54 protein-coding genes (2 of these 54 running past the window's edge) are annotated in these 56,205 nt (G+C 64.3%); 29 read left to right on the top strand and 25 right to left on the bottom strand.

Translation table 11 applies throughout. The annotated features are described in order from the left end of the window. Positions 1 to 532: the 3' portion of a TetR/AcrR family transcriptional regulator gene (locus tag GWK63_RS12830; RefSeq protein ID WP_166498149.1), read on the top strand. Its footprint begins 14 nt before the window's first position; 532 of the gene's 546 nt are visible here — the last part of the coding sequence; the start codon falls outside the window, past its left edge; the stop codon is at positions 530 to 532. Positions 533 to 606: 74 nt separating this feature from the next. Here the strand turns inward: GWK63_RS12830 and GWK63_RS12825 are convergent, their stop codons facing one another. The 13 genes from GWK63_RS12825 to GWK63_RS12765 form a co-directional block, all read right to left on the bottom strand. After that, positions 607 to 1,302, bottom strand: a complete 696-nt coding sequence (locus tag GWK63_RS12825) for a MucR family transcriptional regulator (RefSeq protein WP_166498148.1) — start codon at positions 1,300 to 1,302, stop codon at positions 607 to 609. Between the two features lie 102 nt (positions 1,303 to 1,404). Next, the gene (locus GWK63_RS12820) at positions 1,405 to 1,719 is read right to left on the bottom strand and encodes a type II toxin-antitoxin system RelE/ParE family toxin (protein WP_223846536.1); all 315 of its coding nucleotides are present in this window, start codon (positions 1,717 to 1,719) and stop codon (positions 1,405 to 1,407) included. 1,717 nt (positions 1,720 to 3,436) lie between these two features. Next, positions 3,437 to 3,925 carry a hypothetical protein gene (locus tag GWK63_RS12815; RefSeq protein WP_223846535.1) on the bottom strand — a complete coding sequence of 163 codons (489 nt, stop codon included), beginning with the start codon at positions 3,923 to 3,925 and terminating at the stop codon, positions 3,437 to 3,439. A gap of 85 nt (positions 3,926 to 4,010) precedes the next feature. Then, positions 4,011 to 4,682: a PqiC family protein gene (locus GWK63_RS12810; RefSeq protein WP_007397719.1), complete on the bottom strand. Its 672-nt coding sequence runs from the start codon at positions 4,680 to 4,682 to the stop codon at positions 4,011 to 4,013. Further along, positions 4,679 to 5,632 carry an MlaD family protein gene (locus GWK63_RS12805; RefSeq protein WP_007397720.1) on the bottom strand — a complete coding sequence of 318 codons (954 nt, stop codon included), beginning with the start codon at positions 5,630 to 5,632 and terminating at the stop codon, positions 4,679 to 4,681. The genes GWK63_RS12810 and GWK63_RS12805 overlap by 4 nt, the downstream gene beginning before the upstream one ends. Positions 5,633 to 5,637: 5 nt before the next feature. Then, positions 5,638 to 6,456: an ABC transporter ATP-binding protein gene (locus GWK63_RS12800; protein ID WP_007397721.1), complete on the bottom strand. Its 819-nt coding sequence runs from the start codon at positions 6,454 to 6,456 to the stop codon at positions 5,638 to 5,640. A 5-nt stretch (positions 6,457 to 6,461) separates the two neighbouring features. Further along, positions 6,462 to 7,598, bottom strand: a complete 1,137-nt coding sequence (locus tag GWK63_RS12795; protein ID WP_172459731.1) for an ABC transporter permease — start codon at positions 7,596 to 7,598, stop codon at positions 6,462 to 6,464. A 219-nt stretch (positions 7,599 to 7,817) separates the two neighbouring features. Next, positions 7,818 to 8,888, bottom strand: coding sequence for a hypothetical protein (locus GWK63_RS12790; protein ID WP_007397724.1), 1,071 nt, complete (start codon positions 8,886 to 8,888; stop codon positions 7,818 to 7,820). Continuing rightward, on the bottom strand, positions 8,885 to 9,619 hold the full coding sequence (locus GWK63_RS12785; protein ID WP_007397725.1) for a 2OG-Fe dioxygenase family protein: 735 nt from the start codon (positions 9,617 to 9,619) through the stop codon (positions 8,885 to 8,887). Before GWK63_RS12785 ends, GWK63_RS12790 begins: the two co-directional genes overlap by 4 nt. Beyond that, positions 9,612 to 12,176: a mechanosensitive ion channel domain-containing protein gene (locus GWK63_RS12780; protein ID WP_172459730.1), complete on the bottom strand. Its 2,565-nt coding sequence runs from the start codon at positions 12,174 to 12,176 to the stop codon at positions 9,612 to 9,614. The genes GWK63_RS12785 and GWK63_RS12780 overlap by 8 nt, the downstream gene beginning before the upstream one ends. A gap of 201 nt (positions 12,177 to 12,377) precedes the next feature. Beyond that, entirely contained in the window at positions 12,378 to 12,971 is a 594-nt protein-coding gene (locus tag GWK63_RS12775) for an RDD family protein (RefSeq protein WP_007397727.1), read from the bottom strand. A 109-nt stretch (positions 12,972 to 13,080) separates the two neighbouring features. Next, positions 13,081 to 14,316, bottom strand: coding sequence for a bifunctional glutamate N-acetyltransferase/amino-acid acetyltransferase ArgJ (gene argJ / locus GWK63_RS12770; RefSeq protein ID WP_007397728.1), 1,236 nt, complete (start codon positions 14,314 to 14,316; stop codon positions 13,081 to 13,083). Between the two features lie 95 nt (positions 14,317 to 14,411). Next, a complete protein-coding gene (locus GWK63_RS12765) occupies positions 14,412 to 15,287 on the bottom strand; it encodes a peptidylprolyl isomerase (protein WP_083824402.1) in 876 nt (291 codons plus the stop codon). 282 nt (positions 15,288 to 15,569) lie between these two features. On the opposite strand from GWK63_RS12765, the gene secA reads away from it, so the two are divergent. From secA to GWK63_RS12670, 19 genes are all read left to right on the top strand, one after another. Continuing rightward, on the top strand, positions 15,570 to 18,311 hold the full coding sequence (secA, locus tag GWK63_RS12760) for a preprotein translocase subunit SecA (protein ID WP_110581072.1): 2,742 nt from the start codon (positions 15,570 to 15,572) through the stop codon (positions 18,309 to 18,311). A 60-nt stretch (positions 18,312 to 18,371) separates the two neighbouring features. Next, complete coding sequence (locus GWK63_RS12755; protein WP_007397732.1) at positions 18,372 to 19,121, top strand: YebC/PmpR family DNA-binding transcriptional regulator; 750 nt, start codon at positions 18,372 to 18,374, stop codon at positions 19,119 to 19,121. Positions 19,122 to 19,129: 8 nt separating this feature from the next. After that, positions 19,130 to 19,636 carry a crossover junction endodeoxyribonuclease RuvC gene (gene ruvC, locus GWK63_RS12750; protein ID WP_007397733.1) on the top strand — a complete coding sequence of 169 codons (507 nt, stop codon included), beginning with the start codon at positions 19,130 to 19,132 and terminating at the stop codon, positions 19,634 to 19,636. Continuing rightward, a complete protein-coding gene (gene ruvA, locus GWK63_RS12745; protein WP_007397734.1) occupies positions 19,633 to 20,256 on the top strand; it encodes a Holliday junction branch migration protein RuvA in 624 nt (207 codons plus the stop codon). The genes ruvC and ruvA overlap by 4 nt, the downstream gene beginning before the upstream one ends. Further along, positions 20,253 to 21,314, top strand: a complete 1,062-nt coding sequence (ruvB, locus tag GWK63_RS12740) for a Holliday junction branch migration DNA helicase RuvB (RefSeq protein WP_007397735.1) — start codon at positions 20,253 to 20,255, stop codon at positions 21,312 to 21,314. The genes ruvA and ruvB overlap by 4 nt, the downstream gene beginning before the upstream one ends. Continuing rightward, complete coding sequence (locus tag GWK63_RS12735) at positions 21,301 to 21,720, top strand: YbgC/FadM family acyl-CoA thioesterase (protein WP_034933593.1); 420 nt, start codon at positions 21,301 to 21,303, stop codon at positions 21,718 to 21,720. The genes ruvB and GWK63_RS12735 overlap by 14 nt, the downstream gene beginning before the upstream one ends. A 201-nt stretch (positions 21,721 to 21,921) precedes the next feature. Next, positions 21,922 to 22,587, top strand: a complete 666-nt coding sequence (gene tolQ, locus GWK63_RS12730) for a protein TolQ (protein ID WP_007397737.1) — start codon at positions 21,922 to 21,924, stop codon at positions 22,585 to 22,587. Positions 22,588 to 22,589: 2 nt separating this feature from the next. Continuing rightward, on the top strand, positions 22,590 to 23,027 hold the full coding sequence (gene tolR, locus GWK63_RS12725; protein ID WP_034933589.1) for a protein TolR: 438 nt from the start codon (positions 22,590 to 22,592) through the stop codon (positions 23,025 to 23,027). Positions 23,028 to 23,057: 30 nt separating this feature from the next. After that, positions 23,058 to 24,050 carry a hypothetical protein gene (locus GWK63_RS12720; RefSeq protein WP_007397739.1) on the top strand — a complete coding sequence of 331 codons (993 nt, stop codon included), beginning with the start codon at positions 23,058 to 23,060 and terminating at the stop codon, positions 24,048 to 24,050. A 30-nt stretch (positions 24,051 to 24,080) separates the two neighbouring features. Then, the gene (gene tolB, locus GWK63_RS12715; RefSeq protein ID WP_007397740.1) at positions 24,081 to 25,451 is read left to right on the top strand and encodes a Tol-Pal system beta propeller repeat protein TolB; all 1,371 of its coding nucleotides are present in this window, start codon (positions 24,081 to 24,083) and stop codon (positions 25,449 to 25,451) included. Positions 25,452 to 25,699: 248 nt separating this feature from the next. Further along, a complete protein-coding gene (gene pal, locus GWK63_RS12710) occupies positions 25,700 to 26,170 on the top strand; it encodes a peptidoglycan-associated lipoprotein Pal (RefSeq protein ID WP_007397741.1) in 471 nt (156 codons plus the stop codon). Between the two features lie 111 nt (positions 26,171 to 26,281). Continuing rightward, positions 26,282 to 27,043, top strand: coding sequence for a tol-pal system YbgF family protein (locus tag GWK63_RS12705; RefSeq protein ID WP_039998664.1), 762 nt, complete (start codon positions 26,282 to 26,284; stop codon positions 27,041 to 27,043). Then, positions 27,044 to 28,321 carry a tRNA lysidine(34) synthetase TilS gene (gene tilS, locus GWK63_RS12700; protein WP_007397744.1) on the top strand — a complete coding sequence of 426 codons (1,278 nt, stop codon included), beginning with the start codon at positions 27,044 to 27,046 and terminating at the stop codon, positions 28,319 to 28,321. A 132-nt stretch (positions 28,322 to 28,453) separates the two neighbouring features. Beyond that, entirely contained in the window at positions 28,454 to 30,394 is a 1,941-nt protein-coding gene (gene ftsH / locus GWK63_RS12695) for an ATP-dependent zinc metalloprotease FtsH (protein WP_007397745.1), read from the top strand. A gap of 99 nt (positions 30,395 to 30,493) precedes the next feature. Continuing rightward, a complete protein-coding gene (gene folP / locus GWK63_RS12690; RefSeq protein ID WP_099963170.1) occupies positions 30,494 to 31,531 on the top strand; it encodes a dihydropteroate synthase in 1,038 nt (345 codons plus the stop codon). A 52-nt stretch (positions 31,532 to 31,583) separates the two neighbouring features. Beyond that, positions 31,584 to 32,942, top strand: coding sequence for a phosphoglucosamine mutase (glmM, locus tag GWK63_RS12685; protein ID WP_039998665.1), 1,359 nt, complete (start codon positions 31,584 to 31,586; stop codon positions 32,940 to 32,942). Positions 32,943 to 32,946: 4 nt separating this feature from the next. Further along, positions 32,947 to 33,750: a bifunctional hydroxymethylpyrimidine kinase/phosphomethylpyrimidine kinase gene (gene thiD, locus GWK63_RS12680; RefSeq protein WP_007397749.1), complete on the top strand. Its 804-nt coding sequence runs from the start codon at positions 32,947 to 32,949 to the stop codon at positions 33,748 to 33,750. 138 nt (positions 33,751 to 33,888) lie between these two features. Next, on the top strand, positions 33,889 to 34,614 hold the full coding sequence (locus GWK63_RS12675; RefSeq protein ID WP_007397750.1) for a response regulator transcription factor: 726 nt from the start codon (positions 33,889 to 33,891) through the stop codon (positions 34,612 to 34,614). 294 nt (positions 34,615 to 34,908) lie between these two features. After that, positions 34,909 to 35,355: a hypothetical protein gene (locus GWK63_RS12670; protein WP_007397752.1), complete on the top strand. Its 447-nt coding sequence runs from the start codon at positions 34,909 to 34,911 to the stop codon at positions 35,353 to 35,355. A gap of 42 nt (positions 35,356 to 35,397) precedes the next feature. Here the strand turns inward: GWK63_RS12670 and GWK63_RS12665 are convergent, their stop codons facing one another. The 3 genes from GWK63_RS12665 to GWK63_RS12655 all read right to left on the bottom strand — a co-directional run bounded on the left by GWK63_RS12665 (position 35,398) and on the right by GWK63_RS12655 (position 37,298). Beyond that, positions 35,398 to 35,652 (bottom strand): hypothetical protein, encoded by a 255-nt coding sequence (locus GWK63_RS12665; protein ID WP_034933570.1) that lies wholly within the window; start codon positions 35,650 to 35,652, stop codon positions 35,398 to 35,400. 200 nt (positions 35,653 to 35,852) lie between these two features. After that, positions 35,853 to 36,458, bottom strand: a complete 606-nt coding sequence (locus tag GWK63_RS12660; protein WP_007397754.1) for a hypothetical protein — start codon at positions 36,456 to 36,458, stop codon at positions 35,853 to 35,855. 132 nt (positions 36,459 to 36,590) lie between these two features. Next, positions 36,591 to 37,298 carry a YfdX family protein gene (locus tag GWK63_RS12655; protein WP_007397755.1) on the bottom strand — a complete coding sequence of 236 codons (708 nt, stop codon included), beginning with the start codon at positions 37,296 to 37,298 and terminating at the stop codon, positions 36,591 to 36,593. A gap of 400 nt (positions 37,299 to 37,698) precedes the next feature. Between GWK63_RS12655 and dinB the strand changes: the two genes are divergently transcribed. Then, the gene (gene dinB / locus GWK63_RS12650; protein WP_039998700.1) at positions 37,699 to 38,778 is read left to right on the top strand and encodes a DNA polymerase IV; all 1,080 of its coding nucleotides are present in this window, start codon (positions 37,699 to 37,701) and stop codon (positions 38,776 to 38,778) included. A 104-nt stretch (positions 38,779 to 38,882) separates the two neighbouring features. On the opposite strand, the gene GWK63_RS12645 is transcribed toward dinB, so the two are convergent. The 3 genes from GWK63_RS12645 to GWK63_RS12635 all read right to left on the bottom strand — a co-directional run bounded on the left by GWK63_RS12645 (position 38,883) and on the right by GWK63_RS12635 (position 41,782). Then, positions 38,883 to 39,443, bottom strand: coding sequence for a DUF1643 domain-containing protein (locus GWK63_RS12645; protein WP_050800613.1), 561 nt, complete (start codon positions 39,441 to 39,443; stop codon positions 38,883 to 38,885). 73 nt (positions 39,444 to 39,516) lie between these two features. Beyond that, positions 39,517 to 40,803, bottom strand: a complete 1,287-nt coding sequence (locus GWK63_RS12640) for an NAD(P)/FAD-dependent oxidoreductase (protein ID WP_007397761.1) — start codon at positions 40,801 to 40,803, stop codon at positions 39,517 to 39,519. A gap of 55 nt (positions 40,804 to 40,858) precedes the next feature. Then, the gene (locus tag GWK63_RS12635) at positions 40,859 to 41,782 is read right to left on the bottom strand and encodes an MBL fold metallo-hydrolase (protein WP_007397762.1); all 924 of its coding nucleotides are present in this window, start codon (positions 41,780 to 41,782) and stop codon (positions 40,859 to 40,861) included. 90 nt (positions 41,783 to 41,872) lie between these two features. Between GWK63_RS12635 and GWK63_RS12630 the strand changes: the two genes are divergently transcribed. The 4 genes from GWK63_RS12630 to GWK63_RS12615 all read left to right on the top strand — a co-directional run bounded on the left by GWK63_RS12630 (position 41,873) and on the right by GWK63_RS12615 (position 46,399). After that, positions 41,873 to 42,544 carry a peroxiredoxin gene (locus GWK63_RS12630; RefSeq protein WP_007397763.1) on the top strand — a complete coding sequence of 224 codons (672 nt, stop codon included), beginning with the start codon at positions 41,873 to 41,875 and terminating at the stop codon, positions 42,542 to 42,544. An 83-nt stretch (positions 42,545 to 42,627) separates the two neighbouring features. Then, positions 42,628 to 43,080: a manganese-binding transcriptional regulator MntR gene (gene mntR, locus GWK63_RS12625; RefSeq protein ID WP_099963289.1), complete on the top strand. Its 453-nt coding sequence runs from the start codon at positions 42,628 to 42,630 to the stop codon at positions 43,078 to 43,080. A 48-nt stretch (positions 43,081 to 43,128) separates the two neighbouring features. Next, positions 43,129 to 44,427, top strand: a complete 1,299-nt coding sequence (locus tag GWK63_RS12620) for a DUF763 domain-containing protein (protein WP_007397765.1) — start codon at positions 43,129 to 43,131, stop codon at positions 44,425 to 44,427. A 127-nt stretch (positions 44,428 to 44,554) separates the two neighbouring features. Further along, a complete protein-coding gene (locus tag GWK63_RS12615; protein WP_007397767.1) occupies positions 44,555 to 46,399 on the top strand; it encodes an ABC transporter ATP-binding protein in 1,845 nt (614 codons plus the stop codon). A gap of 123 nt (positions 46,400 to 46,522) precedes the next feature. On the opposite strand, the gene GWK63_RS12610 is transcribed toward GWK63_RS12615, so the two are convergent. Both GWK63_RS12610 and GWK63_RS12605 read right to left on the bottom strand, forming a co-directional pair. Next, entirely contained in the window at positions 46,523 to 47,722 is a 1,200-nt protein-coding gene (locus GWK63_RS12610; RefSeq protein WP_223846532.1) for a retroviral-like aspartic protease family protein, read from the bottom strand. After that, positions 47,676 to 48,650 (bottom strand): ion channel, encoded by a 975-nt coding sequence (locus GWK63_RS12605; RefSeq protein ID WP_050800600.1) that lies wholly within the window; start codon positions 48,648 to 48,650, stop codon positions 47,676 to 47,678. Before GWK63_RS12605 ends, GWK63_RS12610 begins: the two co-directional genes overlap by 47 nt. A 164-nt stretch (positions 48,651 to 48,814) precedes the next feature. Here GWK63_RS12605 and GWK63_RS12600 point away from each other — a divergent pair, with 164 nt between their 5' ends. After that, positions 48,815 to 49,744 carry a 3'-5' exonuclease gene (locus tag GWK63_RS12600; RefSeq protein ID WP_007397772.1) on the top strand — a complete coding sequence of 310 codons (930 nt, stop codon included), beginning with the start codon at positions 48,815 to 48,817 and terminating at the stop codon, positions 49,742 to 49,744. A 44-nt stretch (positions 49,745 to 49,788) separates the two neighbouring features. Here the strand turns inward: GWK63_RS12600 and GWK63_RS12595 are convergent, their stop codons facing one another. The 3 genes from GWK63_RS12595 to GWK63_RS12585 all read right to left on the bottom strand — a co-directional run bounded on the left by GWK63_RS12595 (position 49,789) and on the right by GWK63_RS12585 (position 51,897). Further along, positions 49,789 to 50,046, bottom strand: coding sequence for a hypothetical protein (locus GWK63_RS12595; protein ID WP_007397773.1), 258 nt, complete (start codon positions 50,044 to 50,046; stop codon positions 49,789 to 49,791). Between the two features lie 14 nt (positions 50,047 to 50,060). Continuing rightward, a complete protein-coding gene (locus tag GWK63_RS12590; RefSeq protein WP_039998705.1) occupies positions 50,061 to 51,476 on the bottom strand; it encodes an amidohydrolase family protein in 1,416 nt (471 codons plus the stop codon). 91 nt (positions 51,477 to 51,567) lie between these two features. Continuing rightward, positions 51,568 to 51,897 (bottom strand): hypothetical protein, encoded by a 330-nt coding sequence (locus GWK63_RS12585; protein ID WP_007397775.1) that lies wholly within the window; start codon positions 51,895 to 51,897, stop codon positions 51,568 to 51,570. A gap of 269 nt (positions 51,898 to 52,166) precedes the next feature. Here GWK63_RS12585 and GWK63_RS12580 point away from each other — a divergent pair, with 269 nt between their 5' ends. After that, entirely contained in the window at positions 52,167 to 53,009 is an 843-nt protein-coding gene (locus GWK63_RS12580) for a 2OG-Fe(II) oxygenase (RefSeq protein ID WP_007397776.1), read from the top strand. Positions 53,010 to 53,150: 141 nt separating this feature from the next. On the opposite strand, the gene GWK63_RS12575 is transcribed toward GWK63_RS12580, so the two are convergent. After that, on the bottom strand, positions 53,151 to 53,396 hold the full coding sequence (locus tag GWK63_RS12575; protein ID WP_007397777.1) for a hypothetical protein: 246 nt from the start codon (positions 53,394 to 53,396) through the stop codon (positions 53,151 to 53,153). Positions 53,397 to 53,465: 69 nt separating this feature from the next. On the opposite strand from GWK63_RS12575, the gene GWK63_RS12570 reads away from it, so the two are divergent. Both GWK63_RS12570 and GWK63_RS12565 read left to right on the top strand, forming a co-directional pair. After that, positions 53,466 to 55,076: a type I restriction-modification system subunit M gene (locus GWK63_RS12570; protein ID WP_007397778.1), complete on the top strand. Its 1,611-nt coding sequence runs from the start codon at positions 53,466 to 53,468 to the stop codon at positions 55,074 to 55,076. Between the two features lie 157 nt (positions 55,077 to 55,233). Then, positions 55,234 to 56,205, top strand: partial view of a restriction endonuclease subunit S gene (locus tag GWK63_RS12565; protein WP_007397779.1) — the 5' portion only. Its footprint extends 300 nt past the window's final position; only the first 972 of its 1,272 coding nucleotides appear in the window; the start codon lies at positions 55,234 to 55,236; its stop codon lies beyond the right edge, outside the window.

Raw genomic sequence — 56,205 nt, 5'->3', positions numbered from 1 at the left:
TGACGATATCGTGATCGCTGCACGTGAACTGTTTCGAGAGCGGGGCTATGCCGGCGCGTCGATGCAGGAACTTGGCGAACGGGTCGGGCTCAAGAAATCAAGCCTTTATAACCGATTGCCAAGCAAGGAGTCCCTGGTCGCCGATGTGCTTGAGTTGACGTTGAAGGAGACATTCGACGGGCTGCCCGATCCCGTGACGGATTGGCGGCAAGCGTATCGCGAACTGATCGAGCGAATTGCTGCCGTGCTCGGTGATCGGGGCCGCTGCGTGGGGTTCCACCTGTCGTTTGGTGTCCCTGCGGAGACGTCCGAGGCGAAGGCTGCCGTGAGCGAGTTTTTTCAGGCGCTACGGTCCGGGATGGCCGAGATCTTGGATATGGGCGGCGTGCCGGACGCCAAGCGTGTCGCGACTGATGCGCTGACACGGCTACAGGGCGCGACATTGTGGTTATCCGCGCTCGGGGAAGCAGAACCGTTGCGGCGCGAAACCGAGGCGATCCTGCTGGACCTCGAACGAAGCGGCGAAGAGTGACCGATACCGGAGCGATTTGGTCTCTGTCACCCTTTCGAACCAGGATTCCGTTACGGAATGGCCGAAGATCTGCCTCAAGGCGTTCCAGATTTGCCCCGGCGGTTCTGCGGAGCGCTGTCTGTGCGGCCTTTCCGTTTCGAAGGCCGCCCAGGGGCGGACTTGCTCACCTGGTTGTTGATTGATTTCCCCTGACCTTTGGGAGAGGGCATCGGAGTGGCCTCGACCTCGAGCGACGCCGACGGTATGGTGTCACCAGCGACGCCGTCTTGCGCGACTTGCGAGGCGGTGACCTCCGCACGGCGGCCAAGGCCGATCGCCCGCGCTACGGCTGAGCGATGCTCCGCATAGGCGGGCGCGACCATGGGATAGTCTTTCGGCAGATTCCACTTTTCCCGGTATTGCGCCGGAGTGATCTGATAACGCGACATCAGGTGCCGCTTGAGCATTTTTAGCTTCTTTCCGTCTTCCAGGCATATGATGTAATCGGGAAAGACCGACTGTCCGATTGGCACTGCAGGTGTGGGCGCTGTCGGTGTTTCGGGAGGAACGGGACCGGTAGCTGATTGCCCCGTCGTGTTGACGTTGCGGATCGTTGTGTACACCTCACGGATGAATGCCGGGACATTTTCGGTAGGCAGCGACGTGTTGGAATTAGCGAGATGCGCCGCCACGATCTGCGTCATCGCGGCAAGAAGATCCGGATTTTTATGATTGATGTCGTCCACGATAGCTCTTTCGTCGGGTTCGCAGCTGAGAATATCACCGATCATTACGGAGCGTCGATGCGGCCGCAAGTGGAGAGCGGCCTCAATGTGATGCTAAAATGAAGAAATCATATGTTGCGGATTTCGCCGTTTCCGGCGCTTCAATGATCACGCGTCGTGATCGAACCCGGACAAGCCGGGAAGATCTCCTACCTGGCTGTTCCAGATACGGAGGACATCGACCCCATGGTCGGCGATACGATAGACAACCCAATACGGCCAGAGGGGACAGATCTCTCTCGTGTCGGGAAAGAGGCCTGGGCGGCCACGCTCCGGCATAGTTGAAAGCCGATCGCACACGGCGACGATCTGCACGGCGATCCGACTGGCAGTTTCCGGACAATTTGCTCCGAGGTCGTTCCTAATCCGGATCAGGTCCGAGACCGCTTCATCGGTCATGGCGACGATGGTAAAGGTCGTCATGACAATGGGAATTCCGTCTCTGACGCGGTTCCCCAGCCGAGCAGCCAGTATCGCACCTCAGCATAGGCATGTGTTCGGCCGTCCTCGGCGGCATCCCAGCCTTCTTGAACAGCTTTCATAAATTGGGGTTCATGCTTGTGGATTTCGCCACCATTAGTCAGATCGCGTGGCAAAGCTGCCCTCCCTTAGTTTATGTGTAGAAGATATTTATTATTCAAATGAGTGTCCGTTGGCCCTCATTTGTATTTGGGCTTCTTCTCTATCTCACCAGGAGATGACGCTTCAATCTCACGCTCGAAGCGAAGCATAAGCGCGCGGACGTTCCGTAACGCCCGCCAGTCACTGGGAGATGCCGCCGAGTAAACCGGACCGGCGCCCGAAGCATGCGTCCATCTAAGATGGCCCCCATTGGTAAGTCTCATAGACCAGCCGCGTGCTTCGGCCCAGATACGCAGATCCTGCCAAGGATGTGCGCGAGTGCGGCTCATGACGGGAACTCAATTTGTGGCGTTTGCTCACCGCTCCTGTCGTGTTGTTCCTCACCGGTTTTATCGTTGCCAAATGCAGGGGACTCCAAAACGAGGGTGAGGAGATCTGCTGGCACAGGTTCGCCGAGTACCAGGTCGTATCGAGCGTGGAGGTGAGAATGGATCCAGACATCGAGGGGGGTAACTGCGCGAGAGTGGGCAGAGCGCGCAGAGCCGCCGCATCTATCTGATGGGTCACGTCGGACGGGAGTGATCGAGCTACCATGGGTAGAGTTCGGTCCGGTAAGGCGATCACGTCTTGTTCGTTCGCTTAATGTCCGGGTGCCGCGACGGCTGCCATCGTCGCACTCGCTCATGCCCATCCCCTTTCGTCACATTCTGGACGTTCGGAAACAGCAACGAAGAAGCGGTAGTGAGCACGACCGTCCTCGCTCCTGGCGTCGGGCGGGTCGTAACGTGTTTCAACAGGGCTAAAAGCACGTCCTGCCTATTTCCCAGATCAGCGAACAAGTCTCCCCGTTCACCGCTGGACCATAGGTCCGGGTGTTCTATTCGGCAGGCCACCCGACAGAGGGGCCGCCCTGTTGAAAAAGCGTTACGACACGCTGTAATCAGAATAGCATGGAATCGCGCCGCGTGTCATCCGGCGCTCCCCGAATGACTCGAGCCCCTCATCCGTATGACTCGGTCATCTGGTTCCGGAGAAACTAATCAGACGCGCGATCGGAGCGTCATGATAAGAAAAATACATGAAAAACAGCATGTCGAGATCCGAGCTCTCGGATAGATAGTGCCCAGGCAAAACTGGGAAAGCCTGTCCACGCCGCTGGGTAGACTATGAGCTCGAAATCGTCTCCCGCGAATTTGGCCTGATGGGCGCGCTCATGACTGGCTGGCGGTGTGAACCCTGTCTGGGTCCGGGAATGGAGCACAATCCCGGGAGGATTCGCAGCACGCAGGCACGGGACTATGTTACCTTCTTGCCAACTCTCGCAAATTAGTCCACAGAGTAGTCCCTCTGGTTTTTTTGTTAGTGAAGAGTCGCTTTCTAATCAACCCGTTAGGGGCGATTTGTCGATCCCTTCACCCGCTCCACTTTCCCTGACAATATACCCGGTCTGGCAGGCGCATGCCCCGGCAGAATACGGGGCTGTTCCCACGTTGCGCCAGGCAGGCGGCAACCATATGGTTTTGCCAGTCACCGATGCCATCATGCCGGGCAGGTGTGCTCAGGGCCGTTCTGGCGGCTGTGGCTGGGTGGTGGCCTGTGTGTCGGTATAGGTGGTGCCGTTCCATATCCAGCGGTCTGTGCTGTCGACCAGCAGGTCATGCATGCCGCCATGCACCTGGGGCGTAATGGTGACCGGCCCGCTTACGGAATCCAGCACCCGTGTCCAAGTGTGGCCATTGCGCAGGTAGACCGAAGTGGAACACCCCGCCGAGCCACACAGGCTGGCGGACTGCAACTGCACGAACAGCGCCATGCGCCGTGGGTCACTGGATACCGGCCCCGATCCGGTCAGCAGGACCGGGCGCTCCTGGCTGCCTGCCGCGTCCGCCAGGTCGCGGGCCACCAGTGCGCGTGCCTGCCGGTCCAGTTCGGTGCCGGGATGCTGGGCCAGGATGACCGGCCCGGTCTGTGCGCCCGCCGGGATGGGCGTGATGGCAAGCAGGGCCGCCAGGATCAGGCCATGGACGCGTAAAGGGGAAGGGGGCATGACAAGCTTGCTCCGGCAGGTTGCACATCTGCGCAACCAATGCCTGCCTGTCCCGATGGTTCCCCCGCCGGGATGGAAGCCCGGCCTAGCTGTGGCCGTGATGGCGCGGGCTGGTGGCTTCCGGCTGGGTGGGGTTGGGCCAGCTGGTCTCGATCCGGCTGGTCAGTTCATTGAGCAGGTTTTCCGTGACACTGGCGATATTGGCGTTATTGGCCGTATTGCCGTTCATGACGATGCTGGTGCGGTTGCGCAGGATGGCGGCGCGCGGGTCCTGCGGAATGATGGCCCAGTCCGCGTTCAGTGCCGACTGGCCATCGCGGCTGACATCAAGCCGGCTGATGTTGAGCTGCAGCCGCCAGGTGGGGCGGTCGGGCTGCGGCTGGTCGGTCACGAACAGATCCGGCCATTTCTGGGCCAGGCGCGCGGTGATCAGGTCCGTGGCCCCCACTGACAGGCGGCTGGCCCAGCGGCCCAGCCCGCTGCGTTCGATCTCATGCCCGTTGCGGACCATGATGTCCTGGCTGTCCAGGTAATCGGGCAGGCGGGTGCGTTCGACCTCGATCACCGGCGTGCTGTCGGTAATGGCCGTGGTACCGGTGCCCTGCGCACCCACGGCCACGGCGGGCGCGCCCAGCGTGTAGAAGCGCACCGGCGCCGAGGAGCACGCCGAGAGCATGGCGGCACAGAGCAGCAGTCCGCCCGCCGCCCGCAGGGACGGATTCAGGCGGGAAGGGAAGGCGGGCTGGCGCGTTTTCATTGGTTGTGTCCCATCAGCAGAAGTTGCGGATTACTTTCGACTTCAGTGGCGAATCCGCGCAGCCCGTAGCCGGCTTCCATAACATCACGCATCGTAGCGTCCAGATTCAGCCTGTCACGCGATTGCGGGTCGGTCAGGGCGCGCAGGCTGGCCAGGGTTTCACGCGCCTGCGCCATGGTCTGGCGGGTATTGCCGATCAGGGCCTGCAGTTCCGCGCGGCGGGCCACGAATTCGCGGCTATTGGCGCTGATCAGCTGGTCCAGGCGGTTGATGGTCACGCTGGCATGGTCCGTCACATCGGTAATGGCGGCGCGGATCTGGCTGGCCGCGGTATCGGCGTGGCCTGACGTGGTGCGGATGCTGGCGATCATGCCGGGCATGTCACGGTCCATGTCCGCCGCCAGCCGGCGTATGCTGGCCAGCGCGGTAATCAGGTCATTGTGGAGCTGCTGCACGGAAGTGGAGATCAGCGTTGCCTCCAGCTGCTGGAGCGCTGTCTGGCCCATGGGTATTTCGGGCATGTCCGTCAGGTCGGGGTGCAGGCGTTGTGGCGTTTGGGGGTCCAGGTCCAGGTCCAGTTCGGTCTGGCCGGTTACCAGGCTGTGCAGCACCATATCCGCCCGCAGCCCGTTGGCCAGCAGCGTGGACAGGGGCGGCAGGTCGCCATGGCCGGGCGCATGGGCGGGATCGAACAGGATGTAGACCGGCATGTAGGTATGATGGTCGGCCGGGTCCACCCGTACCGTAATCCGCTCGACAGCGCCCACCGGCACGCCACGGAAATTGACGGGGGAGCCGATGTCCAGCCCGTTGGTCGGGCTTTCAAACACCACGACCGCCTCGGTGCTGCGCCCCGGTATGGGCAGCCAGCCCGTCATGCCCAGCACGGCAAGCGCAATGGCCCCCACACCCAGTACGGCCGCGCCGATAAGCGTCTGCCTGTCGGCCATCGGGCTTACCCGTCTCCGTGGGGGCTGGAACTGTCCAGCTGTTCACGGTGCATGAAGGCATGGACCACGGGGTCGGTGCAGTGGTCGCGCAGCCATACGGGGGAACCGTGGGCGATGGCGGTCTTCTGCCCGGCATCAAGGAATATGCCGTCATCGGCAATATGGAACAGGCTGGACAGTTCGTGGCTGACGATGATGATCGTGGCCCCCAGCCCGTCGCGCAGGTTCAGGATCAGTTCATCCAGCCGGGCCGAGGTGATCGGGTCCAGCCCGGCCGAGGGTTCATCAAAGAACAGGATGTCAGGGTCCAGCGACATGGCGCGCGCCAGCCCCGCGCGCTTGCGCATGCCGCCGCTGAGTTCGGAGGGATACTGGTCAATGGCATGCAGCATGCCCACCAGCCCCAGCTTGAGTTCCACCATCTGGCGGATGACGGGTGGCTCCAGCCTGGTGAACATCTGCATGGGCAGGGCCACGTTCTCGCCCACGGTCATGGAACTCCACAGCGCCCCGCTCTGGAACAGCACGCCAAAGCGCCGGCCGATATGCACGCGGCTTGCGTCGTCACCCGCCCAGTAATTGTCCTGCCCCACCAGGTAGCGGCCCTGTGTGGGGCGCAGCAGGCCGATCATGCTCTTGAGCAGGGTGCTCTTGCCGCAGCCCGATCCCCCCATCACGGCGAAGATGCTGCCGCGCTTCACCTCAAAGGACACGTCGTGCTGGATCACCTTGGGGCCGAAGGCCAGTGTCACGCCGTTGACCGAAATCATGACCGGGCGGGTATCATCGGGGGCGGAGGGCATCTGGTTATGAAGGTCGTTCATGGCGGTCAGATCCCGATCACGTTGGCGATAACCGCAAAGACCGCGTCCAGCGCGATCACGCCCACAATGCCCACCACCACGGCCTTGGTCGCGGCAATGCCCACATCGGCGGCGCTGCGTCCCGCCTTCAGCCCGATCCGGCAGCTTGTCAGCCCCACGAACGTGCCGAACACCAGGCTCTTGATGAAGCCGAAGGTGAACTGGTCCAGCGGCAGGGCCTGGAGCGTTTCATGGAAATAGCCCAGCGGCGAGACATGCAGCATGATGAACGAGACGACAAAGCCCCCCAGCATGCCGATCAGGCAGCCGTACAGGTAGAGCAGCGGCATGGTGAAGCCCAGCGCCAGCACCGAAGGCAGGATCAGGTAGCTGGCGACGGGAATGCCGAAGACCTGAAGCGCGTCGATTTCCTCATTCGCCTGCATGGTGGAAATGCGCGCGGCATAGGCGCCACCCGTGCGGCCCGCCATGATGATGGCGGTCATGACGGCCGACATCTCACGCACCATGGCAATGGCCACAAGGCTTGCGACATAGATGTCGGCTGCGAATTTGTGCAGTTCCACCGAGCCGACAAAGGCCAGGATCGCGCCGACCAGAAAGTTCACCACGCCCACGATCAGCAGCGCCGCAGGCCCGGCGGCGGCAAGATCGGACATGAGATCGACGGTCCGCATCATCCCCCGCCCCACCAGGGCGGCAATGCCCCCGCGCGCGGCGGCGGCGCCCATTTCGCTTACGCAGCCGATCTCGTTGAGTGTATCGAGCGTGAACTGCCCCACCGCCGCCACCGGGGCGAAATGGTGCGGCGTGGGGGGGGCGGGTTCCGGCGGGATTTCGGGCAGCAGGTCAAGCAGCTTGTGCGCCGATTCCGGCAGGGTGTCGATGTGGACATCCACATGCGCCTCACGCGCGCTGCGCTTGAGTTCCCACAGGAAGCTGATCAGCGATGTATCCCACCGGCCAAGCCGCCCGGTATCGAATTCCAGCGCGGCCCCCCGTGGCACGTCCTTCAGGCCGGTTTCGGGAAAGGCGGGAATGCGTCCTTCCTGCGCGATCCAGTTACCCGACAGGGTAACAAGGGTCCGGTTCGCCTCGGGCTGCAGATGCCATTGTGGCGCACCATTGACGGACGTATTCACCAGCCTCTCCAACCTCAGTGCCGCAATCTGGCCGCCCGGTCGCGGGGTGGCCTGCACAAGACGATTCCGTACCCTGGCCCCATGCCTGCGGCGTGCCTGTACCGGGCGGGTATTTCACGGTGTCCTGTTTTCCATACCAGATGACCCGCCCCGCACAAGCCCCGCCGCCGGGGAGGCTCCGCGATGGCAGCGCATGGCTTTGGACCCGCCGGGCGGTTTTTACCCTGCCGGTGGCACGGGGCGGTACAGGATGTCCAGCGCCGGATCGGCCGGGGGGGTGCCATGCAGGGCCGCGGCGATGGCGGCGACCAGCCGGTGGGCGACGGGAATGCGGTAGTGCAGCGGGTCCCAGAAATTGTTCCGCTCCGTGGTCAGCGCGCTGTCATGGTTGAAGTCAAGGGCGATGGCATCGGGGGTACGGGCGGCCAGTGCCGCCACCCCCAGCCTGCAGGCCTGCAGGCGGGCCGCGGCAATGCTGCCCGTCATGCCGTGCAGGGTGGCGGAAGCGGGCGGGAACCACAGGATCTTCAGCGTGCCGGCGGGCAGGCGGGCCAGCATGGTGGCCAGAAGGCGCATGCTGGCGGGGGGTGTCTGCGCCATGCCCGGCGGGGCCTGTGTGTTGTCGGGCGGCGCCCAGTGCGCGAAGGCGGCCTGTACGCGGGCAGGGTCGTACGTGCCGTCCGGCGGAACGAAACTGGCATAGCCGTCGGTGCCGAAGCGCTGGGCCTTGTGCCCGGTCATCCATAGGAATTCGTTGGCGGCTTCCTGTAGCGCGTACAGGCTGGCCATGTGCAGGTAGCCCTGCCAGGCGGGGTGGCCGTACATCCATTCCGGCCAGGGGCGGTTGGGGGATGTCAGGCTGCCGGGGCGTTCATGGCACCATGCGGCATCCACCCCGATCATGACGGTGCGCGGAGCGGGATGGCTGCGCAGGAAGGCATCAAGCACGCGCCCCTGTTCCCACGGGCTTGCACTGTTCATGGCCATGCTGAGGAAATGCCCCCCCAGTGCCCGGTCCAGCAGGGCGGGCTGCATCAGCCTGCTGGTGGACGTGCCCAGCACCACGGAATCGAACTGCGGGTCCCGTGCCAGGGCGGGCATGGTGTAGCGGGCGTTTGACGTAACGGGTATGCGCGCAAGCGGGGGAGAAAACGGCAGGACGTTCCACGGGTCCACCGTCACGATGAACAGGTAGAGGCCGCATCCCGCCACCAGCATGGTGGCCAGGGCGCAGGCACAGAAATGCCGCCATGCCCCGGGCCGCCGCCCCGGCGGGACGGTGTCATTCATTGGTGGCGGAAGGTCACGACCAGTACGTCACGATAGGCTGGCCGCGTGGGGTCGAGCGGCCGCACCGCCGTAACCCCGTGATAGACACGGTTGTCATTGACCACCGCCGTATCCAGCGGCTGGTCAAGCATGAAACCACCGACCATGGTGCGCTGCAGGTCATGGATCGTGGTCTCGCCGGACATCACGTTCTCGCGCCGGACCATGACCACCATCACCCAGTCCACGCCATCGCGGTGCAGCCCTTCGGGGGTGGGCTGGCCCGGCGTGCTGTCCAGCGCCTCGATACGGAACTGGTGGACTTCGGTATGCCATACGTCCGGGACATGGGCCGGATCGCTCATGTCGGTCACGATCCGGTGCATGAGCCGCAGGATGGCGCGTAGCGCCGGGTGTTCCCCCATCTCGGGTTCAACGGCGCGGAACCAGCGTTCGATCCCGCCATTGAGTTCATTGTAGTCCCGGCTCTGGTAATGGGGCTGGTGCTTCTTGCGCTGGATGCCCCGCGCGCTGATGGCGAAGGTGGCATGGCGGCGGCGGCGGTAGCGCCCGCCATCGGCCATGTAGCGGTCCAGCCCCAGCCGGTTCCAGCTGCCTGCAAAACTGGCCCAGTCGCGCAGGCCGTACTGCTCCAGCAGGGGCAGCATTTCCCCCCGTGGCACGAAGGCAAAGCCATCCCTGCGCAGGGAGGCTTCCAGCCGCCCCGGCAGCATCGGCGTCCCGTCAGTCATGGGTGGGGGCATCTCCCCCGGCCGGGGCATCCGCCTGTCCGTTGCCTGCCTTCGGGGCGGGAGCGGCCTCAGCGGGCTGCGCGGCGTGGGCCGCCATGATGGCACCGGGGTTTTCCTCCATGTTCATGCGCAGCGTGCCCGTCGGGCCATTGGCCAGCAGGTTGAGGGAGGTCGGGATCGGGAACTTCACCTGCTCGCGCACCATGCGCGCGCTCAGGCGGCTGTAATATTCACGGTAGACCTTCCATTTCGCACCTGCCGCCGTGCGGATGGAGCCAAGGAACTTGGCGCCGTTGCCATCGGCCTGCTCCACGCCCAGATAGGAGAAATCCGACTTGATCAGCGGGCCGAACACGGGGTCCCTGCGCATGGTCGAGAGTTCATCCTTCAGGATGGCCGCCACACGGTGCGGGTCTTCCGTCAGGTCCAGCATGAAGCTGACCACCACAAGGTTGTAGTCGCGCGACGTATTGGCGATCGAGGTGACGGAGGAGAAGGGGATGATGTGCAGGTCCCCGTTGATCGCGCGCAGCCGCAGGGTACGGATGGACAGGTGCTCCACCGTGCCGGCAACGCTGCCCGCCGTGACCCAGTCACCCACCTGCATCGCGTTTTCCACCAGCATGAAGAAGCCGGTGATGAAGTCCTTCACCAGGCTTTGCGAACCGAAGGCGATGGCCGCACCCATGATGCCCGCACCGGTCAGCAGCGGGGCCACGTTGATGCCGATCTGCGACAGTGTCGTCACCGTGACGATGATGATGATGAAGGTCAGCAGCACCGTGCGGATGATCGGCAGCACCGTGCGCAGGCGGGTGGCGCGGGAGGCCTGTTCCGATGTCTCGAAGCGCGAGATCTGGTTCTGCAGGATGGCGTTGGCCACTTCCCACACCACGATCGCGATGGTGTAGGCGATCATGATCGTCAGCATCGCGCCCACGATCTTGGGGCCGAGCGAGCCATGCACGAAGAACCGGATCGCCGGCAGCCCCCAGGACTGGGCCAGCAGCACGATCGTGACGAATGTCAGCAGCACGGACAGTGTCCGGCGCGCGATCGGGTAATAGTAGTCCACCCGTCCCTGCAGGCCGGGATAGCGCTTTTCCGTGGCTTCGGGCACATGGAAAAGCCTGTTCTGCAGGCTGAACGCCAGCACCGACAGCAGGCGCGCGCCCAGGATGACCACGATGGTCAGGGACAGCGTGCGCAGGATCCATGCATAGCCGCCACGGATCTGGGTGGCCCAGACCAGCCACAGCGCCAGGTCGAAGAACATGGCCGGAATCCACCAGAAGCGGACCATCTTGCCCACGAACATCCAGAACGGCTTCTGCTGCAACCGTGTTGAGGGCTGCAGCGCCGCGCCCACATGGTGGCGGATGCGCCAGATGAAGATCGCGATCAGGACATGCTCGATCAGCACCACGGCGCGGATGATGGCTTCCGTCCCGCGCGCGGGCATGGCGAACACGCCGCCCAGCGTGGACAGGCACACCACGATGGAGGGTGCCGCCACCAGGAAGTTCCACCACCGCGTGACCATGCGCGCCGTCGCATCCGATGCGCTGCACAGGCGGATGGTGGGGGAATGCGGCACGAACACCGTCTCGAGCAGCAGGTAGATCACACGGGCGATCACATAGGCATTGGTCAGCGTGATCGTGACCATCTCCGCCTGGTGGGTGGAGGTCAGCAGCACGGAACCGCCATAACCCAGCCCGAAGAACAGGGCCACCGGCAGCAGCTTGATCAGGAAATGCAGCAGCGAATAGGGAATGCGCGTGATGATGCGCAGTGTCTCGTGCTTGTGGCGGTCATCCTGCTGGCGGGCCTGTTCGGTCTGCTGTTCCGCCGCGGCATCGGCCGAGGAAGCGGGCGGCGGCGCGGGCTGGTCGTCTTCGTGTTCCTCATTGATGATGCGGCGGTTCAGCCGGGCCTCGGTCGCCACCGCGCGCGCGGTGACACCGGCCAGTGGCTTGCGCATGGCAATCGACAGCCCGCGCTCGGCCACAAGGGCAAGGATGAAGATCAGGCTGGCGCGTGTCAGCGCATCAAGCAGGATCTGGCGCGAATCGGTATTGGCCAGCATGGAGTGGACCCAGCGCCCCACAAAGGCCAGGTCCTTGAACAGCGCCATGAAGTTTTCGCCCTGCCGCAGCGCAAGATCGCGCATATGGGTCAGTTCGTTCATGGTTTCACTGCTGATGCTGTCCGGTTCCAGTTCCACATCGGCGGTGGCGGCCGGTTTCTTGGCGGCAGCGGGTGCAGGGGCCGGTGCCGGGGCAATCTGCTGCGCGGGCAGGCCCCTGGCTATGGCATCGAGCGTGCGGGTGAATTCCTCACGCTTCTGCGGGTCGTTCAGGACGGACAGGACCTGCTGGGCCTGCTGGGCGGTGATGACCTGGCCCGTGGCCTGGGCGGGTGTCGCATCCGCCGCATGCGCGGGCGCGATCCAGGGCAGGAGCACAAGCATGAAGGCTGCCAGTATGCGTACGATGCCGGTCCGTCCACCCTGTGTGGGGACGGGTTGGGCGGTAGTCATGGAATGGGCCGACATGCCGATGTTCACCTCCTTTAAATGGCGCGATGCCCGGGTGGTGTGTCCGGGCTCCCCCCATGGCTGCGGCAAAACGCCCGCGCGCAGTCCTGCGGGGGGCTGTCCTGACGTGGCCGGGGAATATGCAATATCATGCAATATCAGGGTAAAAGATTACAAAAGACGGCAGGGTTGCATTCATCAAGGGCCTTTTTTGTCACGTCAGCCCCACTGGGGCGGCGGCTGGGGGGCCGGGGCGCGCGGCTGGCGGCGGATCACGCATGTGCCCGCCAGGATGTCGTGCAGGGCCTGCTTGCGCTGGGTCCACAGGACCATGAGGAAGCCGATGCCCAGAATGAACAGGGAAAGATATTTGCCAAAATACCGTCCCATGGCGCGGGCCACGGTAATGCGGTTGCCATACAGGTCGGTCACCCGCATGCCGCACAGCAGCTTGCCCGGCGTGGCCTGCGCGCGGGATGCTTCGCACAGGATGTAATAGGCGGCGGGGATGAGCAGGGAAAGGATCTCGAACACGCCATTGCCATTCCAGTGCATGTGGGGCGTGGTGGAGGCGATGGTGTAATCGACGGGGTGGATATAGGAGATGCGGTAATCCCCCCCGCTGCCCCCCGTCGATTGCGGATCAAAGATCGTGACCGAAAGGCTGGGCGGCACAAGCAGCAGCCCGAGCAGGGCCAGCACCCCCCACAGCACGATGGAATCGATCAGGTAGGCCACGACCCGCATCCAGAACCCGGCATAGGTCCAGATGGCCTGCGGGTTTGGCTCGGGTCGGAAAAACGGGTTCGTCATGCAGGGCGTTCCTGTCTGGCTGGCATGGATTCAACAGCACAGCAATGCCATTGCTCCAGCCGGAACGGAACAGCAAAAAACGCGGGGCCCGCCGGTGGCCCCGTGCCGACTAGCTGCGGTAGGCGCCGTTGATGTTGATATAGCCGTGCGTCAGGTCACAGCCCCAGGCCTGGGCGGTGCCGTTGGCTAGGCCGATATCGATCGCGATCTCGATTTCCCGGCCCCTCATGTGGGCGACAACGGGGGTTTCGTCATAATCGGGCACCACCGTGCCGTTCTGCGCGATGCAGGTGCCCCCGATGCTGACCGAAAGCGTGTCACGGTTGGCGGGTTCACCACATTTGCCCACCGCCATGACCACGCGGCCCCAGTTGGCGTCTTCCCCCGCGACGGCGGTCTTGACCAGCGGCGAATTGGCAACGGCCATGGCGATGTTGTGGGCGGACTGGTCGGACACGGCGCCGGTGACGGTAATGTGCATCATCTTGGTCACGCCCTCCCCGTCGCGGATGACCAGCAGCGCCAGCTCCAGCAGCAGGGAATCGAGGGCGGTGCGGAATTCCGCCAGTTCCGGTGCGTCCGCCCGCGTCACTTCGGCATTGCCCGCCTGGCCGGTTGCGAACAGCAGCAGCATGTCGGACGTGGAGGTGTCGGAATCCACCGTGATGCAGTTGAAGCTGCGCCTGACGCCATCATCCAGCAGCGCCTGGATCACGCTGGCGGGCAGCTTCGCGTCGGTTGCGACAAAGGCAAGCATGGTGGCCATGTCGGGTGCGATCATGCCGCTGCCCTTGGCAATGCCCTGGATGCGCACGGTGGTCGCCCCGATGCGCGCGACGCGGGTCGCGGCCTTGGGAAAGGTGTCCGTGGTCATGATGCCACGCGCGGCATCGGCCCACCCATGCTCGGACAGGGTGGCGTACAGCCCCGGCAGGGCCACCGAGATCTTTCTGTAGGGCAGGACCTCGCCAATCACGCCGGTGGAGGCGAGGAACACCTCGCTGGCCGCGCAGCCCACCAGGCGGGCGGCATCGGCCGCGTTGGCCTGCGTTGCCTCAAAGCCAGCGCGGCCGGTAAAGACATTGGCGTTGCCCGCATTGACCACCAGCGCGCGCGCCCGGCCATCGGCCATGGCGGCACGGCACCAGTCCACCGGCGCGCCGGGGCATTTGCTGCGGGTATAGACACCCGCCACCGTCGTGCCCGGCGCGAATTCCGCCATGACCAGGTCAGTGCGCCCCCTGTAGCGGATGCCGGCTTCGGTCGCGCCAAAGCGCACGCCCGCCAGCGGCGGCAGTTCGGGCAGGGGCCGGGAAAGGGGGGAGACGGGCAGGGCATTGGCCATGGTCGGTCACGATCCTGTGGTAAGGCGGCGGCAGGGCAGGCGGGGAAAACAATGCCGCCGGGCAACCCGTGGGGCTGACCCGGCGGCGGCCCGGATCAGTGGGCGGCACCCGGCTGGGTTTCGGGCAGCGGCTTGCCATCGGGGCCGAAGCGGACAACCTTGACCTGTGACAGGGCGTTGCTCACGGCCTTCTGCACGCCTTCCTGGATCAGCTTCTGGCGGATCTGGTCGCGCATGGCGTCAAGCGTGGGGGTGGGGGCGGTGCGCTTGCCCAGCACCTGGATCACATGCCAGCCGTACTGGGTGTGTACCGGGGTCTGGCTGAAGCTGTTGGGCTGCATGGCCGATGCCGCATCCCAGAAGGTGGGCAGCATGTCACCCTTCTTGAACCAGCCCAGGTCGCCGCCATTCTGCTTGGCCGAACCGGGATCGGTGGACAGCTTGGTGGCCAGCTGGCCGAAATCGGCACCAGCCTTGAGCTGCTTGATGATGTCGTTGGCTTCCGCCTCGCTCTTGACCAGGATGTGGCGGGCGTGGACTTCCTCCGCGCCGGGCTTGTTGGCGTAATTCTGGTCGTAATAGGTCTTTACGGCCTCATCCGTCAGCGTGGGGGCCACCTGGGCGGACAGGTAGGCATTCTGCAGCGCGTTCTGCGCGGCCTGCTGCATCTGCTGCTGCACGTCGGGCTGCTTGTCCAGCCCGGCCTTGGCGGCGGCGATCTGGATGGCGCGCTGGTCAACCAGCTGGTTGAGCAGGATCGGCACGATGATGTTGTCGGGCAGCTTGCGCAGCTGCTCGGGCATGCTGGCCATGGCCTGGCGCACGTCATTGAGGCGGATGTCCTGCCCGTTCACGCTGGCCAGCACCGGATTCTGGTCCGCCGTGCCGGCAGCGGCCGGCTTGGCCGCCACAGGCGCGGGGCCAGCTGCGAGTGCGGGAGGAATAATGAAGGAGGAAGCAAGCAGGGCCATCGTTGCGACAGCCTTTGCCGGACTGATAGTCCGCATGTGCAAAAAACCCTAGTTATGAACGCGTTCGGCGGGCATCATGGCGAAGGGCGGCCCGGCCTGCAAGGCCCGGATGTCAGATGGCGGCTTCCCCCGCTTCTTTCGTGGCCCTGCTGTCCATCGGTTGACCCGTGGCGGCGTGGGTCCTATCTCATGGTTCCGCGCGAGAATTTTATCCGCCAAGCCTGCCTCCGCGCCCGCCGGTCCGTCGCGGGCGGGCGGGACTGTCATTCCGGGAAGGTCTTCATGTTCGCCAGTATTGCCCGCGCCCTGTTCGGAACCGCCAATGACCGGGCACTGAAATCCTATCAGCGGCGCGTACCCGCGATCAACGCGCTGGAGCCGCAGATCCAGGCGCTGGATGACGCCGCCCTTGCCGCCAGGACGCCCGAATTCCGTGCCCGCCTGGCAAAGGGCGAAACGCTGGATGCCCTGCTGCCCGAAGCCTTTGCCGTCTGCCGCGAGGCGGCAAGGCGCGTGCTGGGCATGCGCCATTTCGATGTGCAGCTGATTGGCGGCATGGTCCTGCATGATGGCAAGATTGCGGAAATGCGCACCGGTGAGGGCAAGACCCTTGTCGCCACGCTTGCCGTCTATCTCAGCGCGCTGGCGGGGCAGGGCGTGCATGTGGTGACCGTGAACGACTACCTGGCCAGCCGCGATGCCGAGCAGATGGGCAGGCTTTACGCCTTCCTTGGCCTGAGCGTGGGCGTGGTCGTGCCCAACATGCCCGAGGATGAGCGCCGCGCCGCCTACCGGGCCGATATAACCTACGGCACCAACAACGAATTCGGCTTCGACTACCTGCGCGACAACATGAAGTACCGCGTGGAGGACATGGTCCAGCGTCCCTTCCACCACGCCATTGTCGATGAAGTCGATTCGATCCTGATCGACGAGGCGCGCACCCCGCTCATCATCTCCGGCCCGGCCGAGGACAGTTCCAGCCTGTACCGCGCGGTGGACGAGGTGATGGTCGCCCTGGTGGCGGACCCGGAAGCGTATGAAAAGGACGAAAAATTCCGCTCCGTCATCCTGACGGAAAAGGGTGCCGAGCAGGTGGAGGACCTGCTGCGCGGCGCGGGCGTGCTGCATGACGGCGGCCTGTACGACAGCCAGAACGTGGCGGTGATCCATCACGTCCAGCAGTCGCTGCGCGCCCATACGCTGTTCACGCGCGACGTGGACTACATCGTGCGCGGTGGCAAGGTGATCATCATCGACGAGTTCACCGGCCGCATGATGGAGGGCCGCCGCTATTCCGACGGCCTGCACCAGGCGTTGGAGGCCAAGGAACATGTCGAGGTCCAGCAGGAAAACCAGACCCTGGCCTCCATCACCTTCCAGAACTATTTCCGCATGTATCCCCGCCTGTCGGGCATGACCGGCACGGCCATGACCGAGGCGGACGAGTTCGCCGATATCTACAAGCTCGAAGTCATCGAGATCCCGACCAACCTGCCCGTCGCCCGCAAGGACGATGATGACGAGGTCTACCTGACCGCGCGCGAGAAATACGAGGCGGTGGCCGCCCTGATCAAGGAGATCAGCGCCACGTCCGGCCAGCCGGTTCTGGTGGGCACGACCTCGATCGAGAAGAGCGAGTACCTGTCCTCCCTGCTGCGCCGCAACGGCATCCAGCACAACGTGCTCAATGCCCGCTTCCATGAGCTGGAGGCCGAGATCGTGGCCCAGGCGGGCGCGCCGGGTGCCATCACGATCGCCACCAACATGGCCGGCCGCGGCACCGACATCAAGCTGGGTGGCAATGTGGACATGCTGATCCACCAGCGCCTGGCCGGGATCGAGGACCCTGAAGAGCGCGCCCGGCGCGAACAGGAACTGCGCGAGACGGTGGCCCGCGATCACGATATCGTGCGCAAGGCGGGTGGCCTGTACGTGATCGGCACCGAACGCCATGAAAGCCGCCGCATCGACAACCAGCTGCGCGGGCGTGCCGGGCGGCAGGGTGATCCGGGCAATTCGCGCTTCTTCATTTCGCTTGAGGACGACCTCATGCGCATCTTCGGCACCGACCGCATGGGCAACATGCTGCAGAAGCTGGGGCTGAAGGAAGGCGAGGCCATTGTCCACCCGTGGATCAACAAGGCCCTGGAGCGCGCGCAGAAGAAGGTCGAGGCCCGCAACTTCGACATGCGCAAGAACACGCTCAAATATGACGACGTGATGAATGACCAGCGCAAGGAGGTCTATGCCCAGCGCCGGGAATACATGGCGGCCGAGGACCTTTCGCCCATCATCACCGAAATGCGCGAGGACGTGATCCATGACATGGTCACCCGTCGCATCCCCGAGAAATCCTTCCCCGAGCAGTGGCTGAAGGATGAACTGGCGCAGGACGTGCAGACCACGCTCAACCTGAGCCTGCCCATTGCGGAATGGGCGAAGGAAGATGGCGTGGACGCAGGCGTCGTGACCGAACGGATCGAGCAGGCGGCCGCCCAGTCACAGGCCAGCCGGGCCGCCAATTTCGGCCCTTCCGTCATGCGTTATGTTGAAAAGCAGGTACTGCTCACCACCTTTGACGCGGTATGGAAGGAACACCTGCTGGCGCTGGACCAGCTGCGTCAGGGCATCGGCCTGCGCGCCTATGGCCAGAAGGACCCGCTGAACGAGTTCAAGCACGAGGCGTTCGAACTGTTCCACGCCATGCTCGATCACCTGCGGGTGCGTGTCACCTCCACCATGGCGCGGGTGGAAATGGCGCCGCCGCCCATCGACAACCCGTTTGCCGGTGTGGCCGAAATCCATTCCGACCCCGAGGTGCCGGGGCTGGAAAACGAGCCGGGCCCCGGTCTCATGCCCGATGCCACGGGCCGCCAGCCGGACCCGGCCATGGCGACCCCCATCGGCGGGGCCGCGATCATGCCCGATGATCCGTCAAGCTGGGGCGAGGTCTCGCGCAATGCGGTCTGTCCCTGCGGGTCGGGCAGGAAATACAAGCACTGCCACGGGCGGCTGGTCTGACCGGACCGCCCGTGGCGGACAGGCAGGAACAAGAAACAAGACAGGATTCAGGGACGAACGATGGCGGGTCATTCCCAGTTCAAGAACATCATGCACCGCAAGGGCGCGCAGGACGCCAAGCGGGCCAAGCAGTTTGCCAAGGTCATTCGTGAAATTACCGTGGCCGCGCGCGAAGGCATGCCGGACCCGGCCATGAACCCGCGCCTGCGCGCGGCCATTTCGGCCGCGCGTGAAGTCAACATGCCCAAGGATACGGTCGAGCGCGCGATCAAGAAGGCATCGGGTGCCGGTGGCGGTGACGACTACATGGAAGTCCGGTACGAAGGCTACGGCCCCGCCGGTGTGGCCGTGATCGTGGAGGGGCTGACCGACAACCGCAACCGCACGGCATCCGACGTGCGTGCCGCGTTCTCCAAGCATGGCGGCTCGCTGGGGGAGACGAACTCGGTCTCCTTCATGTTCACCCGTCTGGGCGTGATCACCTATCCGCTGGATGCGGCGAGCGAGGACGACCTGATCGAGGCGGGGCTTGAGGCCGGGGCCGAGAATGTCGAGACCGTGGACGGCATGCACGAGGTGACCTGTCCGGTCGAATCGTTCTTTGCCGTGCGCGACGCGCTGGAAACCCGCTTTGGCGAACCCGCTTCGGCCAAGCTGGACTGGCGGCCGGGCAACACGGTGGAACTGGACGAGGACAAGGCGCGCAGCGTGTTCAAGCTGATCGACACGCTGGAGGACCATGACGACGTGCAGGCCGTGTACGCCAATTTCGATCTGCCGGACGACGTGGCCGAAAAGCTTTCGGCCTGAGCGGGCCTGTGGTCCGTATCCTGGGCATTGACCCCGGCCTGCGTTTTACCGGCTGGGGGGTGATCACGGCGCAGGGCAACCGGCTGACCCATGTGGCCGATGGGGTGATCGCCACCGACTCGGCGCTGGGTGTGCCGGAGCGGCTGCGCCACCTGCATGATGCCCTGCTGGAACTGGCCCGCAACTTCGCCCCCGATGAAGCGGCGGTGGAGGAAACCTACGTCAACCGCAACGGGTCTGCTACGCTGAAGCTGGGCTATGCCCGTGGCGTGGGGCTGCTGGTGCCGATGCTGCTGGATATTCCCGTGGCCGAATACGGGGCGAAAACGGTCAAGCGCGCGGTTGTGGGCACCGGGGCCGCAACCAAGGAACAGGTCAGCATGATGGTACGCCGTATCCTGCCCACTGCCCTGCTCAAACGCGCGGATGCGGCGGATGCGCTGGCCGTGGCGATCTGCCATGCCCATCACCGCACCAGTGCGGCCCAGATTGCCCGCGCCACGAGGATGGCATGATCGCGCAGCTGCGTGGCCTGCTGGCGCAGGTGGAGGCCGATCGCTGCGTGATTGACGTAGGCGGTGTCGGCTATCTGGTGCAGGCATCCAGCCGCACGCTGGCGGTGCTGCCCCAGCCGCCGGAACTGGCGCTGGTGCTGGTGGAGACCGTGGTGCGGGAGGACGCGATCCTGCTGTATGGCTTTGCCGAGGCCTCCGAACGCGCATGGTTCCGGTTGCTGACCACGGTGCAGGGGGTGGGGGCCAAGGTGGCGCTGGCCATCCTGTCGGTCCTGCCGCCGCCTGAACTCATGATGGCGATCGGATCAGGTGACAAGACCATGCTCACCCGCGCAGGCGGTGTGGGCGCGCGGCTGGCCCAGCGCATCGTGACCGAACTGCGCGACAAGTGCGAGGGCATGCCCACTGGCATGGTTGCCACCGGGGGCGGGGTGCCGGGTGTTACCATCACGCGGCCCACCGCGCACAGCGTTGCGGCGGATGCGGTCCTGGCGCTGTCCGGCCTTGGCTTCAGGCGTGGGGAGGCGCAGCCGGTGGTGGAACGGGTGATCGAACGGCATGAAGGCCAGGTGGACCTTGATATCGTGATCCGTGACGCGCTGAAGGAACTGGCCCGATGAGCGACCGGCCGGAGCGCGAGATCGACGCCCGCCGGGGCGAGGAAGATGGCGGCGAAGGCACGCTGCGCCCCCAGACGCTGGATGATTTTACCGGCCAGAAGGCCAGCCGTGAAAACCTTGCCATCTTCATCGCCGCCGCTCGCCAGCGCGGTGATGCGCTGGACCATGTGCTGCTGCACGGCCCGCCGGGACTGGGCAAGACCACGCTGGCCCAGATCGTGGCGCGTGAACTGGGTGTGGGGTTTCGCGCCACATCCGGCCCGGTCATCCAGCGCGCGGGGGATCTGGCGGCGATCCTGACCAACCTCCAGCCGCGCGACGTGCTGTTCATCGACGAGATCCACCGCCTGCATCCCGCCATCGAGGAAGTGCTCTATCCGGCGATGGAGGATTTCCAGCTTGACCTGATCATTGGCGAGGGACCGGCCGCGCGCTCCGTGCGGATCGACCTTGCCCCCTTCACGCTGGTGGCGGCCACCACGCGCGCCGGCCTGCTGGCCACCCCCCTGCGGGACCGTTTCGGCATCCCGCTGCGGCTGGTGTTCTACACGCCCGAGGAACTGTGCCAGATCGTGACACGGGGCGCGCGCAAGCTGGAATTCGACCTGACACCGGAAGGGGCGGAGGAAATTGCCCGCCGCTCCCGCGGGACGCCGCGTATCGCGGGCAGGCTCCTGCGCCGGGTACGTGACTTTGCCGCCGTGGCACGGGCCGGGCGGGGACCCGTGGACCGGGCGCTGGCCGATGCCGCCCTGTCGCGCCTGGAAGTTGATTCGATGGGGCTGGACGGCATGGACCGCCGTTACCTGCGCCGCATTGCCGAATATCATCATGGTGGCCCGGTGGGGGTGGAGACACTGGCCGCGGCCCTGGCCGAGGCCCGTGATACGCTGGAGGACGTGATCGAGCCTTACCTGATACAGGAAGGGCTTGTGCTGCGGACAAGCCGCGGGCGCATGCTGGGTGAGCGGGGCTGGCGGCATCTGGGCCTGCAGCCGCCCGCCCGCACGCCCGGACAGGGTGACCTGCTGGGGGATGGAATCGATGGTGGAACATAAGATCGACTTCCGTATCTACTACGAGGATACGGACGCGGGTGGCGTGGTCTATCACGCCCGCTACCTTGGCCTGGCGGAACGCGCCCGGACCGAGGCCATCCGCGCGCAGGGGCGTTCGGCGTCCGATCTGCTGGGTGAATACGGGCTGGCCTTCGTGGTCCGCCATGCCGCCATCGATTACCGCGCGCCGCTGCGGCTTGATGATGTGGTGCGCATCACGACTCGCCTGACCGAACTGGGGGCGGCAAGCTGCCGGCTGTGGCAGGACTTCCACCGCGTCGGGAACGAAGGGGGGCCGGGTTGCGGCACGCTTGATGTCCGTCTGGCCTGCGTGCGGGCGGCAGACGGGCGCGCTGCCCGATTTCCGCCGCCTTGGCGTGATCTGCTGCGCGCACTGGTCGCCTGAACACCATCAAGTCATGCATTGAGCATGGTCTTTTCGTGTCATGGGTTGACCGTGATGCAAGGCTGTGCGGAAAGCGGGTTGGCCGTGACTTGCTAAACGGGCAATCTTCGTGTTTGTGCGAACGGTCAAGGTGGGCAGGAGGCATATTTGGACCAAGCGGTTAGTGCGGCGAATCTGGGGGCTGCAGCAGGCGATCTGTCGATGTGGGCATTGTTCATGCACGCATCCATTGTCGTGAAGCTGGTAATGATCGGCCTGGTAAGCTGCAGTGTGATTGTCTGGGCAATCATTTTCGACAAATTCATGACCGTCCGCCGGGTCAACCGGCAGGCCAATGATTTCGAGGAACGGTTCTGGGCTGGCGGCAGCCTGGAGGATCTGTACGAATCCGATGGCGCGAAGCCCGTCCACCCCATGGCGGCGGTTTTCGGCGCGGCCATGGGGGAATGGCGGCGGTCGTCGCGCATATCCGGCATCGACCTGGTGCATGGCGGCGTGCAGGATCGCGTCAACCGCGCCATGGCCATCACCATAACGCGGGAGATGGACCGGCTGAACCGCTGGATCATCTTCCTGGCCACCATCGGGCCGGTGGCGCCGTTTATCGGCCTGTTCGGCACGGTGTGGGGCATCATGCATGCCTTTGGCTCGATCGCGGCCATGCACAACACCAACCTCTCGGTCGTGGCCCCCGGTATTTCGGAAGCGCTGTTCGCAACCGCCATTGGCCTGGTCACGGCCATTCCGGCCGTGATCGCCTATAACGTGATCAGCAACAGCATGAGCGTGTTCGAGGACCGGCTGGATGCCTTCGGTACCGAATTCGCCGCCATCCTGTCGCGTCAGTCCGAAGAGAGGGGGGCGTAAGCATGGGGGCAAGCCTGGGCGACCTGCGTGGGCGGCGGCGCAAGCGGCGGCCCATGGCGGATATCAACGTCACGCCGCTGGTTGACGTGATGCTGGTGCTGCTCATCATTTTCATGGTGACGGCACCGATGATGACAAGCGGCGTGAACGTGGACCTGCCCAAGACGGATGCGGCGCCGGTCAATACCGACACCAAGCCCATTACCGTCTCGATCCGGTCCAATGGCGACCTGTACCTGGGTGATGATCCCGTCTCCCAGGACCAGCTGGTGGACCAGCTGAAGGCCGCGTCCCAGAACGACCGTGAGCACCGTATTTTCGTGCGTGGTGATTCGCACATCGATTATGGTCGGGTGATGCAGATCATGGGCCAGATCACGGCGGGCGGATTCACGCATGTGGCCCTTCTTGCCCAGCAGCCGCCCGGCGGCGGCCACTGACCTGAACCGGATATCGGGAGCCGTCTGACCGTGGTGCCACCGCGTCGCTCTGAACGCATCCTCATGCGGCGTTCCGTCCTGGTTTCGGGCGGGCTGCATGTGGCCCTGCTGCTGACCGTTCTGCTCAGGCTGCCGGTGCCGGTTCCCCCCGAACCGCCACCGCCGCCCACGATCGAGATGGAATTTGCCGCCGATACCGGCACGTCCACCCCGCACAAGGGCGATAAACCGGCCCCCAAGCCCGCACCGGCCCCGGCACCGGTCAGGCAGGAAGCGCCCCCCGCGCCGACACCGCCCGAAAAGGCACCGAATGAGGAAGCGGCCCCCCCGCCGCCTCCGCCGCCGCCCATGCCGCCACCGCAGCAGGCGCCAAGGCCCGTGCCCGACGCACCGACCCCGCCGCGTGAGCAGCAGCCTTCGCCCGATGCGGTCAGGCTGCCGCCCACGCCAGCCAAGGCCGCGCCCGCGCAGGCGCATGCGCCCGTGCCCCCATCCGCCCAGCCGGACCCGACAGCGGCGCCAAAGGTGCAGGAACAGTCACGCACGACCCAGCCCAACGAGGCGAAGAAGCATGTACCGGACACGCATTCCCTGCTGGCAACGCTTGATTCCTTCCGCGCGGACCAGAAGCAGACCCACCCGCCCAAGGCCCGCGCCAACCCGCTGCAGGGTGGCGCGCCCGATGGGGGGGGCACACCGGATGGGGATATTACCAGTGCCCTGACCTCTACCGAGCAGAAGGCGATCGGCAGTGCCGTGCGCCGCTGTTATTCGGAGGATACGGCCGCGCGTAACTATGCCCAGTTCGTGGCGCATCTGGTCGTGACCGTGGATGAGACCGGCACGGCGCGGCTGGTGGAATTCGCACCGCAGACACAGGCCCAGATGGCATCGGACCCGTCATACCGCGCCCTGGCGGAACGCGCGCGTGATGCGGTGCTCAGCCCCACCTGTGCCAAGCTGCCGATTCCGCAGAACCTGCTGGGCCAGACCAGACAACTGAAATTCGTATTCCGTCCCTGACTTGCAGCGGACGAAGGCGAGGAGAGGAAGATGACGTCAAGAAGCGTAAAGCCACTGATCCCCGATGAGGATGCAGCCCGGCTGGCAGCCGCATTCAGCCGGCGTGGTTTCATGGGCGCGGGTGTGGCGGGGGGGCTTATGGCCACGCCCCTGTTCACGGCGGGTGCGGCCCACGCGCAGGCCGCGGGGGAGGCCGAGATTACGGTGGACCAGGCCCGTACGGCGCCGATTCCCATTGTCCTGCCCTCGCTTGGCAGTGGGGTGGCCCAGCAGGTTACCGATGTGATCTCGGCCGACCTTGGCAATTGCGGGCTGTTCCGCCCCATCAGCGCCAGCATGCCGCAGGGCACGCCGGATTTTGCATCCTATAAATCCATGGGCGCGCGTGCCGCCGTGACCGGCAAGGTCGTGGAGCAGGGCAGCTCCCTGCGGGTGGAGTTCCGCCTGTGGGATGTGCTGGTGGGCAAGCAGATCCAGGGCACGGCCTATACCGCCGCAGCCCAGGACTGGCGTCGCATCGCGCATGTGATTGCTGATGTGATCTATAACCGCATGCTGGGCGAGCAGGGCTATTTCAACACCCGCATCGCCTATATCGCGCGTTCCGGCCCGCGTGCACACCAGACCACGCGGCTGGCCATCATGGATCAGGATGGCGCCGACAGCCGTTATCTGACCAACGGCCAGTGGCTGACCCTGACGCCGCGCTTCAATCCGGCCAATAGTGAACTGGCGTTCATGTCATACGCCAACTACAGGCCGCGCGTTTACCTGTTCAACCTCAATACCGGGCAGCAGCGCCTGCTTGGTGACTTCTCCGGTATTTCATTCGCACCCCGCTTCGCGCCCGATGGCCGCTCCGTCATCCTGTCGGTTACGCGTGGCGGCGGGTCCGATATCTACCTGGTGGACCTTGCCAATATGTCGCGGCGGCAGCTGACCGCCTCTGGCGCGATTGACACCAGTCCCTCGTTCAGTCCCGACGGGTCACAGATTGTGTTCAACTCCGACCGCGGCGGTTCCCCGCAGCTTTATATCATGAGTGCATCGGGCGGGGATGCGAAGCGCATTTCCTATGGTCACGGCCAGTATGGTTCGCCCGTCTGGTCGCCGCGTGGCGATCTGATCGCGTTCTCGCGTATTGCCAATGGCAGTTTTTCACTTGGTGTAATGGCGCCTGATGGCACGGGGGAGCGGATTCTGACCCAGGGCTTTACCGTGGAAAGCCCGGCTTTCTGCCCCAATGGCCGTGTCCTGGCCTTCTGCCGGCAGAGCGCGGCGGGCAGTGGTGGTGCCGGATTTGCAACAGGTATCAGCACAATCGACATTACCGGCTTCCATGAACGCGCGCTTCCGGCGGGCAGCGCGTCCGACCCCACATGGTCGCCGCTAAATAAATAATAAATATCAATGTGTTGGACAAATAACGGATCGTGATCCCCGCCTTGGGCGGGTGGCCGGTATGTGTTTGTCCAACATTGACGAAGGCGCGGTTTCCCGTCTATGCTGATGCCGGTTTCCAGCGATCGCGAGTTTCTGTTTTACAGTTTGTTTGGCAGGGCGCAACGAGACTCGGGACCGTTCCATATTTAAATCCGGAAATTCAACAACTGGTTTCGAACAAAGAAACCGATCCAGGATCAAAAGTAATGAAACTGAAGCTTCTTGGTGCGGCCGGCATGGCCCTTTTCCTCGCTGCCTGTTCCGATCACGCGGACAAGAACGTGAACACGGGCGCAGCCACGCAGCAGGTCGGCCCGGCGCCGGGCAGCGAGGCTGATCTGGTCGCGACGGCGGGTGACCGCGTGCTGTTCGCGCTGAAGCAGAGCACGCTGTCCAGCGATGCGAAGGCGGAACTCGACAAGCAGGCCGCATGGCTGGCCAAGTACCCGCAGGTGCATGTGCAGATTGCCGGTAACTGCGATGATCGCGGCACCGAAGAATACAACATCGCCTTGGGTGAGCGCCGTGCGAACGCCGCACACGACTATCTGGTGGCGAAGGGTGTCGATGCCTCGCGCATGACCACCATCTCCTACGGCAAGGACCGTCCGACCGCTGTTGGTGACGACGAGGCTTCCTGGGCCCAGAACCGTAACGCCATCACGGCGGTACAGTAACGCTCTGCTCCCGCTTTCTCTGGCGTGGCAGTATGGAACCGGCCGGGCGCTTATCGCTCGGCCGGTTTTGTTTCAGGCAGGCATGCATAGTTGTCAGAAGGGGTTTGGTTCATGCGATCTGTAATGTCAGGTTTCCTTTCAGTGGCTTCCCGTTCCCGGCTGTGGGGCAGGATGGGCATGCTGGCAGGGGGTATGGCGCTGCTGGCCGGTACGGGCGTGGCATGGGCCGGTGACAACGGCAACCTGACCCTGCAGCTTCTGGACCGGGTCAACACGCTGGAGCAGGAAACGCGCGACATGCGTGGCCAGATCGACCAGCTGACCAATCAGGTCCAGCAGCAGAACGCGGCCATGAGCAAGCAGATCGAGGACATGAATTTCGCCATGCAGCATGGCCATGGCGGCACGGGTGGGACGGGACTTGCGGCACCCGTGGCGGCGGACACGGCCGCGCCCGCGCCCGTAGCGGCTGCCCCCGCGGCGAAGCGCAGCGCGGATGATCTGCTCAAGGCTGGCAATGACGCGCTGATGCAGCAGGATTATGCGGCCGCCCAGACCGATGCGCAGCAGGTGCTTTCCGGTCCCAGGTCACCCAGGCAGGTAGATGCGCAGTACCTGCTGGCCCAGTCGCTGGCGGGGCAGAAGCAGTACCGCCAGTCGGCCCTTGCCTATTACGATGCGTATAACCGTGCCCCCCACGGCGCGCGCGCGCCCAGCGCCCTGCTGGGGGTTGCGGCAACGCTGGTGGCGTTGAACGACAGGGCATCGGCCTGTCAGGCGCTGGACAAGCTGGCCAGTGAATTTCCCGAACCCGCGCCGCGCATCAAGTCGGCGGAACAGGTCTATCGCAAGCGCGCCAAGTGCAGCAGCTGAATGCCCGGCCAGCCGCATGGCCCGGCTGAACCGCTGGGGTTGAGGCAGTTCGCCCCGGTCATGGCGGCCCTTGGCCCCTGGCCGGGCCATGGCGTGCCGGTTGCGGTTGCGGTATCGGGCGGGGCGGACAGCATGGCGCTGGCGGTACTGGCCCGGCAGTGGCGGCCCGATGTGGTCGGGCTTGTGGTTGATCATGGCCTGCGCGCCGAATCCCGGCGGGAGGCGGAGCAGACCATAGGCCGCCTGTCCGCCCTTGGCCTGTCCGCGCGCCTGCTGGTGCTGGAGGGGCTGGAACGCGGCCCCCGCATGGCCGAGCGTGCGCGGCGGATGCGCTATGCGGCGCTGTCTGCCGCCTGTCGTGAAATCGGGGCGCTGGACCTGCTGGTGGCGCACCATGCGGGCGATCAGGCCGAAACGGTCATGATGCGTCAGCATGCCGCAAGCGGGGATGACGGGCTGGCTGGCATGGCGCTGGTAACCCCCATGCATGATGTCCGGCTTGTCCGGCCCCTGCTGTCCTTTGCCAAGCCTGCCCTGTACGCCACGGTGCGCGCGGCGGGTCTGGCATGGGTGGAGGACCCGTCCAATGCCGACCTGCGCACCGGACGGGCCCGGGCGCGGCAGGCTCTGGCACAGGATGCGGGGCGGGATGCGGCACTGAAGGCGCAGGCCCTGCAGGCGGGACAGGCCCGCATGGAGCGTGACCGGGCAGATGCGTGCTGGCTGGCCAGCCATGCCCGCTTTCACCCTGGCGGCTGGGTGGTGCTGCCCGCGGGTCTTGCGCCGCCGCGTATCCTGTCCGCCCTGGTCCGGGTGGTGGGCGGCCATGACTATCCCCCCGACCGCACGCGTATCAATTTACTGGCACAGGCCCCACAACCCGCGACGCTGGCAGGCGTTGCCATCATGCCATGGCGGGACGGGCAGTGGCTTGTCGCGCGTGAGGAAGCGGCCATGGCGCCACGGATGCCCGCGTGGACGGAATGCGTATGGGACCGGCGTTTCGTGCTGCGTGCGGGCAGCCTGCCGCCGGATTGCGCCATGGGGGCGGCCGGTGCCGTGGCATCATGGTGGCCTGCCAGGCGCGGCCGGCCGGTCTGGCCCGCGCGCGTGCTGCGCACGCTTCCCGCGCTGTGGCACGGGGGGCGGGTTGTGGCCGTGCCCCATATGGGCGTGTGCACGCAGGGTGGCATGGCGGATGCGGTTTTTGTGAACCATCCCCCCCAGCCGGTTCTGCCGGGCGCGCGGTTTGGGGGCGAGACGGGGAATGCTGTATAAAAGGTAATGGATTGGGGGTGTGAATATCCCTTGATCGTCCTATGTATGATAGAACGTAGTGAACGTGGCGTCTGCTCGTCCGCCTGATCCGGGGCGATGGTGGAGGGGCCAGCGGATGGAACAGTAGGCAAGATGAACAATTTTGGTCGTAACCTGGCCCTGTGGGTTATCATCATCGTCCTGTTGCTGCTGCTGTTTAACGTTTTCCAGCCGGGAAGCGTGCAGCATGCATCGCAGGAACTGGCATATTCCGATTTCATCGGGGACGTGAACAGCGGCCATGTGCGCTCCGTGGTGGTGCAGGAACATAATATTACCGGCACCCTGACCGATGGCACATCGTTCGATACCTATGCGCCGCAGGACCCGACCCTGATCCCCCGCCTGACGGAAAAGGGGGTTGAGGTCGCGGCCAAGCCGCTGGAGAACGATACCAATCCCTTCCTGCGCTACCTGATCAACTATGCGCCGCTGCTGCTGATGGTGGGGGCATGGATCTTCATCATGCGCCAGATGCAGTCCGGCGGTGGCCGTGCCATGGGCTTTGGCAAGTCGCGCGCCCGGATGCTGACCGAAAAGCAGGGGCGCGTCACGTTTGATGACGTGGCGGGCATTGATGAAGCCAAGGGTGAACTGCAGGAGATTGTAGACTTCCTGCGCGATCCGCAGAAATTCACCCGCCTGGGCGGCAAGATCCCCAAGGGCGTGCTGCTGGTCGGCCCCCCCGGCACCGGCAAGACGCTGCTGGCCCGTGCCATCGCGGGTGAGGCGAACGTGCCGTTCTTCACCATTTCCGGTTCCGACTTCGTGGAAATGTTTGTCGGTGTCGGTGCATCGCGTGTCCGTGACATGTTCGAGCAGGGCAAGAAGGCAGCCCCCTGCATCATCTTCATTGATGAAATCGACGCCGTTGGCCGCCATCGTGGCGCGGGCCTGGGCGGTGGCAACGACGAGCGCGAGCAGACGCTGAACCAGATGCTGGTCGAGATGGACGGGTTTGACAGCAATGAGGGCGTGATCCTGATTGCCGCGACCAACCGCCCCGACGTGCTGGACCCCGCCCTGCTGCGGCCCGGCCGCTTTGACCGGCAGGTGGTGGTGCCCAATCCCGATGTGGCGGGGCGCGAGAAGATCCTGCGCGTGCACATGCGCAAGGTGCCGCTGGCCTCCGACGTGGACCCCAAGGTCATTGCCCGTGGCACGCCCGGCTTCTCCGGTGCGGATCTGGCCAATCTTGTGAACGAAGCGGCCCTGATGGCCGCCCGTCTGGGCAAGCGCACCGTTGCCATGCTGGAGTTCGAGAACGCCAAGGACAAGGTGATGATGGGGGCCGAGCGCCGGTCCCTGGTCATGACCGAGGACGAGAAGAAGATGACCGCCTATCACGAGGGTGGCCATGCGCTGGTCGGTATCCTGACCCCCGGCTCCGACCCCGTGCACAAGGCGACCATCATACCGCGCGGCCGGGCGCTGGGCATGGTGATGAGCCTGCCGGAAAAGGACCGCTATTCCGAAAGCCGGTCGTGGTGCATCGGCAAGCTGACGCTGGCCATGGGCGGCCGCGCGGCCGAGGAAATCATATTTGGTCCCGACAATGTCTCCACGGGTGCATCGGGTGATATCAAGATGGCGACCGACGTGGCGCGCCGCATGGTGACCGAATGGGGCATGAGTGAAAAGCTGGGCATGGTCGCCTATGGCGGCAACGGGCAGGAAGTCTTCCTGGGCCATAGTGTCACGCAGAACAAGAATGTGTCCGAGGAGACGGCGCGCGAGATCGACAACGAAGTGCGCAAGCTGATCGATGCCGCCTATGACCGCGCCCGCACCCTGCTGCTTGATCACATTGACCAGCTGCACATGCTGGGTTCCGCCCTGCTGGAATATGAAACCCTGACGGGTGAGGAAATCCGGCAGGTGCTGCGTGGCGAGAAGATCGAGCGCGTGGTGGTGGATGACCCGATGCCTGAAAACCGGCGTCCGTCCGTGCCGCCTTCGGCTCCCTCGGCTCCCGTCGCACCACTGCCCGCCCCCAAGGCTGATGATGGCGTGGGTGCGGCGCCAGCAGGCTAGTCCGTCGGGTCATGGGGTGGAAAACATGGCGGGATGGCCAATGGCTGTCCCGCCATGTCTGTCTGTACCACATCATAACCCGACCGGCAGGATGAAGGCATGGATGACCGGCTGATCGAACCCCTTGCGCTGCTGCATGGCCGTGCCGCGGCGCAGGCCGTGGCAGGACGGCAGGCGCGCTGGCTGGCGGGCGGCCCGCATGCCTACGCGCTGGCCCGGCTGCTGGGGGGCGAGGGTGCGGGGCAGATCGTGCCTGCCGGCGCCATTCCCTCCCCATGGGCGCAGGCTGCCCTGCGGGTCAGCCTGCCCGCGCCCGATGCGGGCCTGCCACCGGGGCCACAGGTCATGGGGATCATCAACGTGACCCCTGACAGCTTCAGTGACGGGGGCAGGCATTACCATGCGGGCCCGGCGCTTGAATCCATACAGGCCATGCATGCGGCCGGTTGCCGGATTGTTGATATCGGCGGCGAGAGCACCCGCCCCGGTGCGCCCGCCGTGGCGGCGGATGAGGAATGGCGGCGGATTGGCCCGGTCATCCAGGCGGTCAGGGCCAGTTCCGCGCTGTCGGGCCTGCTGCTGTCCATCGATACGCGGCAGGCGTCGGTCATGGACCGTGCGCTGGATGCCGGGGCCGATGTGATCAATGACGTTTCCGCCCTGACCCATGACCCGGCGGCCCGTGCGGTGGTGGCGCGGCATGGCTGTCCGGTCATGCTCATGCACATGCGTGGCACGCCCGCCACCATGGCGCACCATACGGCTTATGATGACGTGGCGGTGGATGTGCTGCGTGAACTTTCAGCCCGTGTGGAGGCGGCGGTGGCGGCAGGTATTGCGCGCACGCGGATCCTGATTGACCCCGGCATCGGGTTTGCCAAGACGGTGGCGGGCAACCTGGACCTGCTGGCGCGCCTGCCGCTTCTGGCCAACCTGGGGTGCCGGGTGGTGATGGGCGTTTCACGCAAGCGGATGCTGGGCGAGATCTGCCACGAACCCGATGCGCTGCTGCGTGATCCGGCCACGGTGGCGGCCAGCCTGCCCGCCATGGTTTTTCCCGATCCCGTGCTGCGTGTGCATAATGTGGGCGCGATGATGCAGGCCATGCGGATCAGCCAGGGGCTGGATCGCCCCTGACAGGTAAGGTAGGTCGATGTACGACACGAACGCAGCTGGAGGCCCCCGGTAAATGGTAAAGACACGCAAGCTTTTCGGCACGGATGGAATTCGGGGTACCGCCAACCGTTTTCCCATGACGGTCGAAGTGGCGCAGAAGCTGGGCCAGGCTGCCGGGCTGCGGTTCATACAGGGCACGCACCGCCATAGCGTGCTGCTGGGCAAGGATACGCGCCTGTCGGGCTACATGATCGAATGCGCGCTGGTGTCGGGTTTCCTGTCGGCCGGCATGGATGTGACGCTGGTAGGCCCCATGCCCACCCCGGCCATCGCCATGCTCACCCGTTCGCTGCGGGCTGACCTGGGGGTCATGATCTCGGCCTCCCATAATCCGTATGGCGATAACGGCATCAAGCTGTTCGGGCCGGATGGCTTCAAGCTGTCGGACGAGACGGAAGCCGGCATCGAGGAAGACATGGGCATGGACCTGACCGACAGGCTGGCCGCCCCTGACCAGATCGGTCGTGCCTCGCGGCTCAATGACGCGGCGGGCCGGTATGTCGAGAATGCCAAGTCCTCCTTCCCGCGCGGGTTGCGGCTGGACGGCCTGCGCATCGTGATCGACTGCGCCAATGGCGCCGCCTATCGTGTTGCCCCCACCGCCCTGTGGGAACTGGGGGCGGAAGTCGTGCGCATCGGCTGCGACCCTGATGGCATCAACATCAATGAAGGCTGCGGCTCCACCCGGCCCGAGGCGCTGTGTGCCGCCGTGCTGCGCCATCGTGCCGATATCGGCATAGCACTGGACGGGGATGCGGACCGGGTGCTGATTTCCGATGAAAAGGGGCGGCTGATCGATGGCGACCAGATCCTGGCGCTGATCTCCACCTCCTGGGCGCGGCAGGGGCGGCTTTCGGGACGGCATATCGTGGCGACCGTCATGTCCAACATGGGGCTGGAGCGCTATCTGCAGACACAGGGGCTGGAACTGGTGCGCACGGCGGTGGGGGACCGCTATGTGGTGGAGAAGATGCGCGAACTGGGCGCCAATATTGGCGGCGAACAGTCCGGGCACATGGTGCTGTCCGATTTCGCCACCACGGGGGACGGGCTGGTCGCGGCCCTGCAGGTACTGGCCGAGGTGGTGGAAACGGGCTGTCCCGCCAGTGCGGTGTGCCGCATGTTCCGGCCCTATCCGCAGATGCTGCGCAACATCCGCTTCGTAGGCAGGAGTCCGCTGCATGACCCGCAGGTGCACGAAGCCCGCAAGGCGGCTGAAAAGCGGCTAGGTGAGCACGGGCGCCTGCTCCTGCGCGAGAGCGGGACCGAGCCCCTGGTGCGTGTCATGGTGGAAGCCGAGGATGAGGCGCTGGTGAAGGACGTGGTGGAGGACATGTGCGAATCCATCAATGCCGTGCAGATGGCGGGCTGAGGCCATGCGCGGGCGCATTCTGATCATGGCGGGAAGCGATAGTGGCGGTGGCGCCGGTATCCAGGCCGATATCAAGACCGTGACGGTACTGGGCGGCTTTGCCATGACCGCCATCACCGCCCTTACGGCACAGGATACGCTGGGGGTGCATGATGTCATGCCGGTCTCCCCTGAATTCATCGTGGCGCAGATGCGCTGCGTGATGGATGACCTGGGGGTGGATGCCTTCAAGAGCGGCATGCTGGACCGGCCGGAAGTGATCGGGGCGATTGCCGCCGTGCTGGTGACATCCGCCGACATACCCTACGTGCTGGACCCGGTCATGGTGGCAAAGGGTGGTGCGCCCCTGCTGCGTGACGATGCGCTGGCAAGCCTGCGCGAGCGGCTGGTACCGCTGGCCACGGTGCTGACCCCCAACCTGCCCGAAGCCGAGGCCCTGCTGGGCCGCCCCATTGCCGGGCGGGGGGAGATGGTGGACGCGGCGCACGACCTGCTGGCCCTTGGCCCGCGCGCCGTGCTGCTGAAGGGGGGGCACATGGAAGGGAATGAACTGGTCGATGTGCTGGTGGAGCAGGGCGGCCGGATGGAGGCGTTTACCGGGTCGCGCATTCCTACCCGCCATACCCATGGCACCGGCTGCACCCTTGCCAGCGCCATCGCCACCGGGCTGGGACAGGGCATGGAACTGCGTGATGCGGTGGTACGGGCGCGCGATTATGTCCGGCGGGCCATTGCCGCGGCTCCGGGTTATGGGGCGGGGGCTGGCCCGCTGAATCATGCGGCAGGATGTGAAAAAAGATATAATTAACTATTTATTAGCTGAATTTGGATTTTTTAATACGATAAACGAATAGAATGCCGCTAACATATCATCAACTTTAGGTTGTTCAAAATATGGCATACACCTATAGGTAGATGTAGAACAAATATCTACTGGATGGTCGATATGCGGATTTTGCTAGTTGAGCCCAATGCCCGGAAAGTCGAAGAGACCACGCGGCATATGGAGAAGGCCGGATTTACGGTCGATCATGTCGACACCGGCCACGATGCCCTGGGGATGTTAAAATCCTATAACTATGATCTGGCGGTCATGAACGTGGACCTGCCCGATGTGGACGGTTTTGAAGTGATCCGCATAAGCCGCGCCGCGCGGGTACCCACGCCGGTCATGGTCTTGGCAGAGGAAAAGAGCGCGACCGCAAAGGTCAGGGCATTTTCCACCGGCGCGGATGATTACGTGACCCGCCCCTACGAATCCATGGAACTGACGGCACGGATGCAGGCGGTCATCCGGCGTTCGAAGGGATATAGCGAGCCGACACTGCGCGCGGGCCATCTGGAACTGTGCCTTGGCAGCCGGGAGGTCAGCGTGCACGGGCAGGGTGTGCACCTGACGGGCAAGGAATACATGATTCTGGAACTGCTTCTGCTGCGCAAGGGCATGGTCCTGACCAAGGATGCCTTCCTCAACCACCTGTATGGCGGCATGGACGAGCCGGAGATGAAGATCATCGATGTCTTCATCTGCAAGCTGCGCAAGAAACTGCAGGGCGCCGGCGCGGGCCAGCTGATCGCCACCGTGTGGGGGCAGGGCTATGTGCTGCGTGATGAAGCCGGCGCCATGCCCACGCCACGCGACAGGACGATGGCGCAGGCCACGACGGCCTGAAAACGGCCAGGCCCCTGAACCACCCGGTCCGCCCACCCCGCAGCCTGCCTGCGCCCCCGATCCGCACAAAGAAAAATGGCAGGTTCCCATAACGGGAACCTGCCAAGGTTTTTAAGTGATGATTCGATATGCGATGCCCCCATCGCCCCTATGGTATGGCATTGGTGTTACCGTTCGAGACATGAGATAAATCAAACTCTGCGGGAATAATGCATATGTTTTTTCCGTCACATCTTTATTCCGCGCGTCGCATGGGACAGGATGCACGCATCAACCAGGATGGAAACAGGCAGCATGTCGATGGGAACAAAAAGGGCGCTGAGACATCTTTATGCAGGCGGCGCATTGCTGCTTGTCGCGTCCACCGGGCTTACAGCGTGCGAAAGCGTGCATGACCAGATTGCGGACAAGGAAAACAGCCTTGCCGCCGCCGGTTTTGTTGCCAGGCCCGCCAATAATCCCGAACGGCAGATGATGCTGCAGAAGCTGCCGCCCAACCGGTTCCTGCAGAAATCCTTCGGGGACCATATGCTCTACATCTATTCCGACCCCAAGGTCTGCAACTGCCTGTATGTTGGCAACCAGGCTGCCTATGGCCGTTACATGTCCTATGTGCAGGCGCAGAATCTGGCTGACCAGCAGCAGATGACGGCGGATATGTACCAAGATGCCTCATGGAACTGGGGCATGTGGGGCTGGGGTGGTGGCTGGGGCGGCCCGTGGGGCGGTGGCTGGTGGTAACAGCCGCCCGAAGCTGCCGCGTGTCACGGAACGGATGAACGGTCAGCCCGGTTTCTGGCGGTGGTCGGCATAGACGATCATCTGCCATGCCTCCTTCGTGCCAAGCCGGTGCGGATGGGCATGGATGGGGGGCAGCAGGTGCCCTTCGGCTACCGCGATTTCCACCCCGCAGCCCACGCAGCGGTAAATGCCGGAATGGGGCGCGACGGTACGGGGGGGATGGATCTTGTCGAATTCAGGGTCGGTCCACAGGTCGATAAACTGTGCGGACTGGTAGAGCGCCATCCCTTTCTCCATAGTTCCCGTCGGTTGTCCGGACTGCCATGCATATGTCAGGCTCCATAAAATTACCTTTAACATACATGTTATGTTTCGCCATGCCGGACTGCCGTGCACTGGCTCCAACGGTTGTATACGCAGCCGGGCAGCGGGGCCATGGCTGAAAGGGACCGGCACCATCAAAGTAGCATGGCCCCGGCCCATGCCGGGGCGTTGATTTACGGCAGGTCAGGGGAATGCAGGCTAAGCGCCTGATCGACCGTCTGGGTCACAATGGCGTTTATGCCACCGCGCGCGGCAATCCGCTGGAACGGGTCGGAATCATTATTGAATGTCGGGTCCAGCTGGCCATCGCGCACGGTGCCATAGACCTGGAAATACATGTCGGGACGGGCGGGGATCGTATCCATCGTCCACGTCCAGTCAACCGACAGTAGCGCGCTGGCCCCCATGCGGGCGCAGGGACGGGCGGGTGACAGTGTAACGGCCCCCGTGGTCATAAGAGCGGCCTGCGGGCGGTGATAGGTGCCATCCCCCCCGATGTCTTCCATCTGAAGGGTGCGCCGCCGGGTCTCTTCCGCAGCCGGGATGCCGCGCCATCCATCCCCGTCCGGATTGGCATGCGCGCGATCAAGCGGGTCATCGGCCGGGCCAAAGGCATGGCCGGCGTAATTGAATACCGTGCCAGCGGGAACCTGTACCGATGAGGGTTCGGGCAGGGCCTGCACGAAGCTGTTCTGGACCGGATGGCGCTCCAGGCACAGCTGGACCTCACCTGCGGCCCGCGCGGTATGGAGGGATAGTACCGCCGCCCCCCATCCCATCCCGATCCCCAGGGCGCAGGCGACGATGCGCGGATGGAGTCGGGCGGGGAGGGTCCTGCCGCCCCCCTGCCGGGGGGTGCGGCATGACGGACCCGTGCGCGGCATGGGCGGGAGCGCAATCAATCCGAAGGATCAGTTGCCAGCGGCTTTCTTGCCCTTGCCGGCCCCCTGGGGCTGCTGGCCATCGGGGGTGCCGACCATGTCTTCCGATACGAAGCGGATGCTGTTCTGGGCTTCCTGCAGGGCATTGTCGGCCCCCTTGGTGTCCTTGCCCGCCAGCAGGTTGGTGGCGCGGTAGACATCGCTGGCGCTGGCGTCAAGCGGGGCAATGGCCAGCACGAAGTCAACATCCACGGCCGCGACCTGCAGGTTCTGCGCTGCCTGGGCGGGCTGGTTCTTGTTCAGGCTGGTATTGGCCGCGCTGACGGCGGTAGCCTTGGTCGAGCTGGGTTCCAGGTCCTCGGTCACGATATATTCGCCATCAACCGGCAGCCAGGCGACCGGCTTGGTGGATGGTGCTGCGGCGGGCGCGGGCGCACCCGTCGGGGCCTTCCTGGGCGGGGTCAGCTGGGCTTCCGCCTTCATGAACACCTTGTTGTCGCTCTTGGCGCGCTTCAGGGCGTTGTTGGCGTCGGTCAGCAGCTTGACGGCACCGGCGGTGTCGTTGTTGGCCAGTGCGGTACGCGCCATGGCAATATCGTCAAACGCGCGGCTGCCATCGGCCGACAGCTTGGCGAAGTCACGGTTGACCGCGCGGCCGGCGGATGGCGTGGCGTGGGCGGCGCCGACGGCCGTTCCAAGCATGAGCAGGGCGGCGGGCAGCAGGGCAATCTTCTTCATGGTTCACACTCCGGTCTCTTGTCCGTCCATCATTGCCTGCCGCCTCACGTAACAAAAGATGGCACAACGCAATGCGGCTGCCCTGTCATCGCATGTCAGGGCGGCATGGGAACATGGCGATAAAATGCGGTATGGTCATGCTTCGGGCATGGGGTAGTATGGGGCGCGCCACTCCGGTCCGGAGTGGCCCTGTTTATCAAGGAATGAACCATGTCTGACTGTACGACCAAGTGCCCCTCCAAGTCCCCCTGCCTGAAGGGTATCCTGGTTTTCGGCGCGATTGCCGGCGTTATCGCGTTTTTCCTCAAGAAAAAGAAGTGCAACGGCTGATCTGGCCTGAATGCCTGCCGGTCATGCCTTCCGTGGGCATGGCCGCGCATGGCCGCCGCCGGGATGCGGCATGACGCGCGCCTGCCGCCGCATCATCCATGTGGACATGGATGCGTTCTACGCCTCGGTCGAGCAGCGTGACAATCCGGCCCTGCGCGGGCGCCCGGTTGCCGTGGGCAGTGCCGGACGCCGTGGCGTCGTGGCCGCCGCCAGTTATGAAGCCCGGCGCTTCGGCGTCCGTTCGGCCATGCCATCGGTTACGGCGCTGCGCCAGTGTCCCGATCTGGTGTTCGTGCCGCCCCGGTTTGATGTGTACCGCGCGGTTTCGGCGCAGGTACAGGCCATATTTTCCCGTTTTACCAGCCTGATCCAGCCGCTCTCGCTGGATGAAGCCTATCTGGATGTCACGCAGCCACTGCTGCCCTGTCCGTCGGCGACCGGCATCGCCACCATGATCCGCGAACAGATTTATGCCGAGACCGGGCTGACCGCATCGGCAGGCGTGTCCTACAATAAGTTTCTGGCCAAGCTGGCATCGGACTATCGCAAGCCCGATGGCCAGTTTGTCATTACACCGGCCATGGGGGCGGATTTCGTGGCGGGCCTGCCGGTGGAAGCCTTTCATGGCATCGGCCCTGCCACCGCCGCGCGCATGAACGCGCTGGGCATCCGCACCGGGCTGGACCTGCGCGGCCAGCCGCTTTCGCGCCTGCTGCGGCATTTCGGCAAGGCGGCCGGTTTCTATCACGGCATCGCGCGCGGGATCGATGAACGCCCGGTGGAGGTCAACCGCCCCCGCCGCTCCGTTGGCGCGGAACAGACCTTCGATACCGATATCCATGACTGGGCGGCGGCACAAGTCAGCATCCGCGCGCTTGCGCACCGGGTCTGGAGCCGCTGCCAGGCCCGCGACCTGACTGGCGTGACCGTAACGGTCAAGGTCCGGTACAATGATTTCAGGCAGATCGTGCGGGGGCGCACCGGGCTGGATGCGGTGCGCGATGATGCCGATCTGGAGCAGCGTGCCTGTGGCCTGTTCATGCCGTGCTTTCCACCCGCGCGGGGCATAAGGCTCATGGGCATTACGGTATCGGGGCTGAGGCCAGCCGGTGGCACGCCTGCCCCGCAGCAGCTGGCTTTATTTGGCTGAAAGAATGATAGAAGTTTCTGGGTGCCGCCTTTTTTCAAAAAGGCGGCGGTCTTTGCAGTTTTCTGAAAAAAGCTGCACTCAAAGACTTCTGCATGGTTTCCGGGTCAGAGCGGGGGCAGCGGCGTGGGCCGCAGCGTGGCCGGCAGGTAAAGCGGATGCTCGGGCCGGCCCGACCTGCTGCTCAGGCGCATGGCGCTGACGGTAATCCCGTGCTGCTGCAGCATGCGGACCACCTCCGGCCCGCGCGGCAGCAGGCTTTTTATCTGGGGCGAGCCATAGGCCGCCACCACCAGGTCGGCCCTGCGCGCCATGGCCAGCAGGTTGCTGTCATTTTCGGGGCCGACCGGGTCGGGCACCTCGGTCAGGCGCTTCTGGTCGGTGCAGCGATAGGCGAAGGTATTGCCCACAAGCAGCGTACCATAGCCCCATTCGCGGGCATAACGCTGGCACTTGGCTACGGTGCGGTCATCGCCCTCTTCCGTGGCGACGGACGGGTTCATCATGAGCCACATCACGGCGGGACGTGTGGCATCCCACGTCCGTGTCAGGGCATAGCGGTAGCATTTGCCGGGGCCGCCATAGATGGCGTGGCTGACAACATCACCGGCCAGCCGAAGCGGACGCGAGGACCCCACATGGTGGGTGGAAGGCGGCTTGGTATCCATGCCCGTATTCATACGCATGGCCGCGCGGAGGTCCACCCCGCGCGGCCATGTCCCGTGCCGGTTCGCGTCCCGCTCAGCGCGGTGTGCCGATCCTGTGGGGGGCGACCATCAGTTCGCGGCCCTTGAGCATGCCATCCCAGTACAGCACCGGCATCACCCATTCTTTGAGGAACCAGGCCAGATGGGTGGGCTTGCGGCCATCCAGCAGCCATGTCGGCAGGGTAGGCTCCAGCTTGCCACCATAGCCGAATTCGGCCAGCACGATCCTGCCACGTTCCACCGTAAGCGGGCAGGCGCCATAACCGTCATAATCGGCGGCCATGGGCTTATGGTCCAGCGCGGCCAGCACGTTGACCGCAACCACCGGGGCCTGCACGCGCACGGCGGCGGCTGTCTTGGCATTGGACGTGCCCGCCACATCACCCAGCGCAAAGACGTTCTCGAATCTGGTGTGGCGCAGGGTGGCGGGGTCCACCGACACCCAGCCGCCCTCGCCCGCCAGGGGGCTGTTGCGGATCACTTCGGGCGCGCACTGGGGTGGGACGACATGCAGCATGTCGAATTCCGTCTCGGTGGTGGTCTTGCTCCCGTCCTCGGCCACGTTCTCGAACGTGGCGATACGGTTCTTGCCGTCCACCTTCTTCAGGTTGGACTTCAGGCACAGGTCAATGTGGTAGCGATGGATGTATTCCATAAGCGGCGGCACGAATTCCTTCACCCCGAACAGCCCCGGTGTCGCGGTGTGGAAGGAGACGTTGATGTTGTCGGCAAGCCCGCGCCTGCGCCATGCGTCACAGGCCAGGTACATCGCCTTCTGCGGCGCGCCCGCGCATTTGATGGGCATGGGGGGCTGGGTGAACACCGCGTTGCCGCGCCCCAGTGTCTGTACCAGCTGCCACGTATAGGGAGCCAGGTCGTAGCGGTAGTTGGAGGTCACGCCATTGCGGCCCAGCGTCTCGCCCAGGCCCTCGATCCCGTCCCAGTTCAGGGTCAGCCCGGTGGCCACGACCAGCACGCTGTAGCGGATGGAGGACCCGCTGGACAGGTGCACCAGATTGGATTCGGGCTCGAACCCGGTGGCCGCCGCCTGCACCCAGTCGGCGCCTGCCGGGATCAGCCTTTTTTCCGACCGTCGCGTCTGGGACTGCTTGAACACCCCGCCACCGACCAGCGTCCAGCCCGGCTGGTAGAAATGGGACGCCGAGGGTTCGATGATGGCAACCGTAATGCCGCCCCGGCGCTTGAGGATGCTGGCGGCGGTGGACAGGCCCGCGGCCCCTCCACCCACCACCACGACATCATAGGTCAGCCCCCGTGCCGCACTGGACAGGCTGGGGGCGGAGGGCGCGGTGTCTGTCATGAATGGTCTCCATAAGCACAGTAGGAAATGAAAGCGGGACAGGGCACGGGGTCTGTCAGGAACCGCTGACCGGTATCTTGATGTAGCTTACACCATTGTCTTCCGGCTCGGGCAGATGGCCGCCCCGCATGTTGACCTGCACGGATGGCATGATCAGGTTGGGTAGCGACAGCGTGGCATCGCGCGTGGTGCGCATCGTGACGAATGTTTCTTCATCCACACCGTCATGAACGTGGACATTGTGGGCCCGTTCCGCGCCGATGGTGGTTTCCCACGCATAGGTATCGCGCCCCGGGGCCTTGTAATCGTGGCACAGGAAGACCCGCGTCTCGTCCGGCAGGGACAGCAGCCTGCGGATGGAGCGGTACAGCGTGCGTGCATTCCCGCCGGGAAAATCGGCCCGTGCCGTGCCGTAATCGGGCATGAACAGCGTATCGCCGATAAAGGCGGCATCCCCGATCACATAGGCCATGTCCGCCGGGGTGTGGCCGGGCACATGCAGGGCGATGGCGGGCAGGGTGCCAAGTGTGAAGGTCTCGCCATCATGGAACAGGTGGTCGAACTGCGAGCCGTCGCGCGCGAAGCGCGTTCCGGCATTGAACAGCCTGCCGAAGATGTCCTGCACGCGAAGGATGTCCGCCCCGATGGCAAGCCGCCCGCCCAGCCGTTCCTGCAGCCAGGGGGCGGCGGACAGATGGTCGGCGTGGACATGCGTTTCCAGCAGCCATTCCACCTTCAGCTTTCCGGCCGTGACGTAGTCCGCCATCTCCTGCGCCATGGCATGGTCGGTTTTGCCCGATGCGGGGTCGTAGTCCATCACGCTGTCCACCACCGCGCAGGCGCGTGTGGCCGGGTCCTGCACGACATGGGTGGCGGTAAAGGTCGGGGTGTCGAAAAACGTCCTGACAACAGGCACCCTGCCTGTTTCACGGCATGTGATGATCTGGCGCGTGGCGGCCTGGATGGCAGGGTCTGGCATGGAATATTTTCCATAGTTTATGAATTACATAATAAATGTATGTTATGAGATGGGTTGCGTCAAGGCGCGGCAGATGCAAAAGGGCAGAGAATGAATACTGAGGGCAGCATATCCACGGACGCCGGTATGGTTGCGGCGCGTCCGTTGCGTATTGGCGACGTGGCGCCGGATTTCGTGGCCCGTACCACGAAGGGCGAAATGCGCCTGTCGGATTTCCGCGGGCGCTGGCTTCTGTTTTTCTCGCACCCGGCTGATTTCACGCCCGTCTGCACCAGCGAGTTCATGGCGCTGGCCAAGGCGGTCGATCGTTTTGAAAAGCTGGACTGCGCCCTGCTGGGCCTGTCGGTTGACAGTCTGTACGCCCATCTGGCGTGGCTGGAGACGATACAGGAGCGTTTTGGCGTCGAGATCCCGTTCCCGCTGGTGGAGGACCCCTCCATGGCGGTCTGCCGCGCCTATGGCATGCTGGACCAGACCGCGCAGAACAGCGCCACGGTCCGCGCCAGTTACGTGATTGACCCGGTGGGCGTGATCCGTGCGCTGGTATGGTATCCGATGTCGGTTGGCCGGTCGGTGGAGGAACTGCTCCGCCTGGTCGAGGCCCTGCGCCGCAGCGACGGCAATACCGTCATGACACCGGAAGGCTGGACACCGGGCTGCGACGTGGTCAGGCCCGTGCCCACCACGCAGGCCGCCATGCGCAAGGTGACCGGCCCATGCTGGTTCTATGACACGATGCCCGATACGGACCGTACGCGTTAGCGCCATGCCTGCCAGCGGGAGTACGCAGCATGCCCGACCCTAAGCCCGTCCCGGATGGGGGCCGTGGCATGCCCGGGCAGACCATGGTGGACGCGGACATGCAGTCCGCCGGGTTCCGTCAGGCCCGTCTGGCGCGCAAGACGGCGCTGGTCGAGGATTATGTCGAACTGATCGATGACCTGCTCAATGACGGGCAGGAGGCACGTCAGGTCGATATTGCCGCGCGCCTTGGCGTATCGCAGCCCACGGTGGCCAAGATGCTGGTGCGGCTGGAGGCGGAAGGACTGGTCACGCGCCGTCGCTATCGTGGTATCTTCCTGACCGGTGCCGGGCATGACATGGCGCGCGAGAGCCGGGAGCGCCATCTGCTGGTCGAGCAGTTCCTGCGCGCGCTGGGCGTGAGCGAGGCCAGCGCGCGGGTCGATGCCGAGGGGATGGAGCATTATGTGGGCAAGGAGACGCTGGCGGCACTCCGTCGCGCGCTGGATGTGGGACTGGCCGCCTTCATGCAAGCGGCGGAATCCCGTCACGACTGACCCCGCCCGCCGGAAGGGGCGGGACACGCCCCCACCGAAAGGAACCCCATGACCCGACGCGCGGGCGCTGCCGACCTGCCCCTCCATACCGGGCGCGTGCCAGCGTGGCTGGGCCAGCGCATGGCCCGGCTGGGGGGTGTGATCGCGCAGGCGGTCATCCATCATTACGGGCGTGACGAATTCCTGCGCCGCCTGGCCCATCCGTTCTGGTTCCAGTCCTTTGGCGCGGTGATGGGCATGGACTGGCATTCATCAGGCATGACCACATCGGTGATCGGGGCACTCAAGCGCGGGCTGGCCCCGTTATCGGGTGAACTGGGGCTGTATGTGTGTGGCGGGCGGGGCCGCCATTCCCGCCGCACGCCTGATGAACTGCGGGTGGTGGGGGACAGGACCGGACTCGATGCTACACCGCTGGTGGCGACCAGCCGCATGGTGGCCAAGGTGGACAGTGCTGCCGTGCAGGACGGATTCGACCTGTACCTGCATGGCTTCGTGGTGGCGGCGGATGGCAGGTGGACGGTCATCCAGCAGGGCATGCATACGGGCCGGCGCATGGCGCGACGCTATCACTGGCTTTCCGAAGGGCTGGAGAGTTTTGTCGATGCTCCGCATGCGGCCATCGAAGGGCGCATGGCGCAGGACGCGATCGTGAACCTGACGGACCGGCGCGCGGCCCCGTCGCGCCGGGGGCAGCTGGACCTGCTGCATGCCATGGGGCCAGACGGGCTGACCCGCGAGGTCACGCGGATCGAGGGCCGGGTACCCCCCACGCCCGCGCAGGGGGACCTGCCGCACCTGTTCCTGCCCGCCCATCATGACGTAAGGCCCGTGGATGTGAACATGCGCCGCCTGCATGGCGCGCTGGCGGCGGCGGCCGAGGCGGGACCACGCGATTTTGCCGACCTGCTGCGCGTGCCCGGCGTGGGGGCGCGGACCGTGCGCGCCCTGGCGCTGGTGGCCGAGGTGGTGCACGGCGCGCCCTGCCGCTTTTCCGACCCGGCGCGCTTCTCCCTTGCCCATGGTGGCAAGGACCGGCACCCCTATCCCGTGCCGGTGGCGGTGTATGACCGCACGCTGTCGGTCATGAAGGCGGCGGTCTCGGCCGCCCGGCTGGGGCGTGAGGAACGGCTGGATGCCATCCGCAGGCTGGACCGCGCCACAAGGCGGCTGGAGCGTGAGGCGACGGGACCGTCCTTTTCCGCCATCATGGCGGAAGAATACGACCGCTCGCATGAATATGGCGGCCGGTCGGTATTCGGCCATGAACCCCCGCCGCCGCGGCGGGTTTCAGAAGGGCAGGTGGACGGGGTCATGCGCCATGATGGCCAGCCACACGATCAGTAGCGATACGAAGGTGATGCGTCCCGCCAGGCGGGAGAGGGGTGCGTCCGTCATGCAGGCATGATACCGGGCGAAATGCGGCAGAACTGCGGACCTTACCGCCCGCCATGCACAGGGGCAGCACCATTACATGACCACACCCGTCAATAATCCGGCCGCCGCGACAGCGCCGCCAGACCCGGCCGCCACCCCGTTCCGGCCCGGGGCGGAGCATGCGGATCTGGCCATCCTGCAGCGCTACCGCCATCGCCCGCTGGCCTTCATCGGGCATTACGTGCGGCTGCATGCGCGCTGGCATGCCATCATCATCACCGCCATCGCCATTGCGGTTGCGTGCAATGTGGGCATGTCCGCCATCATCCGCCATCTGGTCAACGGCATGACGCAGGGCGGGCAGGACATGCGGGCGGTGTGGGTGTCCATCATCCTGTTCTGCCTGACCATCATGTGTGACAACGCGGCCTGGCGCGTGGCGGGGTGGATGGCGTCGGGCGTGTTCGTGCGCGTGGGCAGCGATGTGCGCCAGGATCTGTTCCGCTACCTGACCGGGCATGCCGCCACCTATTTTGCCGACCGGCTGTCCGGTGCGCTGGCCGCCCGTGTCTCGGCCGCCGCTTCCGCCGTGGTGGCGCTGGAAAACATGGCGGCGTGGAACCTGCTGCCCTCTGCCCTGAACATGGTGCTGGCCATTGCCACGCTTGGCACGGTCAGCCCGCTCATGGTGGTGGTGCTGGTGGCCATGACCGTGCTGCTGGGGCTTGGGATATACCGGCTGGCGGGGCGGGGGCAGGGGCTGCATCTGGCTTACGCGGCGGAAGCGGCGGAGGTGGACGGCGAGATGCTGGACGTCATGCAGAACCTGCCGCTGGTGCGCGCCTATGGCATGATCGGCGCCGAGCACGGGCGCATGCGCGCACGCATTGGTGGTGAGACCGCGCTGCACACGCGCTCGCTGCGGTACATGGAAAAGCTGCGCATGATCCATTCCATCGTCACCGCCGTGATGACCACGGGGCTGCTGCTGTGGGCGGTGCTGCTGTGGCGATGGCACAGGGCCACCACGGGCGATGTGGTGATGGTGACCACGCTGGGCTTCCTGATCCTCAACTGCACGCGCGACCTTGCCTTTTCCATGGTGGAGGCGATGAAGCACGTCACCCGCCTGGCGGAAACGCTGGACCACCTGCTGGTGGCGCATGAGCGCAGCGGCGTGCCCGAGACGGTGCGCCTGCACCATACCAATTGCCAGGGGCATGTCAGGCTGCGCGACGTGACGTTTGCCTATCCCGGCGGCCGTCCCGTCCTGTCGCATTTCGATCTGGACATTCCGGCAGGCAGCCGGGTCGGGCTGGTGGGGGTATCGGGTTCGGGCAAGAGCACGGTGCTGGCCCTGCTGCAGCGCCAGCGTTTTGTGCAGGAAGGGGCGGTGGAGATTGATGGCGTCAACATCCTGGAACTGGATGAGGCCAGCCTGCGTGCCAGCATGGCGGTGGTGCCGCAGGATGTGTACCTGCTGCGCCGTTCGGTGCTGGAAAATATCCGCTATGGCTGTCCCGATGCGACGGATGCGGCCGTGCAGGCGGCGGCCGAGGCCGCGGGCTGTGCCGGTTTCATCGCCGCCATGCCTCGCGGGTTCGATACGGTGGTGGGGGAGCGGGGGGTCATGCTGTCCGGCGGCCAGCGCCAGCGCCTTGCCATTGCACGCGCCTTCCTGCGCAATGCGCCGATCCTGATACTGGATGAGGCGACAAGCGCGCTTGATGGGGAAAGCGAGCGCCATGTGCATGCGGCCCTTGAACGGCTGATGGTGGGGCGCACCGTCATCGCGGTGGCGCACCGGCTGTCCACCCTGCGCGGGTTTGACCGGATTGTGGTGATGGAGCATGGCCACATTGCCCAGCAGGGCAGCATGGCGGAACTGGAGCGCGTGCCCGGCCCCTACCGGGACCGGCTGCTGGCCGTGGGGCTGGCATAGACCCTGAAGCCATAAAGAAGTTTCTGGTGAAGCTTTTTTCAGACAGCTTCAGGGACCGCCGCCTTTTTGGAAAAAGGCGGCCCCTAAAAACTTCTGTTTTTTATCAAATTTGTATTCAGGTGCTCAATGGGCAGCGGGCTGCGTGCCGGTCGTGGATGCGGGTGTATCGGGCTGGAGCACGGTGTGGCTGTCTGCCGCCCCCGGCGCGGGTGGCGGTGTGTCGACCATGCGGGCAATGGCGGTGCGGGTGCTGAGGATGCCATGCGTGGCCTGCCCCCGGTCATTGGGCACGTCCTGCTGCGGGGTCAGGAACAGCATGTCCTGCGGGAAGGCCAGCAAGACGCGCCTGCGGCGCAGGAAGTTCATGGCCAGGATGCTGTAGCTTGTCTTTTCCACATTCACGTCCAGCGGCAGGTCCTGCCATGCGCCCAGTGTCACATGGTCAAAATGGTGCCGCCGCCCGTTGAGGATCCTTCCCGCATTGGTGCGGACATGCATGTCATCGTGCAGGATGGCGCTGGTCAGGCCCAGTGTCCTCGCGTCCCGTCGGGACAGGGAGGACATGTCCGCCCCCGGCTCGATTTCCATCCGCACCGCCTGCCCGCCCACCTTCATGACGATGCCGGTCATGCGCCCTGTCGAATCGGGCAGCAGGGGCACACCCATGCTGTCCGCCCCCAGCCAGTCACGCAGCGGCGGGCAGGCCGGGGTGCTGACGGGCATGAACAGGACCATCTGCCGGTCTTGAAAATCCAGCAGCACGTCGTAATTGCTCAGCACATCGTAGCCGATCACCCCCAGTACCGGCTGGGTGCCGATATGGGGCATGCTGGCCCCGATGACCAGCGCCGGCACATCGCTGGCCAGGCCGTTGCTTATGCGCAGGCTGTGCAGCACGGTGGTATAGGTGGTGTCCATGCCGGCTATGGTGCGGATGCTGACGACGGACTGGATGGGAAATTCCTTTTCCGTCGTGGCATAGACGCCCACCTGGTCCTGGGTCACGCTCAGATACGCAAGGCCCGTGGTGTCATTGAACGTGGCCGGTACAAGGGGGCTGCCGCTGTTGGTCTGCAGCGGGGCCGTGATGACATGGCTCAGGCACGGCGCGGGCAGGCCGTACAGCATGGCGGGCGGCGGCGGGGACTGTGGCGTGGGTGCGGCGGCGTGGCGGGCATGCGTGGCCGCATGGGCCGGCCCGGGGGGGCAGGTCCCGGCCAGCATGGCCAGCACGAACGCACGCAGGCGGCGGGCGGCGCCGTGGCCCGCCCATCGCTCAGTCGGGCTGGTCGGACAGGTATTCCGCCCTGAGGGCGTTTTCATCCTGTGGGGATTCGGTATGGTCAAAGCGGGTATAGTCAACGGTGATCCGCCCATCCGGCCCGGCGTTTATGATGTCAACGAAACGATGGTTATACAGCATCCGGTCAAATCCGTAAGCCGAACGTGCGAAAACGGTCTGCCCTGATGCCTCGTCCGTTCCGGTCAGGCTGACGATGATTTCCGCTTCCTGCGCCGACAGGTCGGCCTCCGTCAGGCCATGGAGCGGACTCCGCGCATCAATCACATGGGTGGGCGTGCAGGCGAAGCGCAGCACGGGCACATGGGATTGCTGCAGCAGCAGCGGGTCGAACTGGCGGACCACCCGCCCCGTGGGCATGCGGATCAGCCGGGCCAGCGCGAATTCCACATCAACCGACAGGATCGGGCTGCGCCTGCAGTTGGCAATGCGGATATCAAGGTGCATCTGTCCGTTTTCGGGCAGGATGAGCGCCTTGTCGCTGAACATGACCCGCGCGCGCGGGCGGGAGAACCGGGCAAAGATCAGGCCCGTGGCCAGGGCGTTGATCATCATGCCGCCCAGTACCTCCACCGTTGCGATCAGGTTGGCGGTGCGGCTGACCGGCACCATGCCGCCATAGCCGACGGTGGACAGTGTCTGCACGCTGAAGAAGAAGAAATCGGCAAAGCTGCCCGGATGCGCGCCGTTCACCCCGCCGCTGTCGGCCATGTAGAGCAGGGCAAAGACAAGGTTGACCGCCACATAGACCAGCAGCGAGCCCCAGAAGAACGTGCTCCACGGCGCGGTCAGGGCATGGTGGTAGAAATCCGACCAGATGCGGTCCACCTGCCCCACGCGGATGATCCTGTCATGGCCATGATCTTCCAGCCGGTGGGGGCGGGACGGGGTGCCATGCCCGTCGGCCTGCCCGCCGCCGGGGGGTGGGGTCGGCCCGGCGGTCTGTGCCATGGCGTATCCTGTATGCGCGTAAGGTGTGCCGGGTCAGTACCGGATGGCCTGACAATATTTGTAATATTACAGCGGATGTCCTCCCGCAACGTCACTTCCGTCTGGACAGGTGTGCAGCCGGTTCGCATATCCATGGAACCCCACCAGTCAGGAGATGCGACCCAATGGATGATCCCGTCATGACCGATCCCGACCCCATGCAGATGGAACGGCTGGCCCGCACGCTGGAGGGAAGTGGCCGCTACCGGGTCCTGCGCCCGCTCACGCCGCGGGTGCTGGCGCAGTATCCCGCTGGCGGTGATGCGCAGGGCGGCGGCACGCGGCTTGGCATGTTTCTGGATCTTGAGACCACGGGGCTGAGTGCCGCAAAGGACGAGATTATCGAATTCGGCATCGTACCCTTTGTCTATACGCTGGAGGGGAAAATTCTGGGCACGCTGGAACCGTTCAGCCGCCTGCGGGAACCATCCTGCCCCATTCCGCCCCAGATCACCGCGCTGACCGGCATCACGCCCGACATGGTGGCCGGGCAGCGTGTCACGGCGGATGAAGTGGCGGGGTTTGTCGCGCCCGCTTCGCTTATTATCGCTCATAATGCAAATTTTGACCGTAAATTCGCTGAAGCCTTCAGTCCCGTTTTCACCACCAAGCCGTGGGCCTGCTCCATGCGGGACGTGGACTGGGCGGCGGAAGGGTATGAAGGGCGCAAGCTGTCCTATCTTGGCATGCAGGCGGGGTTCTGGTTTGACGGGCACCGCGCGGTGGATGACTGCCAGGCGGGCATTGCCATCCTGGACCGGGTGCTGCCGGTGTCGGAGCGCCCGGCACTGGCGGCACTGCTGGACAATGCACGCCAGATCCGCTGCCGGATCTGGGCCGAGAACGCGCCCTATGAATACAAGGACACGCTGCGCCAGCGTGGTTACCGCTGGAATGACGGCACGGATGGCAACCCGCGCGCATGGTCCATCACCCTGGCCGAAGGCGCGGTGGAGGCGGAACTGGCCTATCTGTCAGCCGAGGTGTTCAGTCGCCCGGTGGACCTGCCGGTAACCCGCATCACCCCGTGGGACCGTTTTTCCACCCGCTGCTAAGGGGCTGTTTCAGCCAGTCAGTCCGTCATGGCGATCGCGCCGCACTAGCGCATGAACTCGTCACCCAGATAGGCGGGTGGGCCGCCATCCAGCCCTTCGGCTTCAAACCCGTCATCATAGGGGCCGGAATAATAGCCCATGCCGTAATTATGCTCGTTCCAGTCATTGTTGGCGATCATCGGGCCATCCGGGCCTGACAGCTGTGGTCCCGTGGGGCCGGCACAGGCGGCAAGGGGGGCGGCCAGCAGCATGGCAAGCAGGGCAGCCGGGCGCAGGGCGGTCCGGGTCTTTTTTCCGGGCATGGGCGTATCTCCTGTCATGGGGTGGCGGTGGCCTGCCCGCTCTGGAACTGGCCGGGCAGTGGCCCGGCCACCAGCCGCCCACGGTGCCAGACCTGCTGGAGGCGGTCGAGCGCGCGCGGATCGGCCAGCGGTTCCCCCTGCACCACCAGCAGGTCCGCCAGCTGTCCCGGTGCGATCGTGCCCCGGTCGGACAGTTTCATGAGCCGCGCTGCATCACCCGTTGCCAGGGTTATGGCCTGGAGCGGTGTCAGCCCGGCCATGATGGACAGGCGCAGTTCCCGATGTTCCGCAAAGCCGGGAATACGGGTGGGGGTGGCCCCGGAATCCGTGCCAAAGCCGATGGCGATGCCCGCGCGGTACAGGGCCAGCAGGTTGCGCATGTTCACCGCCAGCGCCTTGTGCGAGGCAACGGTAAGGGGGGCCGCCAGTATTTTCCGCCGCCATGCCGGGTCGGCAAACTGCTGGCGCAGCGCGGGTGACAGCCCGTAGGAGAGGAACGGGTCCTCCAGCCATTCAGGGTGTTCGGCAAAGATGTAATTGGCCTCGTCCAGGTCCAGTGTGGCGATGTAGCCGGTGCCCTGCTGGGTCATGGCGCTGATCAGGGTGGCATCAACCGGCCTGTCACGCACGCCATGCGCCAGGATGTCCACCCCCGCAGCCACCAGCGCCCGGGCATCGGACAGGTCATGGATATGGGCGGCCACCCGCCTGCCGCGCAGATGCGCCTGTTCAATGACGGCGCGGTAGATGGCGGGCTTCATCTTGGGCAGCGGATGCGCGCCAGGCACTCCGTTGCGGAAATCATCCACCCACAGCTTGATCAGGTCCGTGCCTTCATCGGCCATCCTGTCAACGGCGGCCCGTGCCTCATCCGGTGTGGTGGGGCGGAAGACCTGGTCGGCGCCCAGATGGAACATGTTCTGCGGTGGCACGCCATCGGGTGTGCCAATGCCCTGGTCCACGCCATACAGGTCGGCACCGGGGTTGAGCGCGGCATGCTGCTCGCGCCGCAGGTCATCAAACAGCGGCGAGCGGTTCAGGCCCAGGGCGGTGATGGTCAGGACGCCGTAATGCTCGTACTGCGCCAGTGCCGCCAGAATGTTGGCGCGGGTGTAATTCACCGCGCCATTCTGGATGCCGCTGACCTGTCCCACATGGCTGTGGTCGGAAATCAGCCCCGGCAGCACGGTCTGGCCATGCAGGGTAATGATGCGGGCATGGGCCGGGACGGGCAGGGCATGGCCGATGCGCGCGATATGTCCCTGCTGGATCAGGATGTCCGTATCGGGCTGCGCCGGACTGCCGGTCCCGTCAATGACGGTGGCGTGGCGCAGCAGGACCGGCCGGTCATCGGCCCGCGCGGGCGTGATGGCATGGGCGGCCAGCAGGCCGGTCACAAGGGCGATCAGGACAGGGCGGCAGGGGGGCATGGCGGGGAACTCCATCCGGCTGGGACAGGCAGTGTTGAACGCACGCCCCGCCCGCGTCCAGTCACGTCTGTGCCGGTGGGACGGGAAGGCGTTATGCGGACAGGGCCTGCGCCCCGCCAGCGGTCAGGTCCGCCAGCGCATCGGCCACATCCCCGCTTTCAGGAAAGCAGACCAGCACGTCATCGCTTTCCGCCTTGGCCTTGCGCGCGGGGGTGATCACGCTGTCCCATTCCCCCCCCAGTGACGTGACGGTGCCGATCTCGGGCTCCACGAACTGCCATGACCCGCCATTGGCTGTTGATCCCATGACGGTCGTTAGCAGGAAGACGGCCGCCTGCGCCGGCCGTGGCGTGGGTACGCGCCGGAACTGGTAGATCGTGCCGGATTTTCCAAACAGCGTGAATGAAGTCCACGGTTCCATAAGCCTGTTACCTCCTTGGGTGGGGGCGCAGTATGCCACGGACTGCCTGCCAAAGGGGATGGGGGGCAAGCGTTCACCTGCCATGCGGGCAGGGGCGGCGGGCAGCCTGACACCCGGTGTAAATATAAATCCGGGTTCATTTCCATGTTCAGTTAAATATGAGAGCGACTGGTCTATTATGTTCAATATTTTAATGAATTTTTTAGGGTTCCGGTTTCAAAAAAAGACATAATTATTTTCAAGCTGTGGGGTTTTACAGGATGTGCCGCATGGCTGATCTGCCCCTCCTTCGTGAACTAGGCCGCCCGGATTCACCGCTGCTCGACCGGCTGGCGCGGGATTATGCGACCGCGCGGCCTTTCCCGTATCTGGTCATGGATGATCTTTTCCCGGCTGCCCTGCTCGAAGGGGCATTGCGGGAATTCGACCTGTCGGCGCTGAATGATGTGAACGTCTTTCGCAACCAGATGCAGACCCGGCGGTCCACCAGCATGACCACTGTCCTGCCTTCCGCCGTGCAGCAGTTTTTCGATATCGTGCATGCGGCCCCCTTCCTGCGGCTGCTTACCCGCCTGACCGGTATTACGGGACTGGTGCCTGATCCCTACCTGTATGGTGGCGGCATGCATGAAGTGGGGGGACAGGGGCATTTTCAGGTACATCTCGATTTCGGCCATCATCCCGTCACCCACCTGGAAAACCGGCTGGCGCTCATTACCTATCTCAATTCCGGCTGGCGGGGGGAAGATGGGGGTGCCCTGGAACTGTGGCATGACCGGCCCCGGCGACGGGGCGTGGAAATATGCCCGTCCTTCGCCTGCACGGTACTGATGGAACAGTCGGTCCGGGCATGGCATGGACACCCCACGGCGGTGCGGCCCGGCCGGGTACGCCGGTCGCTGATTGCCTATTTCTATACCGCGCCCCGCCCGCAGGCGCGGGACCGGCGCGGGGACACGCTCTATCTGGCCACGTACAGCCAGTCGGCTTCGCAGCGGCTGGAAGTGTACCTGCGTGGGCTGCTGCCCCCGCTGGTCATGGATGTGGCGCGTGCATGCCGGCGGCGGCGCATCCGGCATGCGCGGCGCGGGGATGGTGGCGGGTCCGTGTAATCCGCGCCCGTCCGGGGTCTGGTATGGCAACGCATTCCGGTATCCTGCCGGTGTGGCCGACTGCACGTTCAGTACGGGCATTTCCGGATATGGGGCAAGGGGATGTGATACCGTTTCTGCCAATGCCGGTATGGCGGGCGTTCATGCCCGGGCCAGTTCGTGCCATATCCAGTGCAGTCCCTGTGCATCGGTCAGGGCGCGGTGGCGGACGCGCCTGCGCATCTGTTCACGCCGTTCGGTCTCTTTTACCCACTCCAGTGCCCTTTCCGCCTGCGCTGCATATGGCAGGGCCGCATCCAGCCGGGGCCTGAATGCCCTGGCATAGGCAACCTGCACGGGCAGAACGGGGGGCGTGTCCAGATCCGCGCTCTGGCATAATGCCCTCACCCCTCGACGATTGAACCCTGATCAGGCAGATTGTAACGTGCTGTCCTGTTATCGTGAAAGCCTGTTTCCATGCCTCGTGGCCGCCCCCGCAAGAACCCGGACGCTGCTCCGGCCCCCAAAAAAACAACACGGAGGAAGGCGAAGGCAACCGCCGCCAATCTCGGTTTTGAGCAGCAGATGTTCCTTGCCGCTGACAAGCTGCGCAAGAACCTTGAGCCCTCGGACTACAAGCATGTTACGCTCGGGCTGATCTTCCTGCGCTATATCTCCACCGCCTTCGAGGCGCATCACGAAGCCCTTCTGCATGATGATCGGGAAGCGGCGGAAGATCCGGACGAATATCTGGCCGAGAACATTTTCTGGGTGCCGGAAGCCGCCCGCTGGTCGCATCTTCAGGCCAATGCCCGCTCGTCCGCCATCGGCACAATGATCGATGATGCCATGCTGGCAATCGAACAGGCCAATCCCGATCAGCTGAAAAATGTCCTGCCCAAGGATTATGGACGCCGCGAACTTGATAGCGTGATGCTGGGTGAACTGGTCGATCTCATTTCCGAAATCGGCATGGGCGGCAGCGAAGATCAGGCCCGTGATGTTCTGGGGCGTGTCTATGAATATTTCCTCGGCGGTTTTGCCGGCGCTGAAGGCAGGCGCGGGGGAGAGTTCTACACGCCGTCCAGCGTCGTACGCACGCTGGTTTCCATGCTCGAACCTTATAAGGGCCGCGTTTACGATCCCTGTTGCGGCTCTGGTGGCATGTTCGTGCAGTCCGAACAGTTCGTGGAAAGCCATGGCGGCAAGCTGGGTGATATCGCCATTTACGGGCAGGAGAGCAATTACACCACCTGGCGTCTGGCGAAAATGAACCTTGCCGTACGGGGTATTGGCGCGGATATTCGCTGGAACAACGAAGGCAGCTTCCTGCGTGATGCCCTGAAGGATCTGCGCTTCGATACCATCCTTGCCAATCCGCCATTCAACGTTTCGGAGTGGTGGAACGCCTCGCTGGAGGAGGACCCGCGATGGCAGTATGGCAAACCCTCCGCGGGCAATGCCAATTATGCATGGCTCCAGCATATTCTATGGCATCTGGCTCCCGATGGAATGGCAGGCGTGGTCCTGGCCAATGGTTCCATGTCGTCGGACCAGAATGGTGAAGGCGACATCCGCCGCCGCATGGTCGGGGCCGACGTTGTTGACTGCATGGTGGCACTGCCCGGCCAGCTTTTTTATTCGACACAGATCCGCGCCTGCCTGTGGTTCCTTGCCCGCAACAAGAATCCGAAAGGCTGGCGGGACCGGCGTGGGGAAATACTGTTCATCGATGCCCGCAAACTCGGCATCATGGTCGATCGCACCCGTCGTGAGCTGACGGATGCGGATGTTGCCCTTATTGCCGGTACCTATCATGCCTGGCGCGGCGAAAAGGGGGCCGGGCCTTATGGGGATATTCCGGGCTTCTGCAAATCCGTTACACTGGAAGATGTGGAACGCCACGGCTTTGTCCTGACACCAGGGCGTTATGTGGGTAAGAAAAAGACCGTAGAGGACAGCATTCCATTTGCCGAACGTTTTGCGGTACTTGAAAAAACCCTGCAGGCGCAGTTCCGTCAGGGCGCGGAACTGAATGCGAAGATTACGGCTGCCCTGAAGCTGATTGTGCCGGAACGCGCGGCATGATGCCGCCCCTTACCCCGCAGGCGGGGATAACGGACCCTCTGGTGGCCGGGCGCGACACGCCACCCATCCGGATTTTTACCGGGTGTTGAACCATAAATCATGATTACAGGTAATTATTTTCAATGAAACTCATATTATATGCAAGGCAAAAATCAATATGAAGCTTGCTGACGTTATTGACATCAGGCACGGATTTGCGTTCAGGGGTGAATTTTTTTCTGATTCGCCTACCGGGTTCATACTTGCAACACCGGGAAATTTCGCCATTGGCGGAGGGTTTAGATCAGGCAAGGCCAAATATTATAACGGTCCCGTGCCGGATGAATATTGTCTGTCAGAAGGCGATATTATTGTTACAATGACAGATCTGAGTAAAGACGCGGATACCCTCGGCTATTCAGCCTCGGTGCCGGCGTCCGCCAATACGTTCCTTCATAACCAGCGCATTGGGAAAATTGTTCCGAAGGGGAACATTAACCTTAGATTTATTTACTGGTTGATGCGGACACCTGCCTACAGAGATGAAATTCTGGCAAGTTATACAGGATCGACCGTAAAGCATACGTCACCTTCCCGCATTCTTTCCTTCCAGTTTGACTGTCCATCCCTCGAAGATCAGGGGCGTATTGCCTCGATACTCGATATTCTGGACAATAAAATCGATCTCAACTGTCGGACAAACGAAACCCTTGAAGCCATTGCACGGGCATTATTTCAAGACTGGTTTGTCGGGTTTGGTCCGACACGGGCGAAGATGGCCGGGCAGGCCGCCTATCTCGCTCCCGAAATCTGGAAGCTTTTTCCTGACCGGCTGGATGATGAGGAAAAGCCCGAGGGGTGGACGGTCGAACCAGTGGATAATGTGGCCTCGTTCCTGAATGGCCTCGCTCTCCAGAAATACCCGGCCGGGGAAGGCGCGTTCCTTCCCGCCATCAAAATCGCGCAACTGCGCTCTGAAAGTACCCATTCGGCGGATCGGGTTTCCGTCGGGATTCCTTGTGAATATGTTGTAGAGGAAGGAGACATCCTGTTTTCCTGGTCAGGCAGCCTGCTCTGTAAATTTTGGAATGGCGAAAGGGGAGCCTTGAATCAACATCTGTTCAAGGTCACATCAGGGCGTTTTCCAGAC

Source organism: Komagataeibacter rhaeticus, assembly GCF_011611525.1.
In the GTDB taxonomy this organism is placed as follows: Bacteria; Pseudomonadota; Alphaproteobacteria; order Acetobacterales; family Acetobacteraceae; genus Komagataeibacter; species Komagataeibacter rhaeticus.
The sequence above is the reverse complement of the archived record's forward strand: the minus strand, read 5'-3'. Positions and strand labels throughout refer to the sequence as shown.

Excerpts from the sequence above, each read along its gene's own strand:
- GWK63_RS12825 (WP_166498148.1), bottom strand. The coding sequence starts at position 1,302 with ATGATCGGTGATATTCTCAGCTGCGAACCCGACGAAAGAGCTATCGTG.
- GWK63_RS12820 (WP_223846536.1), bottom strand. The coding sequence starts at position 1,719 with ATGACGACCTTTACCATCGTCGCCATGACCGATGAAGCGGTCTCGGAC.
- GWK63_RS12815 (WP_223846535.1), bottom strand. The coding sequence starts at position 3,925 with ATGCCCCCTTCCCCTTTACGCGTCCATGGCCTGATCCTGGCGGCCCTG.
- GWK63_RS12810 (WP_007397719.1), bottom strand. The coding sequence starts at position 4,682 with ATGAAAACGCGCCAGCCCGCCTTCCCTTCCCGCCTGAATCCGTCCCTG.
- GWK63_RS12805 (WP_007397720.1), bottom strand. The coding sequence starts at position 5,632 with ATGGCCGACAGGCAGACGCTTATCGGCGCGGCCGTACTGGGTGTGGGG.
- GWK63_RS12800 (WP_007397721.1), bottom strand. The coding sequence starts at position 6,456 with ATGAACGACCTTCATAACCAGATGCCCTCCGCCCCCGATGATACCCGC.
- GWK63_RS12790 (WP_007397724.1), bottom strand. The coding sequence starts at position 8,888 with ATGAATGACACCGTCCCGCCGGGGCGGCGGCCCGGGGCATGGCGGCAT.
- GWK63_RS12785 (WP_007397725.1), bottom strand. The coding sequence starts at position 9,619 with ATGACTGACGGGACGCCGATGCTGCCGGGGCGGCTGGAAGCCTCCCTG.
- GWK63_RS12780 (WP_172459730.1), bottom strand. The coding sequence starts at position 12,176 with ATGTCGGCCCATTCCATGACTACCGCCCAACCCGTCCCCACACAGGGT.
- GWK63_RS12775 (WP_007397727.1), bottom strand. The coding sequence starts at position 12,971 with ATGACGAACCCGTTTTTCCGACCCGAGCCAAACCCGCAGGCCATCTGG.
- argJ (WP_007397728.1), bottom strand. The coding sequence starts at position 14,316 with ATGGCCAATGCCCTGCCCGTCTCCCCCCTTTCCCGGCCCCTGCCCGAA.
- GWK63_RS12765 (WP_083824402.1), bottom strand. The coding sequence starts at position 15,287 with ATGGCCCTGCTTGCTTCCTCCTTCATTATTCCTCCCGCACTCGCAGCT.
- secA (WP_110581072.1), top strand. The coding sequence starts at position 15,570 with ATGTTCGCCAGTATTGCCCGCGCCCTGTTCGGAACCGCCAATGACCGG.
- GWK63_RS12755 (WP_007397732.1), top strand. The coding sequence starts at position 18,372 with ATGGCGGGTCATTCCCAGTTCAAGAACATCATGCACCGCAAGGGCGCG.
- ruvA (WP_007397734.1), top strand. The coding sequence starts at position 19,633 with ATGATCGCGCAGCTGCGTGGCCTGCTGGCGCAGGTGGAGGCCGATCGC.
- ruvB (WP_007397735.1), top strand. The coding sequence starts at position 20,253 with ATGAGCGACCGGCCGGAGCGCGAGATCGACGCCCGCCGGGGCGAGGAA.
- GWK63_RS12735 (WP_034933593.1), top strand. The coding sequence starts at position 21,301 with ATGGTGGAACATAAGATCGACTTCCGTATCTACTACGAGGATACGGAC.
- tolQ (WP_007397737.1), top strand. The coding sequence starts at position 21,922 with ATGTGGGCATTGTTCATGCACGCATCCATTGTCGTGAAGCTGGTAATG.
- tolR (WP_034933589.1), top strand. The coding sequence starts at position 22,590 with ATGGGGGCAAGCCTGGGCGACCTGCGTGGGCGGCGGCGCAAGCGGCGG.
- tolB (WP_007397740.1), top strand. The coding sequence starts at position 24,081 with ATGACGTCAAGAAGCGTAAAGCCACTGATCCCCGATGAGGATGCAGCC.
- pal (WP_007397741.1), top strand. The coding sequence starts at position 25,700 with ATGAAACTGAAGCTTCTTGGTGCGGCCGGCATGGCCCTTTTCCTCGCT.
- GWK63_RS12705 (WP_039998664.1), top strand. The coding sequence starts at position 26,282 with ATGCGATCTGTAATGTCAGGTTTCCTTTCAGTGGCTTCCCGTTCCCGG.
- tilS (WP_007397744.1), top strand. The coding sequence starts at position 27,044 with ATGCCCGGCCAGCCGCATGGCCCGGCTGAACCGCTGGGGTTGAGGCAG.
- ftsH (WP_007397745.1), top strand. The coding sequence starts at position 28,454 with ATGAACAATTTTGGTCGTAACCTGGCCCTGTGGGTTATCATCATCGTC.
- folP (WP_099963170.1), top strand. The coding sequence starts at position 30,494 with ATGGATGACCGGCTGATCGAACCCCTTGCGCTGCTGCATGGCCGTGCC.
- glmM (WP_039998665.1), top strand. The coding sequence starts at position 31,584 with ATGGTAAAGACACGCAAGCTTTTCGGCACGGATGGAATTCGGGGTACC.
- thiD (WP_007397749.1), top strand. The coding sequence starts at position 32,947 with ATGCGCGGGCGCATTCTGATCATGGCGGGAAGCGATAGTGGCGGTGGC.
- GWK63_RS12675 (WP_007397750.1), top strand. The coding sequence starts at position 33,889 with ATGCGGATTTTGCTAGTTGAGCCCAATGCCCGGAAAGTCGAAGAGACC.
- GWK63_RS12670 (WP_007397752.1), top strand. The coding sequence starts at position 34,909 with ATGTCGATGGGAACAAAAAGGGCGCTGAGACATCTTTATGCAGGCGGC.
- GWK63_RS12665 (WP_034933570.1), bottom strand. The coding sequence starts at position 35,652 with ATGGAGAAAGGGATGGCGCTCTACCAGTCCGCACAGTTTATCGACCTG.
- GWK63_RS12660 (WP_007397754.1), bottom strand. The coding sequence starts at position 36,458 with ATGGGATGGGGGGCGGCGGTACTATCCCTCCATACCGCGCGGGCCGCA.
- GWK63_RS12655 (WP_007397755.1), bottom strand. The coding sequence starts at position 37,298 with ATGAAGAAGATTGCCCTGCTGCCCGCCGCCCTGCTCATGCTTGGAACG.
- dinB (WP_039998700.1), top strand. The coding sequence starts at position 37,699 with ATGACGCGCGCCTGCCGCCGCATCATCCATGTGGACATGGATGCGTTC.
- GWK63_RS12645 (WP_050800613.1), bottom strand. The coding sequence starts at position 39,443 with ATGGATACCAAGCCGCCTTCCACCCACCATGTGGGGTCCTCGCGTCCG.
- GWK63_RS12640 (WP_007397761.1), bottom strand. The coding sequence starts at position 40,803 with ATGACAGACACCGCGCCCTCCGCCCCCAGCCTGTCCAGTGCGGCACGG.
- GWK63_RS12635 (WP_007397762.1), bottom strand. The coding sequence starts at position 41,782 with ATGCCAGACCCTGCCATCCAGGCCGCCACGCGCCAGATCATCACATGC.
- GWK63_RS12630 (WP_007397763.1), top strand. The coding sequence starts at position 41,873 with ATGAATACTGAGGGCAGCATATCCACGGACGCCGGTATGGTTGCGGCG.
- mntR (WP_099963289.1), top strand. The coding sequence starts at position 42,628 with ATGGTGGACGCGGACATGCAGTCCGCCGGGTTCCGTCAGGCCCGTCTG.
- GWK63_RS12620 (WP_007397765.1), top strand. The coding sequence starts at position 43,129 with ATGACCCGACGCGCGGGCGCTGCCGACCTGCCCCTCCATACCGGGCGC.
- GWK63_RS12615 (WP_007397767.1), top strand. The coding sequence starts at position 44,555 with ATGACCACACCCGTCAATAATCCGGCCGCCGCGACAGCGCCGCCAGAC.
- GWK63_RS12610 (WP_223846532.1), bottom strand. The coding sequence starts at position 47,722 with ATGAAAACGCCCTCAGGGCGGAATACCTGTCCGACCAGCCCGACTGAG.
- GWK63_RS12605 (WP_050800600.1), bottom strand. The coding sequence starts at position 48,650 with ATGGCACAGACCGCCGGGCCGACCCCACCCCCCGGCGGCGGGCAGGCC.
- GWK63_RS12600 (WP_007397772.1), top strand. The coding sequence starts at position 48,815 with ATGGATGATCCCGTCATGACCGATCCCGACCCCATGCAGATGGAACGG.
- GWK63_RS12595 (WP_007397773.1), bottom strand. The coding sequence starts at position 50,046 with ATGCCCGGAAAAAAGACCCGGACCGCCCTGCGCCCGGCTGCCCTGCTT.
- GWK63_RS12590 (WP_039998705.1), bottom strand. The coding sequence starts at position 51,476 with ATGCCCCCCTGCCGCCCTGTCCTGATCGCCCTTGTGACCGGCCTGCTG.
- GWK63_RS12585 (WP_007397775.1), bottom strand. The coding sequence starts at position 51,897 with ATGGAACCGTGGACTTCATTCACGCTGTTTGGAAAATCCGGCACGATC.
- GWK63_RS12580 (WP_007397776.1), top strand. The coding sequence starts at position 52,167 with ATGGCTGATCTGCCCCTCCTTCGTGAACTAGGCCGCCCGGATTCACCG.
- GWK63_RS12570 (WP_007397778.1), top strand. The coding sequence starts at position 53,466 with ATGCCTCGTGGCCGCCCCCGCAAGAACCCGGACGCTGCTCCGGCCCCC.